Source organism: Cupriavidus basilensis (assembly GCF_000832305.1).
Classification (GTDB): domain Bacteria; phylum Pseudomonadota; class Gammaproteobacteria; order Burkholderiales; family Burkholderiaceae; genus Cupriavidus; species Cupriavidus basilensis_F.
Window position 1 is genome coordinate 2232716 of sequence record NZ_CP010537.1, and the last position, 57671, is coordinate 2290386.

Annotated in this window: 43 protein-coding genes, 3 tRNA genes and 3 rRNA genes (2 of these 49 running past the window's edge); 26 read left to right on the top strand and 23 right to left on the bottom strand. The window is 64.3% G+C overall.

Annotation, left to right across the window (positions count from 1 at the left end):
* Both RR42_RS30565 and RR42_RS30570 read left to right on the top strand, forming a co-directional pair.
* On the top strand, positions 1–771 hold the 3' portion of the coding sequence (locus RR42_RS30565; RefSeq protein ID WP_043355543.1) for a DUF1275 domain-containing transporter. Its footprint begins 372 nt before the window's first position; 771 of the gene's 1143 nt are visible here — the last part of the coding sequence; the start codon falls outside the window, past its left edge; the stop codon is at positions 769–771.
* 123 nt (positions 772–894) lie between these two features.
* On the top strand, positions 895–1074 hold the full coding sequence (locus RR42_RS30570) for a hypothetical protein (RefSeq protein ID WP_043355544.1): 180 nt from the start codon (positions 895–897) through the stop codon (positions 1072–1074).
* Positions 1075–1171: 97 nt separating this feature from the next.
* On the opposite strand, the gene RR42_RS30575 is transcribed toward RR42_RS30570, so the two are convergent.
* Complete coding sequence (locus RR42_RS30575) at positions 1172–4165, bottom strand: transglycosylase domain-containing protein (RefSeq protein WP_043355545.1); 2994 nt, start codon at positions 4163–4165, stop codon at positions 1172–1174.
* 266 nt (positions 4166–4431) lie between these two features.
* Positions 4432–5973 (bottom strand): methyl-accepting chemotaxis protein, encoded by a 1542-nt coding sequence (locus tag RR42_RS30580; protein ID WP_043355546.1) that lies wholly within the window; start codon positions 5971–5973, stop codon positions 4432–4434.
* Positions 5974–6218: 245 nt separating this feature from the next.
* On the opposite strand from RR42_RS30580, the gene RR42_RS30585 reads away from it, so the two are divergent.
* Positions 6219–7775 (top strand): methyl-accepting chemotaxis protein, encoded by a 1557-nt coding sequence (locus RR42_RS30585; protein ID WP_043358229.1) that lies wholly within the window; start codon positions 6219–6221, stop codon positions 7773–7775.
* 57 nt (positions 7776–7832) lie between these two features.
* Here RR42_RS30585 and RR42_RS30590 read toward each other — a convergent pair whose 3' ends face one another.
* Positions 7833–8699 (bottom strand): LysR substrate-binding domain-containing protein, encoded by an 867-nt coding sequence (locus RR42_RS30590; protein ID WP_043355548.1) that lies wholly within the window; start codon positions 8697–8699, stop codon positions 7833–7835.
* Positions 8700–8836: 137 nt separating this feature from the next.
* Here RR42_RS30590 and RR42_RS30595 point away from each other — a divergent pair, with 137 nt between their 5' ends.
* The 7 genes from RR42_RS30595 to bluB all read left to right on the top strand — a co-directional run bounded on the left by RR42_RS30595 (position 8837) and on the right by bluB (position 15339).
* Positions 8837–9424, top strand: a complete 588-nt coding sequence (locus tag RR42_RS30595) for a cysteine dioxygenase family protein (RefSeq protein WP_043355550.1) — start codon at positions 8837–8839, stop codon at positions 9422–9424.
* Positions 9425–9561: 137 nt separating this feature from the next.
* Positions 9562–11202, top strand: a complete 1641-nt coding sequence (locus RR42_RS30600; protein WP_052495086.1) for a rhodanese-like domain-containing protein — start codon at positions 9562–9564, stop codon at positions 11200–11202.
* Between the two features lie 351 nt (positions 11203–11553).
* Positions 11554–12498: a Bug family tripartite tricarboxylate transporter substrate binding protein gene (locus RR42_RS30605; RefSeq protein ID WP_043358231.1), complete on the top strand. Its 945-nt coding sequence runs from the start codon at positions 11554–11556 to the stop codon at positions 12496–12498.
* 105 nt (positions 12499–12603) lie between these two features.
* A complete protein-coding gene (gene metC / locus RR42_RS30610; RefSeq protein ID WP_043355552.1) occupies positions 12604–13821 on the top strand; it encodes a cystathionine beta-lyase in 1218 nt (405 codons plus the stop codon).
* A gap of 57 nt (positions 13822–13878) precedes the next feature.
* Positions 13879–14124, top strand: coding sequence for a FitA-like ribbon-helix-helix domain-containing protein (locus tag RR42_RS30615; protein ID WP_043355554.1), 246 nt, complete (start codon positions 13879–13881; stop codon positions 14122–14124).
* Positions 14121–14540 carry a type II toxin-antitoxin system VapC family toxin gene (locus RR42_RS30620; protein ID WP_043355556.1) on the top strand — a complete coding sequence of 140 codons (420 nt, stop codon included), beginning with the start codon at positions 14121–14123 and terminating at the stop codon, positions 14538–14540. Before RR42_RS30615 ends, RR42_RS30620 begins: the two co-directional genes overlap by 4 nt.
* A gap of 121 nt (positions 14541–14661) precedes the next feature.
* Positions 14662–15339: a 5,6-dimethylbenzimidazole synthase gene (gene bluB, locus RR42_RS30625; protein ID WP_201777371.1), complete on the top strand. Its 678-nt coding sequence runs from the start codon at positions 14662–14664 to the stop codon at positions 15337–15339.
* A gap of 16 nt (positions 15340–15355) precedes the next feature.
* Here bluB and RR42_RS30630 read toward each other — a convergent pair whose 3' ends face one another.
* On the bottom strand, positions 15356–15826 hold the full coding sequence (locus RR42_RS30630; RefSeq protein WP_006156337.1) for an Lrp/AsnC family transcriptional regulator: 471 nt from the start codon (positions 15824–15826) through the stop codon (positions 15356–15358).
* Between the two features lie 172 nt (positions 15827–15998).
* Here RR42_RS30630 and RR42_RS30635 point away from each other — a divergent pair, with 172 nt between their 5' ends.
* Positions 15999–16319, top strand: coding sequence for a hypothetical protein (locus RR42_RS30635; RefSeq protein WP_043358233.1), 321 nt, complete (start codon positions 15999–16001; stop codon positions 16317–16319).
* A 54-nt stretch (positions 16320–16373) separates the two neighbouring features.
* Here the strand turns inward: RR42_RS30635 and RR42_RS30640 are convergent, their stop codons facing one another.
* Positions 16374–17087 (bottom strand): NUDIX hydrolase, encoded by a 714-nt coding sequence (locus tag RR42_RS30640; protein ID WP_043355559.1) that lies wholly within the window; start codon positions 17085–17087, stop codon positions 16374–16376.
* 182 nt (positions 17088–17269) lie between these two features.
* Between RR42_RS30640 and RR42_RS30645 the strand changes: the two genes are divergently transcribed.
* Both RR42_RS30645 and RR42_RS30650 read left to right on the top strand, forming a co-directional pair.
* A complete protein-coding gene (locus tag RR42_RS30645) occupies positions 17270–18301 on the top strand; it encodes an SPFH domain-containing protein (protein WP_043355562.1) in 1032 nt (343 codons plus the stop codon).
* 69 nt (positions 18302–18370) lie between these two features.
* The gene (locus RR42_RS30650) at positions 18371–19300 is read left to right on the top strand and encodes a sugar kinase (RefSeq protein WP_043355565.1); all 930 of its coding nucleotides are present in this window, start codon (positions 18371–18373) and stop codon (positions 19298–19300) included.
* Between the two features lie 10 nt (positions 19301–19310).
* Here RR42_RS30650 and RR42_RS30655 read toward each other — a convergent pair whose 3' ends face one another.
* Positions 19311–20234 (bottom strand): LysR family transcriptional regulator, encoded by a 924-nt coding sequence (locus RR42_RS30655; protein WP_043355566.1) that lies wholly within the window; start codon positions 20232–20234, stop codon positions 19311–19313.
* Positions 20235–20379: 145 nt separating this feature from the next.
* On the opposite strand from RR42_RS30655, the gene metE reads away from it, so the two are divergent.
* On the top strand, positions 20380–22767 hold the full coding sequence (metE, locus tag RR42_RS30660) for a 5-methyltetrahydropteroyltriglutamate--homocysteine S-methyltransferase (protein WP_043355569.1): 2388 nt from the start codon (positions 20380–20382) through the stop codon (positions 22765–22767).
* A gap of 280 nt (positions 22768–23047) precedes the next feature.
* The gene (locus RR42_RS30665) at positions 23048–25159 is read left to right on the top strand and encodes a TonB-dependent receptor family protein (protein ID WP_043355571.1); all 2112 of its coding nucleotides are present in this window, start codon (positions 23048–23050) and stop codon (positions 25157–25159) included.
* 72 nt (positions 25160–25231) lie between these two features.
* On the opposite strand, the gene RR42_RS30670 is transcribed toward RR42_RS30665, so the two are convergent.
* A complete protein-coding gene (locus RR42_RS30670) occupies positions 25232–26656 on the bottom strand; it encodes a DUF1254 domain-containing protein (RefSeq protein ID WP_043355574.1) in 1425 nt (474 codons plus the stop codon).
* Between the two features lie 721 nt (positions 26657–27377).
* On the opposite strand from RR42_RS30670, the gene RR42_RS30675 reads away from it, so the two are divergent.
* From RR42_RS30675 to RR42_RS30685, 3 genes are all read left to right on the top strand, one after another.
* Positions 27378–28133: a hypothetical protein gene (locus tag RR42_RS30675; RefSeq protein ID WP_052495088.1), complete on the top strand. Its 756-nt coding sequence runs from the start codon at positions 27378–27380 to the stop codon at positions 28131–28133.
* 133 nt (positions 28134–28266) lie between these two features.
* Positions 28267–29784 (top strand): MFS transporter, encoded by a 1518-nt coding sequence (locus tag RR42_RS30680; RefSeq protein ID WP_236702080.1) that lies wholly within the window; start codon positions 28267–28269, stop codon positions 29782–29784.
* A 187-nt stretch (positions 29785–29971) separates the two neighbouring features.
* Positions 29972–30178 carry a hypothetical protein gene (locus tag RR42_RS30685; protein WP_043355581.1) on the top strand — a complete coding sequence of 69 codons (207 nt, stop codon included), beginning with the start codon at positions 29972–29974 and terminating at the stop codon, positions 30176–30178.
* A 28-nt stretch (positions 30179–30206) separates the two neighbouring features.
* Here the strand turns inward: RR42_RS30685 and RR42_RS30690 are convergent, their stop codons facing one another.
* Complete coding sequence (locus RR42_RS30690) at positions 30207–30464, bottom strand: hypothetical protein (protein ID WP_144409994.1); 258 nt, start codon at positions 30462–30464, stop codon at positions 30207–30209.
* A 218-nt stretch (positions 30465–30682) separates the two neighbouring features.
* Here RR42_RS30690 and RR42_RS30695 point away from each other — a divergent pair, with 218 nt between their 5' ends.
* The gene (locus RR42_RS30695; RefSeq protein ID WP_043355584.1) at positions 30683–31660 is read left to right on the top strand and encodes a tripartite tricarboxylate transporter substrate binding protein; all 978 of its coding nucleotides are present in this window, start codon (positions 30683–30685) and stop codon (positions 31658–31660) included.
* A 30-nt stretch (positions 31661–31690) separates the two neighbouring features.
* Here the strand turns inward: RR42_RS30695 and RR42_RS30700 are convergent, their stop codons facing one another.
* Positions 31691–32629 (bottom strand): alpha/beta fold hydrolase, encoded by a 939-nt coding sequence (locus tag RR42_RS30700; protein WP_043355585.1) that lies wholly within the window; start codon positions 32627–32629, stop codon positions 31691–31693.
* A 54-nt stretch (positions 32630–32683) separates the two neighbouring features.
* Positions 32684–34255 carry a flavin-containing monooxygenase gene (locus RR42_RS30705; protein ID WP_082055161.1) on the bottom strand — a complete coding sequence of 524 codons (1572 nt, stop codon included), beginning with the start codon at positions 34253–34255 and terminating at the stop codon, positions 32684–32686.
* A gap of 192 nt (positions 34256–34447) precedes the next feature.
* Here RR42_RS30705 and RR42_RS30710 point away from each other — a divergent pair, with 192 nt between their 5' ends.
* The 5 genes from RR42_RS30710 (at position 34448) to RR42_RS30730 (ending at position 39757) form a co-directional block, all read left to right on the top strand.
* Positions 34448–35098 (top strand): TetR/AcrR family transcriptional regulator, encoded by a 651-nt coding sequence (locus RR42_RS30710; protein WP_052495089.1) that lies wholly within the window; start codon positions 34448–34450, stop codon positions 35096–35098.
* A gap of 312 nt (positions 35099–35410) precedes the next feature.
* Positions 35411–36571, top strand: a complete 1161-nt coding sequence (locus tag RR42_RS30715) for a hypothetical protein (RefSeq protein WP_043355586.1) — start codon at positions 35411–35413, stop codon at positions 36569–36571.
* The gene (locus RR42_RS30720; protein ID WP_043355587.1) at positions 36562–37635 is read left to right on the top strand and encodes a hypothetical protein; all 1074 of its coding nucleotides are present in this window, start codon (positions 36562–36564) and stop codon (positions 37633–37635) included. Before RR42_RS30715 ends, RR42_RS30720 begins: the two co-directional genes overlap by 10 nt.
* 81 nt (positions 37636–37716) lie before the next feature.
* Positions 37717–38391: a hypothetical protein gene (locus RR42_RS30725; protein WP_043355589.1), complete on the top strand. Its 675-nt coding sequence runs from the start codon at positions 37717–37719 to the stop codon at positions 38389–38391.
* Between the two features lie 37 nt (positions 38392–38428).
* Positions 38429–39757 (top strand): CsgG/HfaB family protein, encoded by a 1329-nt coding sequence (locus tag RR42_RS30730; protein WP_043355590.1) that lies wholly within the window; start codon positions 38429–38431, stop codon positions 39755–39757.
* Positions 39758–40258: 501 nt separating this feature from the next.
* On the opposite strand, the gene RR42_RS30735 is transcribed toward RR42_RS30730, so the two are convergent.
* Positions 40259–40334, bottom strand: a tRNA-Met gene (locus tag RR42_RS30735).
* Between the two features lie 141 nt (positions 40335–40475).
* Positions 40476–40688: a hypothetical protein gene (locus tag RR42_RS30740; protein WP_043355591.1), complete on the bottom strand. Its 213-nt coding sequence runs from the start codon at positions 40686–40688 to the stop codon at positions 40476–40478.
* A 282-nt stretch (positions 40689–40970) separates the two neighbouring features.
* Between RR42_RS30740 and RR42_RS30745 the strand changes: the two genes are divergently transcribed.
* The gene (locus RR42_RS30745; protein WP_173430738.1) at positions 40971–43019 is read left to right on the top strand and encodes a hypothetical protein; all 2049 of its coding nucleotides are present in this window, start codon (positions 40971–40973) and stop codon (positions 43017–43019) included.
* Positions 43020–43234: 215 nt separating this feature from the next.
* Here RR42_RS30745 and rrf read toward each other — a convergent pair.
* From rrf to RR42_RS30770, 5 genes are all read right to left on the bottom strand, one after another.
* A 5S ribosomal RNA gene (rrf, locus tag RR42_RS30750) occupies positions 43235–43347 on the bottom strand.
* Between the two features lie 129 nt (positions 43348–43476).
* Positions 43477–46355: ribosomal RNA gene (locus tag RR42_RS30755) — 23S ribosomal RNA — on the bottom strand.
* 366 nt (positions 46356–46721) lie between these two features.
* A 16S ribosomal RNA gene (locus tag RR42_RS30760) occupies positions 46722–48253 on the bottom strand.
* The 16S, 23S and 5S rRNA genes sit together here, the layout of an rRNA operon.
* A 580-nt stretch (positions 48254–48833) precedes the next feature.
* Positions 48834–48910: transfer RNA gene (locus tag RR42_RS30765), tRNA-Arg, on the bottom strand.
* A gap of 73 nt (positions 48911–48983) precedes the next feature.
* Positions 48984–49763: a hypothetical protein gene (locus RR42_RS30770; protein WP_043355595.1), complete on the bottom strand. Its 780-nt coding sequence runs from the start codon at positions 49761–49763 to the stop codon at positions 48984–48986.
* A gap of 461 nt (positions 49764–50224) precedes the next feature.
* Between RR42_RS30770 and RR42_RS30775 the strand changes: the two genes are divergently transcribed.
* A complete protein-coding gene (locus RR42_RS30775; protein ID WP_052495288.1) occupies positions 50225–51424 on the top strand; it encodes a sterol desaturase family protein in 1200 nt (399 codons plus the stop codon).
* Between the two features lie 251 nt (positions 51425–51675).
* Here the strand turns inward: RR42_RS30775 and RR42_RS30780 are convergent.
* The 6 genes from RR42_RS30780 to RR42_RS30805 all read right to left on the bottom strand — a co-directional run.
* Positions 51676–51762: transfer RNA gene (locus tag RR42_RS30780), tRNA-Leu, on the bottom strand.
* 100 nt (positions 51763–51862) lie between these two features.
* Positions 51863–53134 (bottom strand): amidohydrolase family protein, encoded by a 1272-nt coding sequence (locus RR42_RS30785; RefSeq protein WP_043355596.1) that lies wholly within the window; start codon positions 53132–53134, stop codon positions 51863–51865.
* A 35-nt stretch (positions 53135–53169) separates the two neighbouring features.
* Positions 53170–54135 (bottom strand): ABC transporter permease, encoded by a 966-nt coding sequence (locus tag RR42_RS30790; protein ID WP_043355597.1) that lies wholly within the window; start codon positions 54133–54135, stop codon positions 53170–53172.
* Positions 54132–55223: an ABC transporter permease gene (locus RR42_RS30795; protein ID WP_043355598.1), complete on the bottom strand. Its 1092-nt coding sequence runs from the start codon at positions 55221–55223 to the stop codon at positions 54132–54134. Before RR42_RS30795 ends, RR42_RS30790 begins: the two co-directional genes overlap by 4 nt.
* Positions 55213–56805, bottom strand: a complete 1593-nt coding sequence (locus RR42_RS30800; RefSeq protein ID WP_043355600.1) for an ABC transporter ATP-binding protein — start codon at positions 56803–56805, stop codon at positions 55213–55215. Before RR42_RS30800 ends, RR42_RS30795 begins: the two co-directional genes overlap by 11 nt.
* Positions 56806–56911: 106 nt before the next feature.
* A protein-coding gene (locus RR42_RS30805; RefSeq protein ID WP_043355602.1) for a BMP family protein crosses the window boundary here: on the bottom strand, positions 56912–57671 show its 3' portion. Its footprint extends 248 nt past the window's final position; the window shows 760 of its 1008 coding nt (coding positions 249–1008); its start codon lies off the right edge, out of view — the gene reads right to left on this strand; its stop codon occupies positions 56912–56914.

Genomic DNA, 57671 nt, shown 5'->3' on the forward strand with positions numbered 1-57671 from the left:
CAATGGCTGTTCATACCCGCCACGGTGATGGTGCTGTGCTTCATCATGGGCCTGCAAAACGCCATGATCACCAAGATTTCCCACGCCGAGATCCGCACTACCCATCTCACCGGGATGGTGACCGATATCGGCATCGAGCTCGGCAAGCTGTTCTACTGGAACCTCGCCAAATCCGACGAGGCCAGGCCGCCGGTGCTGGCCAACCGGTCCCGGCTGCGCATGCTGGCCACGCTGGTGACGCTGTTCTTCTTCGGCGGCGTCGTCGGCGCGCTGGGCTTCAAGCAACTGGGATTCAGCGCCACGCTGGCGCTGGCGGCGTTGCTGCTGGTGCTCGCGTTCGTGCCGGTGGTGGACGATGCGCGGGCCCACGGCGCGCGGCTGGCCGCCAACGGGCGCAAATGGGCGCGCGAGGTCTTGCGCGATGTCCATGCCCTGTGGCTGGCCGCGCGCGACCCGCGCACGCCGTGGTACGCAAAAGCCACGGCCCTGCTGGTGGCGGGCTACGCGCTGTCGCCGATCGACCTGATCCCCGACTTCATCCCGGTGCTCGGCTACCTGGACGACGTCGTGCTGGTGCCGCTCGGGGTCATGCTGGCCATCCGGATGATCCCGCCGGACCTCATGCGCGAGTACCGGGCCGCCGCCGTTGCGGCCGGGCAACGCCCAAGCAGCCGCGTAGCGGCCGCGGTCATCATCGTGCTGTGGATAGGCGGCGCCATTGTGATGGCGGCGCTCCTCGCGCGCTATGTTCCGTGGCTCCGGAGCAACTGATTTTCGATTCCAGGCCCTGAAGGTACGCGTGGACACATTGGTTTGCATTTGGCACGGCCGGCGCTACCTACAATCGAATCGTCGGGAGGCACATCCCGCCCATCACCGAGCCAGCAACGCATCATGCAGGACCAAGCCTTACCCCCCACCGTGACCTGCCTGCAGGGCCTGCGCGATCTCGCGGCCCTGCTCACCGCAGGCTCCCTGCTCCAGTCCGCCACCTTGCAGGTCATTGCCGAGTACGAACGGCACGCCCGCACCTCCGAGGACAATTACTGCGCCCGACGACATAGCTGGGATTGAGAGGCCGTTTCAAAATGAAGCGAAGCGGTTCTGGCCAGGCGCACGGCCGCAGACACTGCAAGTGGATCGGCCAAGGTTTCCCCGGCAGCGCTGCCGCTCAGTGCTTGCACGCCAGCGGCGAACGCACGCCGCCGTCGCGCACCAGTGGCAGGATGGTAGGCGCCAGCGATTTGAGCAACTGCACGGACAGCGCGCTGGTGAAGGCGTAGCGCGCGGCATAGGGCTCCTGCACGTACGCCGTGACGTTGCCGAAGTAGCGCTCGCCAAGGAAAAACACGAAGGTGGCCGAGCGGCTGACCACGCGCGACGAAATCAGCCTGCCACCGGGCCCGTAGACTTCGTAGCGATGATCGCCCGTGCCGGTCTTGCCGCCTGCCACGATGCCGCTGCCACCCAGCGCTGGCTTGAGCATGCCTGCCGTGCCCGAATTCACCACGCCGATCAGCGCGGCGCGTACCACCTCGGTGATATCCTCGCTCAGCAAGCGCGTGCCCTTCTGCCCCAACCCAAAATCAGTCTCGTACGGCGTGCCTGCCGCAAACTCCAGGCTGCGCAGCGCCGTGGCCTGCTGGCGCACGCCATTGCCCTGCACGATGCCGACCAGCTCGGCCAGCGCAGCCGGCCGGTCCCCCGCCGCGCCGATCGCCGAGGCATAGGACGCCGTGATCGCGCTGAACGGATAGCCCAGGCGCTGCCACCGGCGCGCAATTTCAACAAAGGCCTGGCGCTCCAGCTGGCTGCGGATGCGGCGCGTCTGGCCGCCGGGATGGCGGGTTTTGAACAGCCACGCATACACCTCCTGGCGTTGCTCGGTGCTGTCGCGCAAGACTTCATCCAGGCTGGCGTCCGGGTGCTGGCGCAGGTAATTGAGCAGCCATAGCTCAAGCGGGTGCACCCGCGCCAGGTAGCCCCGGTCATTGAGCGAAAAGCTGGTCGGTCCGTATTTGCTGTACAGCTTGGCCAGCTTCTCATCGGTCAGCCCCGCCTTGGGCAGGGTGGCGAGCATCACCTTGTTGAACTGCGCCGGATCGATGTCGGGATCGATGCTGCGCAGCGTCACCGCCAGCCCCACCGGCGAGAAGTGGCGGTTCTGGAGCACGCGCCTGGCCGCTTCCTGCTGGCTCATGCCGCGATATTTCCCATAGAAGGCACGCAGGTAGTCGCTGCCCTCCTTGTCGGCAAAGCGCACCAGGTAGGCGCGGCGCTGCGGCGCGGCCGGATTGTTCAGCCAGTCGTCGGCATCGGGATGCAGGCGATAGGTTTCGTAGCGCACGATATCGCGCATCAGGCGGATAAAGACCAGGTTCACCGAGTGCTCGAACGCTTCGCGCACGGTCATGATCTTCATGTTTTCCCAGCGCTCGAAGTTGCTGAACGTCTGCAGCCCGCCCCCGGTAAAGAAGGCCTCTCCCGCGCTGCCGGAATAGCGGCGCAGCATGGCGGCTTCCAGCATGGCGCGGCGGCTCTTGTCGGGCGCGGCGAGCAGGTAGCTCACCACCCACTGGGTCAGTGCGTCCAGCTTGGCCGGCTTGATTTCGCGCAGCTCGGCGGCGGACATGCCGGCATATTTCTCGTGGAGCTCGGAGAGGATTTCCAGGTAGGTCACCAGCGTGCGCAGCTTGGCGGTGGAACCCAGGTTCAGCCGCGCGCCGCGGTTCAGGTCGAACGGCAGGTCCAGGTTGTCGGCCTGCACGCGCAGCAGGTTGGCGCCGTCGACCTTCTCGTAGAGCGTGAAGCTGATCGCCAGCTTGCCCGGGTCGTCGCCCTCGCGCAGCAGGTTGTGGCCGTACATCCCGAAACCATGCGCGCCATCACGCGTGCCCGCGCGCAACAGCGCCTCGGTGACCACCCGTTGCAGGCCCGTGTTGATGGTGCTGTGGGCAGTCAGGTCGAGCCGGTCCAGCTCGTAGCTGCTGCCAAGGTCAAGATAGCGCAGCAAATCGGTGCGCACCCCGCTGATGGCCTTGCGCGAGATGAATGACACCTCCGGCCGGTCCAGCGCCGGGGCGCCCAGCGTCAAGGACTGGGCCAGCGAAGCGTCGCGCAGCCAGGGCGGGATGGCGCCGGCGGCCGAGAGCAAGCGGATATAGCTGTCGGTCAACTCCACCAGCGTGGCGGTATCGCGGCGCAGGAAATGCGATGGCCCGCGCTGCGCAATGATCAGCGAGAGCGCTTGCTTGAACACCCGCGCCTGCCGCTGGCCGAGTTCGCCCTCGCCCTGTCCCGCGCCGGGTCCCGGCCCGGCGGCGCTCGCCAGCAAGCGGTTGGCCTCGTCGAAGTCCTGCCCGTACCAGGCCCACAGGCCATCGCCCAGTCCGTTGACCTCGCCCACGCCGGCCCGGGCCGAGAGCGGCACGGTGTTGAGGTAATCCAGCAAGATGCGCTCCCTGGCGGCCACGGTGTTCGGGCCGTCCAGGTAGGCGCGCATCGATGCGCTGGCCATCTGGCGCAGCTTTTCCTTGGGCGAACCGGTGCGGCCGGCGCGCGAATGCCGGTATTTCTCGATCTGGGTAGCGAGCGTGCTGCCGCCGGCGGCGTCGTGCTTGTCGTTGAAGAAATGCACGCCCTGATCCAATGCGGCGCGCGTGAAGCGCCGCACGTCCAGCGCGGGATTGCGCGTGGGAAATTCGGGATCGAGCAAATCGCGGTTCTCGATGAAGAGCAGCGCGTTCACGAGCAGGGCCGGAATGTCCGCGAAGCTGGCGTAGGTACGAGGCGGTGTGCGCCTGGCGCCAAATGGCAGGTCGTTGCAGTCGAGCAGGTCCAGGCCGGCCTGGGTCTTCTCGTGATAGGGCGCGAACAGGCCGGAGTCCGTCAGTTCCAGCATGCGGTCGGACCACCGTGCCTGGCGTTCGCGCCGAAAGCCCCGCGCTTCCAGCAATTCGGTGAACTGCGGGATCCGGCTATAGCCGAAGCGCAGGTCATAGGGGCCGTCGTCCGGAAAGCGGATGCGTTCGCTCGGGCCGTCCTTCACAGCGAAGGCGACATCTTTCGCCCGCCCGGCGAAGTAGCGCGCCTGCAACCGCGAGGTGGCAAGTTCCTCGGCAACGACGGCGCAAAGGAGGTAACCGCCCCCTACAAGCAGAGCCAATACCAGGAGCCTGGGCCAGACACGTCGACGCACGATTCAGGTCCGTTTGCGAGGAAACCGGGGCTTTTCCCGGCGCGTCGGCCTATGCCGGGCGCCTGCTGGCAACGATGGCACCATTTCGCCACTCTCGTCACAACGTATACCCTAGTCTAATGGGGCCTAACGCACAAAGTGCGCGTGCGCCATCCCGGCGTTTGCTGCCATGTTCCCATCATTTCCCGCCGCTCACCGGCGCTCCCGACGCTCCCGGCACGCCCTGGGGCCGCCTATACGCGGAACGCCGCGATGGCCTGGTTAAGCTGGCGCGCCTGGTCCTCCAGCGACGCGGCAGCCGCAGCGGCCTCCTCGACCAGCGCTGCGTTCTGCTGGGTGGACTGGTCCATCGACGCCACCGCCTGATTGACCTGCTCGATGCCGCTGCTCTGCTCGACCGAAGCCGCCGCAATCTCGCTCATGATATCGGTCACCCGGCGGATTGCCGCAACCACCTCCTCCATGGTGCTGGCCGCGCGCCCGGCCTGGCCACTGCCCAAAGCCACATGCGCCAGCGACGTCTCGATCATGGACTTGATCTCGCGGGCCGCCCCGGCGCTGCGCTGGGCCAGCCCGCGCACTTCGCCGGCAACCACCGCGAACCCACGCCCCTGCTCCCCCGCGCGGGCAGCTTCCACGGCGGCGTTGAGCGCCAGGATATTGGTCTGGAAGGCGATGCCATCGACCACGCCGATGATCTCTGCGACCGTCCTGGCCGCCGTACTGATATCGCCCATGGTGGCCAGCACATCGCCCACCACCGCACCGCCCTGGCTAGCCACCTCGACCGCGCTGACGGCAAGCTGGCTGGCCTGGCGCGCGTTGTCTGCGTTCTGGCGCACGGTGGAGGTCATCTGCTCCATGCTAGATGCGGTTTCCTCAAGCGAGGCAGCCTGCGCTTCCGTGCGGCTGGACAAATCCGCGTTGCCCGCGGCGATCTGCCGGGTGGCCGCCGTGATCGCATCCGAGCCCTGGCGCACCCGCCCCACGGTAAGCGCAAGGCTGGCCTGCATGCGCGCGAGGCCTTCCAGCAAGCGGCCCATTTCATCGCGGCGCGTGACCTGCACCGCGTGGCTCAGATCGCCGGCCGCGATACGGTCGAATTGCGTCAGCGCCAGTTCCAGCGGGCCAACGATGGCACGCAGCAGGAACACCGCGCAGGCGGCCGCCACCAGCAGCGCCAGCACGATCGCGGCAATCACGCCATGGCGAAAATGCCGGTACGCCACCTGCGACGCTTCGAAATTGCCCGCGGCCATCTTCATCTGGAACCGGCTCAGCTTCAGGCTGCTGTCGTTGGCATCCCGAAACAGCCGGGACAGCTTGCCATCCATGATCTGGTCGGCCAGTGCGCGATCCTTGGCGCGCAGCGCAGCAATGATGGCGGCGATGCCTTCGCGGTTGGCGGCATCCCGCTTGGCCGCCACGGCCACCGCGAGCTGGTCTTCCTCACTGTCGCGCGGCAGGACCATGAAGCGCTTCCAGGCCTCGTCAGAGCGCCGCGTGAGCTCTTCGGTGCGCTCCAGCAGGCCGGGAGCTTCCGGGCTGTCCGGGTACAGCATGGCGCGGTCCAGCGCGGTACGCGCCCGGGTGAGGCTCAGGTCCGCCTCGCCCAGCGCCAGGGCGGAGGCAAGCTGGTTCGAGTAAGTGGACTCATGGGCGTCGTTGGCGGCGCGCAAGCCAAGCAAGCCGGCCACACCCACGCCAAGCGCAAGCAGGAACAGCAGGGAGACGGTGGCAATGAGGCGGGCGCGGATGGTGAGGCTGGCAAGCATGGGAAAGAGGCCCGGATAGTGAAAGGCTGGAATGCCGCGCTGGGCGGAAAACCAATCTATCGGTGTGGTGCAGCAACAACTTGAGGCCGCGTTATCAATTGTGCGCAAAACCGCACCTGAAGGGCGAATTCGGGGCCCGCGATTGATTTTGCGCAAATTTTCATGCGTCCGCGCGCCGGCCTCGGTCAAGTCCGGCCAAAGCCGTCCGTTAGCCCAGTGATCTCAAACCCTTGTTCCAGACGATGATGAAAAACCTGAGCGTGCGCACTGCCCTGCTGGCAGTCCTGGTGACCTTTGCCTGCATGATCGTGTTCGGCGCGGGCGTTGGCGTGCTCGCGCTGCGCGCCGCGGACCAGGCGACCGGTCGCGTGGAGCAGCTTTCCGCCAGCGCCCTGCTGCTCAACGACGCGTACAAGGACATGACCCGGGCGCGCTCGGCGCTCGCGCGCGCCTACGCCTCGGCCCGCGAAGGCAGCACCGAAGTCAACACCGGCGCGCTCGACGCCGCCGGCAAATCGCTCAAGCGCTCGGCCGAGGCGTTGCAGCGCTTCGCGACCGCGCCCGTGCTGGAAGGCCAGGACGACGCCCAGCGCCGCCAGGTCGTGGATGCCGCGCGCCGGCATGCCGGCACGGTCGAGCGAGCCCTGGCCGCCTTGCGCGCGGGAGACCCCGCGGCCTACGCGGCGATCAACGAGCGCGACATCACCGCCTCCGGGGCCGAATATTCGGTGGGCGTCGAGCGCTTCCAGGAACAGGCGAGCCAGCTGGCGCAGCAGGAAAGCGAGACTAGCAGCTCGCGCTACCAGTGGGTGGTGAAGCTCGTGGTGGTTGGCATCGCTGCCGCGCTAGGCTTGATCGTCGCGGTGCACCTCGGGCTGCGCGCGGCCATCGTGGCGCCGCTGGCCACGGCCGCCGAGCACCTCGACCGCGTGGCGCACGGCGACCTGAGCCATCCCGCCGCTGCCGCCGGCAATAACGAGGTGGGCCGCGTGCTGGCCGCCGTGGCACGCATGCAGGCGGCGCTCACGCGCACAGTCAGCCAGGTGCGCGCCAGCTCGGACTCGGTCAACATCGGCGCGCGCGAGATCGCGGCCGGCAATACAGACTTGTCCTCGCGCACCGAGCAGCAGTCCGCGTCGCTCGAGCAAACCGCGGCCAGCATGGAGGAGCTCACCTCCACGGTGAGCAACAACACGGAGAGCGCGCGCCAGGCCAGCGCGCTGGCCGCCGAAGCGGCGCGGCTGGCCACGCGCGGCGGCGACGACGTGCGCGGCGTGGTCCAGACCATGGGCGACATCAGCAGCAGTTCGCAACGGATCGCCGACATCATCGGCGTGATCGACGGCATCGCCTTCCAGACCAATATCCTGGCGCTCAACGCCGCCGTGGAAGCGGCGCGCGCGGGCGAGGCGGGCCGCGGCTTTGCCGTGGTGGCGGGCGAGGTGCGCGCGCTGGCGCAGCGCAGCGCCAACGCGGCACGGGAGATCAAGTCGCTGATCGACGATTCGGCCAGCAAGGTGGGCGCCGGCAACGCGCTCGTCGCCCAGGCCGGCCAGACCATGAGCGAGACCGTGGATGCCGTGGGCCGCCTGGCGCGGATCATGGAAGACATCTCGTCGGCGTCGCTGGAACAAAGCGCCGGCATCGTGCAGGTCAGCCAGGCGGTGACGCAGATGGAAACCGTCACCCAGCAGAATGCGGCGCTGGTTGAGCAGGCAGCCGCCGCGGCCGGATCGCTGGAAGCGCAGGCGCGCCAGCTTGCCGAGGCGGTGGGTGCCTTCCGGCTTGCGCCGGCAGCCTGAGGAACTGCTGGCCCCAAGCCAAGCTCAAGCCATCCTCAAGCCATCCTCAAGCCACCTTCACACGGCCGTGATGCCGCGCTGCAAGGTGGTCTTGAGCATGGAGAACACCTGCCGCGCCACCGGGTTGGCCGCATTGGGCCGCGCCCACAAGTAATACGTCACATCGGGCAGGCGCGGCAGCCCGTCCTTGTCGCCCAGCACCCGCATGTCTGCGCCCAGCAGGTCGATGCTGCGCGCCGTGATCCCCAGCCCGGCGCGGATCGCCGCCTTGATGCCGATCAGGCTCGGCGCGAAATACGCCGCGCGCCAGGGCACGCCAGCCTCCTTCAGCGCATCCAGCGCCAGCTTGCGAAACAGGCTGGGCTCGTCAGCCAGGATCAGCGGCACCGTGCTGCCGTTCTCATAGGCGAAATCCGCCGCGCAAACCCAGATCGTGGGTGAGGTGCGCAAGACCAGGCCGTCCAGGCTGGTGTCTTCCCGGGTGGAAACGGTGAGGTCGATCTCCCCCCGCCGCAACGATTCCATCAGGAAGGGGCTGCGTCCCACATGGATCTCCAGCCGCAGGGCGGGCGATGCACGCGCGATATGCGACAGCAGTGGCGGCAGGATCGTGTCGGCCACATCGTGCGGCGCCCCGATCCGCAACGAGCCTGTCAGATCGCCTTCGCGCAGCACGCGCAGCGCCTCGTCGTTCAGGTTCAGCAATTGCCGCGCGTATTCCACCAGCTTGTTGCCGTGCCGCGTGAGTTGCTTGCCGCGCCCTTGCCGCTCGAAAAGCGCCAGCGCCACCTGCTCCTCCAGCCGCTGCATCTGCTGGGTGACGGCGGACTGGGTGCGGTGCAGCCGCTGCGCCGCTGCAGCAAAGGTACCGTGATCGGCAATCGCCACCAAAGTGCGCAACAGGTCCAGATCGAGATTACGCATCCATTAGACTTGCTTAAGTATTTTCATGAGTGATTAAGTGGTTTCAGGCGCCAGCCTTCATTACAGTGAAACCATGCAAGGTTATGTACCACCCCGCAAACCGAGAACCATCAAGACTCAGCAAGGATTCTAGAGACATGTCGATCGCACAACAACGCCAGGCCGCCGTCGGGGACACAATTCAATCCATCAAGGAAATCGTAGCTAGCGGTGGCGTCACCCGGGAATCGCTGGCCAGCGTGCTGGGCCAGGTGGAGCAGCTCGCGGCCAAGCCGCACCTGTGGGCGCAGAGCGAGTTCGCCCCACCGGAGGAAGGCGAACGCCAGGCCCGCTACCTGATCGCGGAAGATCCCGACCAGACCTTCGCGCTGTACCTCAACGTCATGCGCCCCGGCAAGCGCATTCCCCCGCACGACCACACCACCTGGGCCTGCGTGGCCGGCGTGGTGGGCACCGAGTACAACGACGTCTACCTGCGCACCGACGATGGCAGCGAGCCGGGCGTCGGCACGCTGAAGCACTCGCACACGGTGGAAGTGGGCCCGGGGTCGGGCATCGCGCTGCTGCCCGAGGACATCCACTCGGTGGAAATCCGCGGCGAATCCGTGATCCGCCACCTGCACATGTACGGCCGCGCGCTGGAAACCCTGACGGGGCGCACTGCCTACGACCTCGAGACCGGCCGCTGCCAGGCCATGAGCGTGGGCGTCAAGACGCGCCGCTAAACGGCACCCGGGAGGTGCGGCGCTAACCACCCACCCACCTCCCGGCTTCAGCCGAAGCCCATATCCAACGCATTTCCAGTTGCCTCCCGCCCGCGTGCGGCCAGGAGGCCTGGCCCCCTTTTTGCCTGAACAAACGCATGCCCGCCATCCTGAACACGCCCGACACCCGCTACACCCAGGTCGACCCGGTCACCCTCAAGGCCTGGCTGCACGACCAAGACGAGATCGCCCTGTTCGATATCCGCGAGCATGGCCAGTATGGCGAAGGCCATCCGTTCTACGCAGTGCCGCTCCCCTTTAGCCGGCTGGAACTGGATATCGGCCGCCTGGCCCCCAACACCGCGGCGCGCATCGTGCTGGCGGACAACGCCGACGGCGTGGCAGCGCGCGCCGCCCAGGCCCTGTCCACTCTCGGCTACACCCGCCTGTTCGTGCTGGACGGCGGCGTGCCGGGCTGGCAGGCCGCCGGCTACGCCTTGTTCGCTGGCGTCAACGTGCCCTCCAAGACCTTCGGCGAGCTGGCCGAGCACCATTACGGCACGCCGCGCGTCTCGGCCACGGAGCTGGCGGCCATGCAGGCAGGCGAGCAGGCCCCGGTGGTGCTTGATGGGCGGCCCGTCTCGGAATTCCGCAAGATGAACATTCCCGGTGCCATCTGCTGCCCCAACGGCGAGCTGGCTTACCGGCTGCGCGACCTGGTGCCGGATCCGGCCACGCCCATCGTGATCAACTGCGCTGGCCGCACGCGCAGCATCATCGGCGCGCAAACCCTGATCAACTTCGGCGTGCCCAACCCTGTGTTCGCGCTGGAAAACGGCACCCAGGGCTGGTACCTGAACGACTACAAGCTGGAGCACGGCGGCACGCGGCGCTATCCCGACAGCGCCGCGCCTGCCGGGCTGGATGCCGCCCAGGCCGCGGCGCAGACGATGGCGGTGCGCTTTGCGGTACCGCACATTGACGCCGCCGAAGCGCTCGCCTGGCTCAACGACCGCTCGCGCACCACCTTCCTGTGCGACGTGCGCACGCCGCAGGAATACGCCGCCGGCTCCGTGCCCGGCGCCCAGAGCACGCCGGGCGGCCAGCTGATGCAGGCTACCGACCAATACGTGGGCGTGCGCCGCGCGCGCCTCGTGCTGATCGATGCCGATGGCGTGCGCGCCACGGTGGTGGCGAGCTGGCTGCGCCAGATGGGCCATGACGCCGTGGTGCTCGAAGGCGGGCTTGCGGCTGCGCTTGCCTACGGCCTCGCCGCGCCCGCCGGGCCCGCGGCGTCCTCCCGTGCCTTGCCGGGCATCGATGCCCGCTCGCTGGCGGCGGGCCTGGCCGGGCGGCAGATGCTGGCGCTCGACGTGCGCGCCAGCATGGCGTATCGCGCCGGGCACGTGCCGGGCAGCCGCTGGTCGATCCGCCCGGTGTTTGCCCGCGACCTCGCTGGCGTGCCGCGCGACACGCCAATCGCGCTCATCGGCGATGACGATCAACCGGGTATGGCCACGCTGGCCGCCGGCGAACTGGCCGCACTTGGCTACAGCGACATCAGGCTGCTCGCCGGTGGCACAGGCGCCTGGCAAGCGGCAGGCCATGCGCTGGCAAGCGATGGCGGGGATGGCGACGCAGCAAGCAGCCTGCCCGATGCGCGCTGCATCGATTTCCTGTTCTTCGTCCATGACCGTCACGACGGCAACAAGGAGGCGGCTCGCCGCTACCTGGCCTGGGAAACCAACCTGATCGCCCAGCTCGACGCCCAGGAACTGGCCACGTTCCGCTTCGCCTGATCCGCACAGCGTCCTTTCAACATGACCCGCCATCAGCGACCGAGCCCGTCACGCAGCCACGCCCCGCCCCTCGCGGCGGGCAACGGTACGCATGGCTGACAAGGCGAGTCGCCAGGCATTGATTCCCATCCGGCTCGACGGTGCAGCGCCAAGGGGACGCCCCGGCTCTCCGGGGACACAAGGGGGCGAGAGGCGGCAGCCGGCACGCCACAGCAGCCAGCGGGGCCACGAAAAGCCTGCCCAGTCCCCTTTTGCTCTGACATCTCTCTACATACACAGGGGTTTTTCATGCCACGCATCAAGCAAGTCCTGACCCGCACCTTTGCCACCATCGTCACCGTCACCCTCGCCATGGCCGGCGGCTCCGCCAGCGCACAGCCGCTTGCGCCGGTCGGCGGCTTTCCCTCGCAGCCGCTGCGCTTCGTCTCGCCGTTTCCCGCCGGCGGCGGCAACGATGCCGTCACGCGCATCGTCACCACGCGGCTCGGCGAAGTGCTGGGCCAGACCGCCGTCACCGACAACCGCGGCGGCGCCGGCGGCAATATCGGCACGCGCTTCGTCGCCGAGGCCAAGCCGGACGGCTACACCTTGCTGACCTCGCAGGTGTCGGTCATGGCCGTGAACCCGACGCTGTACAGCGCGCCTGGCTTCGACCCGGTCAAGAACTTCATGCCGGTCACGCAAATCAATGCGGCGCCGCTGGCCATCGTGGTGGCGGCCAACGCGCCGTGGCAGACCTTTGCCGAACTGGCCACGCAGGCCAAGGCCCAGCCGCAAAAGATCACCTTTGCCACGCCCGGCAACGGCACGCTCTCGCACCTGGTCGGCGTGGTGCTGGACAAGGATAGCGGCATCGCCTTGCAGCACGTGCCCTACAAAGGCGCCGGCCCGGCCATCAATGACCTGCTGGGCGGGCAGGTGAACGTGCTGATCACCTCGACCTCCTCGGTGGCGGGCTTTATCCAGGCCGGCCGCATGCGCGCGCTGGCGGTCACCAGCCCGCGCCGCCTGGGCGTGTTCGCCAAGGTGCCGACGCTGGAGGAACTGGGCTACCGCAATGCCCGTTTCGAGGACTGGTACGGCGTGTTCGCCCCCGCCGGCACCTCGCCCGAGCGCGTCGCCTACCTGAACCGCGCCATCCTGCAGGTACTGCAGATGCCCGAGGTGGTGAAGCTGATCAACGAAGGCGGCAGCGACGTGGTGGGCAGCAAGCCAGAGGCATTCGCCGCGCAGCTCAAGGGTGACATCGCGCGCTGGTCGCAGATCGTCAAGCTCTCCGGCGCCCGCGTGGACTGATCCGGGTGCAGCCGGTGCAGGCGGCATGGCTCTTGCTGCTGCCTGCCACCACAAGTTGTCATACCAGCCGCGCCACCCTGGCGCGGCCCCCCACCAGGCCAAGCCATGAAGCCCAGCATCCTTACCCACCTCGCGCACGCCGGCCGCGCCAGCGCCGTGGATGGCGGACAGCCCGTCAACCCGCCCGTGGTGCGCGCCAGCACCGTGTTGTTCGATTCCGTGGCACAAATGCGCGAGATGCGCTCGCGGCGCGGCAGCGAACGCCTGTTCACCTACGGCGCGCGCGGCAATCCCACGGCGTTTGCGCTCGAAGACATGGTCACCGAGCTGGAAGCCGGCTACCGCACGCGCCTGTTCCCCAGCGGGCTGGCAGCCGCCGCGATGACGCTGCTGGCCTACCTGCGCCCCGGACAGCACGTGCTGCTGCCCGATTGCGTGTACGAGCCGGTGCGCAAGCTGGCCGAAGGGTTCCTGGCGCAGCACGGCATCGCCGCCAGCTTCTACGCGGCCGATGGCCACGACCTGCAAGCCAGGCTGCGGCGCGAAACCCGGCTGGTGTACGTGGAGGCGCCAGGTTCGCTGGCCTATGAGATGTGCGACCTGCCGGCCATCGCCGACATCGCCCACCGGCACGGCGCGCTGGTGGCGGCTGACAACACCTGGGGCTCCGGCCTGCTGTACCAGCCCCTTGCGCTGGGCGCCGATATCTCCCTGATGGCCGCGACCAAATACCTGTCCGGGCATTCGGATGTGATGATGGGCACGGTCTGTACCCTGGAAGCCGCCTGGCCGGCACTCGCCGCGGTGGCTGACGCCTTCGGCATCAGCGTCAGCCCGGACGACGCCTACCTGGTCCAGCGCGGCATGCGCTCGCTCGGCGCGCGCCTGTCCCAGCACGAGCGCAGTGCGCTGGCGGTCGCGCACTGGCTGCGCACCCGCCCCGAAGTGGCGGAGGTCTTCTGCCCCGCCCTGCCCGGCGACCCCGGCCACGCGCTTTGGCAGCGCGACTGCCACGGCACCAACGGCCTGCTGTCATTCGCGCTGCGCGCCGTGGCACCGGACGCCGCCGAACGCTTTATCGACAGCCTTGCACTGTTCGGCATCGGCGCCTCCTGGGGAGGCTTCGAAAGCCTCGCCGTGATCGCCGACATGCGCGGCGCGCGCAGCGTCACCGACTGGTCCGGGCGCGGCCAGGTGATCCGGCTGCATATCGGGCTGGAGGATGTGGACGACCTGCTGGCGGATCTGGCACGGGGGTTCGAGGTGATTGGCGGCGGCCGGGTTGCCGGGCGGGCGTTGGAGGCGCGCCTGGATACGGCTTAGCGAACCAATCTGCGTCCTATGCTAGCATTGCATGCATTGCTAGCATAGGAGACTGACATGGCGACACTGACCATCCGTCATGTGGATGAGGAACTCAAGGCCCGTTTGCGCATGGAGGCCGCGCAGCACGGCCACTCGATGGAAGAGGAAGTTCGCGCCATTCTGCGGCGTGCGCTGAACAAACCCCCTGGCCCCGGTGCATTTGGAAGTCGACTGCGCCAGCGCTTCGCAAACCTGTCAGATCCAGGGCTCGAGCTTCCCCCGCGCGACGACCAACCGCGGGCCGCGGATTTACCCGAATGATCGTACTTGATACCAATGTGCTATCCGAATTCATGCGAGGCCAGCCTGAGCCAGCGGTCGTACGTTGGCTCGACCTGCACTCGCAGCATGAATACGCGATTACGGCGGTGACTGTTGCTGAACTTCTATATGGCATTGCCCGTTTGCCCGAAGGACGCAGGAAAGGCGGGCTCCAGGAAGCGGCACTCCAAATGATTGAAGATGAATTCGCGGGCATGGTACTTCCATTCGACGAACATACGGCCCGCCATTACGCAGCAGTCGTGGCTCAGCGGGAACGATCTGGACGGCCCGTCAGCATGGCAGATGCGCAGATTGCAGCTATTTGCCGTCACCACGGCGCCGTGCTTGCCACTCGCAACGGCAAGGACTTCGAAGGAATAGGCCTGAGCCTGGTGAACCCTTGGCTCGAGTAACGTCGAGCATGTCAGCGCAAAGACTCTGCGCTACGTCCTGACCATGCCCTTCGCAAACCCACCTTGCGATCCGCCGCTTCGCACAGGCATACAATGCCGGCTTTTGCCCTTGCGCCCCGCGATGCCTGCACCCCTGACCGAAAGCCACTCCGCCGTTTTCTCGCCCGAGGAACAGGAGAGCTTCTACCGTCTCATCGCGTCGCGCCGCGACATGCGGCATTTCATTGCGGGCGCGTCGGTCGATGACGCCGTCCTGATGCGCCTGCTGCGGGCCGCGCACAGTGCGCCCTCGGTTGGGCTGATGCAGCCGTGGCGCTTTATCCGCGTCGCCGATGCCGCCGTGCGCGAAGAAATCGCCGCGCTGGTCGAGGCCGAACGGCAGAAGACCGCCGTGGCGCTGGGCGAGCGCGATGGCGAGTTCCTGCGGCTGAAGGTGGAGGGCGTGCGCGAGTGCGCCGAGCTGTTGGTGGTGGCGATGGCACCGGATGACGGCACCGTGTTTGGCCGGCGCACCATGCCGCGCGAGATGGCGCTGTGCTCGGCGGCCTGTGCCATTGAAAACCTCTGGCTGGCGGCGCGCGTGGAGAACCTTGGGCTGGGCTGGGTCTCGATGTTCGCGCCCGACGCGCTGGCTGCGCTGTTGCGGTTGCCGCCGGGTGGCCAGCCTATCGCCATTCTCTGCCTCGGCCCCGTGCAGGCCTTCTACCCCGCGCCGATGCTGGAGCTGGAAGGCTGGCGCCAGGGCCGCCCGCTCGCGGACCTGATGTCCACGAACACCTGGGACCGCCCGGACGCCTGAAGCCGCATCGGGCCGCTCAAGGCGCCACTGACGGCTCCCGCTTCATGCAGCGCAGCACGAAGGTGGAATGGCTGTGCCGCAAGCCAGGCAGCTTGTAGAGCTTGTGGCGCAGGAATTCCTCGTACCCTTGCGTGCCCGCCACCGCCACCTTGATCAGGTAATCATATTCGCCGGTGAGCAGGTACGCCTCCATCACTTCCGGCAATTCGGCCAGCGCCTCGCCGAAGCGATCCAGCATGTCGTCGTCGTGCCGGTCCAGCGTGACCTCGATCAGCACTGTGTCGGGCAAGCCGAGCGCCTTCTGGTTCAGCAGGGCCGCATAGCCCTCGATCACACCGCTTTCTTCCAAAGCGCGCACGCGGTTCCAGCACGGCGTGGGCGACAAGCCAACCTGCTCGGCCAGCTTGAGGTTGGAGAGCCTGCCGTCGCGCCGCAGCGCGCGCAGGATGCGGCGGTCGGTTTCGTCCAGTTTTGGGGAGGTTGCCATGTCTTCTGCCGAGCACAAGGAAGGAATCACCCGTAACTCTACCATCTACAGATAATTCATCTCCAAACCGATCAAAACCGGAGGCAATAAAGAAACCCATTCTGGGGTGGCGCTGGTAAATTTGTCGCATGCCTTCCCGGCCACAAACCCCACTGAAACTGCTGCCGATACCATGTCAACCTTGAACCTCGCCCTGCGGCTGGACCGCACTGACCTCTTCGGCGCCGTCGAATGGACGCTGGCCAACGCCCGCCGCACTGGCCTGCACCTGATCGACCTGTGCTTCGGGCAAGCCGCCGCGCCCTACCAGCTCACGCTGTCGGTCGGCGCGGACGATGCGGACCGGCTGGACCTGTTCGTCAGGCGCCTGGAAAACGGCGTGGACGTGCTGGAGGTCTTCGAGATCGCGGCGCCGGGCAAGCGTGCTGCCGGGACGCCGGCGCACGCCGAGGCGCGGCGTGACGAGGTGGAACCTTCACTGGCATTGGCCTAGGCCGTTGCCAAAGAGCGGGGCCCGGTATGGGGCCCGGCACCGCTCCCACCCGATTCAGCGCTGCTCGAAGCTGCGCGTGAAGTAGACCAGGCCGGCCTGCTCGCGCAAGCGGTACAAGGAGGCCGGGCGGCGCCCGGTCTCCTTTTGCGCGCCCAGGTCTTCCAGCAAGTCCGCGGCGAGCATGCGGGTGCGGAAGGCCTTTTTTTCGAGAGGACGGCCCAGCACGATCTCGTAGACATGCTGCAGTTCGCCTAACGTGAATGCGGCCGGCAGCAAATGCGCGGGCAGCGACGTGTACTCGGTCTTGCCCCGCACGCGCCCGAGCGCCGCGCTCAGCAGCATGGCGTGATCAAAGGCCAGCGCCATCCCCACGCCATCACCCTGCACCGGCGCCCGGCGCAGGCCGGCAGCGTTGCCGCCCTTCTGCAGATCCAGCGTGTCATCCGCCAGCAAGGCAACGTAGACATGGGTGGTGGACCATCCGCGCGGGTCACGCGTGGCGCTGCCCCAACTGCCTACCTGCTCCAGATAGGGACTATTGACCCCGGTCTTCTCCGCCAGCTTGCGCAACGCGCAGCCCTGCAGATCCTGGTCCCGTTCGATATCGACAAAGCCGCCGGGCAAGGCCCATTGGCCAGGAAATGGCTCGCCGGACTGTTGCGGCCGCTGCACGAGCAGGACCTGCAGCGCCCCCGCACGGATCGTCAGGATGACCACGTCGACGGTGGTCAGCGGGCGCGGGAATGCGGCGGTGGTGGGTTTCGTCATCGGGCGGGCGTTCCTGGAAGGAGGCGGTTCAAGCGGTTCAAGCGATTCACGTCGGATAAGCGGTTCACGCCGGATTATAGATTGACAAGTGTCTCAGCCACACTTATATTAGTGGCACAGACACACTTAATGCCAGGCGCCCGGCGCGGGCGAATCCAGCAACACCACCGGAAAGGACCACCATGTTCGGCATCCGATTCATCAAGGCAGATCCCACCACCTATCTGATGCAGATGCAGAGCGGCAAGATCATCCGCGAAGGCAGCGGCCAGTCGTTCTACTACTACGCGCCCACCACATCCCTCGTTGCGGTGCCCGTGGGCAGCCAGATCCTGCCGTATATCTTCGAGCTGATCACCACCGACTTCCAGTCCGTCACCGTGCAAGGCAACCTCTCCTACCGCATCACCGAGCCGCGCAAGACGGCCGCCATGCTCAATTTCGCGCTCAAGCCGGACGGTCGCAACTACATCTCCGAGGATCCGCAGAACCTGCGCACCCGCGTGGAGGGTGTGGTGGAGGTACTGGTGCAGCAGGCCGTGAGCGTCGAAACGTTGCGCTGCGCGCTGCAGGCGTCCGACCGCATGGCCCGCCAGGTCGAAGGCGCGCTCAAGGCGCATCCGGACGTGCTGGCCCTCGGCCTCGAAATCCTGTCGTTCTCGATGGTGGCCGTGAAGCCGCGCGCCGAAACGGCGCGGGCGCTGGAAGCCGAGGTCCGCGAGCAGATCCTGAAGGCGGCCGACGACGCCATCTACGCCCGCCGCAACGCCGCGGTGGAAAACGAACGCGCCATCAAGGAAAGCGAGCTCGACACCGAAGTCGCGGTGGAGCTCAAGCAGCGCACGATCCGCGAAACCCAGATGGAAGCCGAAGCCGCGGTGCAGAAGAAACAGGCGGAACTGGAGGCCAGCACCATGGAAGCGCAGATCACGCTGGAAGCCCGCCGCAAGGAGTTCGTGGGCCTGGAGGCCGACAACACACGCACCACCGCCGAGGCCGAGGCACACCGCCTGGGCGCCGTGATGCAGGCCCTGCAAGGCGCCGACGCGCGCATCGTGCAGGCGCTGGCCGCATCGGGCATGGCGCCGGGCCAGTTGATCGCGCAGGCCTTCGGCGGGATTGCCGACAAGGCCGAGAAGATCGGGCAGCTGAATATGTCGCCGGAGCTGCTTCAGTCGCTGCTGGCACCGCAGAGCAGCAGCCGCCCAAAATGACCGAAGATCCGCGCAGCTTCAAGACGCTTAAAGCGGCATTAAGTAGTTGAAAGAAAAGGAGCCAGAACGATGAGCGCAACCGCCGATCGCAAGGTAGTGCTGGTGACCCGCAAGACACGGCTGGAAGAGTTGCTGGCGCGCTACCACTCGCTGGCGCAGGCACGCTTCTACCTGGAACACCTGGGCGCGGACATCACCGATTACCAACGTGAACACGACACCTATCTTGCCGCGCGCGAACAGGTGGCCGCCGTGCTGTCGCGCTACCTGCGCCGGCAGGTGGTGGACCGCCAGTTCCTGCCCAACTTCCTGTTCGGCCCGGAAGACATCGTGGTGGCGCTGGGCCAGGACGGCCTGGTTGCCAACACCATGAAATACCTGAACGGCCAGCCGCTGCTCGGCGTGAACCCGGATCCGGCGCGCCACGACGGTGTGCTGCTGCCATTCAAGGTGGGCGACCTGGCGCGCGTGCTGGCCGAAGCCATGCAGGACCGCCGCCCCGCGCGCCCGGTCACCATGGCGCGCGCAGAACTGTCGGACCAGCAGGTACTGTACGCGGTCAACGACTTCTTTATCGGCCCGCGCAGCCACACCTCGGCGCGCTACGAGATCCAGCTCGGCGCGCGCAGCGAGGTGCAGTCATCGAGCGGCGTCATCGTCTCCACGGGACTTGGGTCCACCGCCTGGCTCAAGAGCATCGTGACCGGCGCGCGCGCCATTGCGCAGCCCGACGGTGGCGCCGAAGCCGCGTATCAACCTTTGCCATGGGATACCGACCGGCTGGTATTTGCGGTGCGCGAGCCCTTTCCGAGCCGCGCCAGCCAGGCCACACTGGTCTACGGCAACGTGCCGCGCGGCGAGCAGATCGTGCTGCGCTCGCTGATGCCGGAAACCGGCGTGATCTTCAGCGACGGCATCGAAGCGGATTTCCTGCAATTCAACGCGGGCACCGAGGCCCGCATCGGCGTGGCCGAGCGCAGCGGGCAGCTCGTGCAGTAGGGCCGCCCCCTCATTCGCCCTCGGGCAGCAGTTCGATCCCATCCAGCTCGGCCGCGCAGGTATCGCGCACGATCGAGACAAAGTCGCGCACATAAGGACGCTGCGCGAGCGGCGCCGGCGTGGTGGCATAGAGCTCGCTCCACAAACCCTTGGCGCCGATGCGCTTGGCCAGCACGTAATCGTGGTCGACGTAGTTCTTCACGCCCCAGTTGGGCAGCGCGGCCACGCCGCGGCGGCTGGCCACCAGTTGCAACACGGCCACCGTCAACTCCGCCGTGCGCCGCTGCAACTTGATGCCGGCGGGTTCCAGCACTTCGCGGATCAGGTCGATGCGCTGGTCCGGCACCGGGTAGGTGATCAGCGTTTCGCCGTCCAGGTCGGCCGCCTCGACCCGGCGCTTGTTGCGCAGCCGGTGCTCGTTGGCGATCACCGCGAGGATCTCGAAACGGAACAGCGGCGCCACCGCCAGGCCACGCTTGGCCGCCGGCATCGAGCCGATCACCATGTCCGTGCGGCCCTCGGCCAGCAGCGCCAGGGGATCGGCATGGAAGCCGGCCACCAAGTCCACTTCCACCTCCGGCCAGCGCCGGCGGAACTCGTCCATCACGGGCATCAGCCAGTCAAAACAGGTATGGCACTCCAGCACGATGCGCAGCTCGCCGCGTGTGTCGCCCTTGAGCCGGGCCAGGTCGCGCTCGGCCGTGCTGATGGCCGCCAGCATCTCGCGCGCCAGCACCAGCAGCCGGTCGCCGGCCGGCGTGAAACGCAGGCCCTGGCGGGTGCGGTCGAACAGCGGCAGGCCGTAGTGCGCCTCGATGCCTTTGATCTGATGGGACAGCGCCGACTGGCTGACGTGCACGCGCTCGGCGGCCGTGGCGAGCTTGCCGGATTCGGCAATCGCTACCAGCGAGCGCAGGTGCCTGACTTCGATCACGGCTTGCTCCTGGAATGTGAAGAATAGCGCCCGGATGGCTTGATATGAAATTCATTCATACGTTGATTAAATCTTATCGCTTGATTCATTTTACGCTGGATTCCACACTGTGCGCCATCGTCACATTCCCAATACGGAGCACTGCATGGCACGCACTCATATCGCTGGATTTCCGCGCATCGGCGCCCAGCGCGAACTGAAATTCGCCCAGGAGGCGTTCTGGCGCGGCGAAACGGACGAGGCCAGCTTGCGCCAGGTGGCAACCGGCCTGCGCCAGCGCCACTGGCAGTCGCAGGCACAAGCCGGGCTGGACAGCGTGGCGGTGGGCGACTTCGCCTACTACGATCAGGTGCTGGGCCTGAGCGCCTTGCTGGGCGCCCTGCCCGCGCGTTTCGGCTTCGACCCGAAGCAGCTGAGCCTGGCGCAGTATTTTGAGCTGGCCCGTGGCAACAAAGCCCAGCCGGCCATGGAAATGACCAAGTGGTTCGATACCAACTATCACTACCTGGTCCCGGAACTCGGCCCCGACACCCGTTTCGACGGCGGCGTGGACTGGTTCTTCGATGAGGTGGAAGAAGCGCTGGCGCTGGGCCTCAAGGCCAAGCCGGTGCTGATCGGGCCGGTCACCTACCTGTGGCTGTCCAAGACCCACGTGGACGGTTTCGACCGCCTGAGCCTGCTGCCCAGCCTGGTGGCCGCCTATGGCCGCATCCTGGCCCGCCTGCGCGACCGCGGCATCGAATGGGTACAGATCGACGAGCCTGCCCTGTGCCTGGACCTGGAGCCGGCATGGCTCGATGCCTATGACGGCGCCTATGCCGAACTGGCCAAGTCCGGCGTCAAGCTGCTGCTGGCTACCTACTTCGACAACGCCGCCGACCACGCCGCGCGCGCCGCCGCTCTGCCGGTGCATGGCTTCCACATCGACCTGGTGCGCGCACCGCAGCAGCTCGACGCCTGGCGCAAGGTGCTGCCAGCCGGCGCGGTGCTGTCCGCCGGCGTCATCGACGGCCGCAACATTTGGCGCACCGACCTGCGCCGCGCGCTGTCCGTGCTGGCTCCGCTGCATGCCGAACTGGGCGAGCGCCTGTGGGTCGCGCCGTCTTGCTCGCTGCTGCACGTGCCGGTCTCGCTAGAGGCCGAGCGCAAGCTCGATGCGCAAATCAAGACCTGGCTGGCCTTCGCCACCGAGAAGCTGGCCGAGGTCAGCGTGCTGGCCCGCGCCCTGAACGAAGGCGAGGCAGCGGTCGCCCCCGAGCTGGCCGCCGCCGATGCCGCGCTGGCCTCGCGCCGCAGTTCGAGCCGCGTGGTCAACCAGCAGGTGCAGGCACGGGTCGCGGCAGTCACCGCTGCCATGGCGCAGCGCAAGAGCCCGTTCCAGACCCGCATCGAACGCCAGCGCACCGCGCTGCAGCTGCCGGCACTGCCGACCACCACCATCGGCTCCTTCCCGCAGACAACGGCAATCCGCCAGACCCGTGCAGCCTACCGCCGCGGCGAGATCGGCGCGCTGGAGTACCTGCAGCGCATCCGTGGTGAAATCGAGACCGCCGTGCGCAAGCAAGAAGCGCTCGGCCTGGACGTGCTGGTGCATGGTGAAGCCGAGCGCAACGACATGGTCGAGTATTTCGGCGAGCAGCTGTGCGGCTACACCTTCACCGAAAACGGCTGGGTGCAAAGCTATGGCTCGCGCTGCGTCAAGCCGCCGGTGATCTACGGCGATGTGTATCGCCCCGAACCGATGACGGTGGAAACCACCCGCTATGCGCAATCGCTCACCGAGCGTCCGATGAAGGGCATGCTCACCGGCCCCGTCACCATGCTGCAATGGTCCTTCGTGCGCGACGACCAGCCGCGCGCCACCACCACGCTGCAACTCGCACTGGCGATCCGCGACGAGGTCTCGGACCTGGAACAAGCCGGCATCCGCATCATCCAGATCGACGAGCCCGCACTGCGCGAAGGCTTGCCGCTGCGCAAGGGCGACTGGGCCGCGTACCTGGACTGGGCCGTGCATGCGTTCAAGATCTCGGCCGCCTCGGTGGAGGATCAAACGCAGATCCACACCCACATGTGCTACGCCGAGTTCAACGATATCCTGCCCGCCATTGCCGCGCTGGACGCCGACGTGATCACCATCGAAACCTCGCGCTCCGCCATGGAGTTGCTCGAAGGCTTCGGCGAGTTCGACTACCCCAATGAGATCGGACCGGGCGTGTACGACATCCACTCGCCGCGCGTGCCTAGCGTGGAAGCCATCACGCACCTGCTGGAGCGCGCCTGTGAGGTGATTCCGCCGCAACGGCTGTGGGTCAATCCGGACTGTGGGCTGAAGACGCGCGCCTGGCCCGAAACCGAAGCCGCGCTGGCCAATATGGTCGCCGCCGCGCGTGGCCTGCGCGAGCAGATCGGCAAGGACGGCGCGACCGCGTGGCAGCGCGCCACCCGCCGCACCGGGCTGGGCGGGCACGCGGCACACCATGGCGCCGCGCACGCAGCGGGTTGCGTCGATTGCGCTAGCCAGGCGGCCTGATACGCGCCCGGGCGGGTCCGATCAAACTCCGCCAAGCCTTACCAACAGCCTTACCAAGCCAACGGGCCGGCATGCATCGCATGCCGGCCCGTTGGCCGTCTTGCTTTCCCTTGCACGCAAAGCGGCAAAACGCCGCACCGCGACAGGCAGACTGCCCTGCACGCCCGTTGCGGCACTGTGTCACATAGCGCACACCAGGCTCCCCTCCGTATCGTACGCGGCTATCCAAGCACGGTTAAAAGGCGCGGCCCAACGCAGGCTTGGCGCCACAAGCGAAATCATGAAACGAGCCAGACACTGGAAGCAGCGCACCGCCGCCCTGCCCGCCGCCGCCTTCGCCACATTCACCACCGCCGCGCTCGCACAGGCCGGCGCGCCTGCCACACCCGATGCCGCTGTCACGTTACCTGCGGCGACCGTGACGGCCAAGACCCCAGGCTCGCTCACCGCGCCGAACGTGCAGCAGCAACAACAGGCACTGGACCAGACAGCCGGCTCGGTCGGTTTTGTCGACGCCGCGTCCTACAGCGACACCTACGCCAGCAACCTGCGCGACGTGCTCAAGGATGCGCCCGGCGTGTATGTGCAGGAGCGCTACGGCCAGGAACTGCGCCTGTCGATCCGCGGCTCGGGCGTTGCGCGCGGCTATCATGCGCGTGGCCTGGATCTCCTGCAGGATGGCGTGCCCACCAACTTTGCCGACGGCAGCGGCGACTACTACCAGATCGACCCGCTTGGCCTGAGCGCGGCTGAAATCTACAAGGGCGGCAACGGGCTGGCCTACGGCACCACCACGCTGGGCGGCGCGATCAACTTCACCACGCCCACCGCGCTCACCACCGATGCGCCCAACCAGGTGCGCGTCGATGGCGGCAGCTTCGGCACGGCGCGCGCCAGCGGCCAGGTCTCGCGCCAGATCGGCGCCTTCGACTTTCTCGCCAACCTGAGCGTCAACCACTCGGACGGATTCCGTGCGCACGAGCGCGGCCAGTACGAGCAGTTCAACGCCAACTTCGGCTATCGGTTGAGCCCGGCGGTGGAAACCCGTTTCTACGTGGGCGCCTATATCGTCGACCAGCAATTGCCCGGCGCGCTGTCGCTCACCGATGCGCTGAACAATCCGAAGAAGGCCGCGCCGGCCGCGCTGTCCGGCGACCAGGCGCGCAACACGCGCACCGAGCGCGTAGCCAACGTCACCACCATCAAGCTCGACAGCGGCCAGCTCGATTTCAGCACCTGGGTCATCCACAAGAGCCTGTATCACCCGATCTTCCAGGTCATCGACCAGGACTACTGGACCTATGGCTTCGCGCCGCGCTACACCGGCACGCAGACCATCGGCGGCCTGCGCAACCAGCTCATCGTCGGCGCGCGCTTCTTCGGCGGCAACAACGATGCGCGCCAGTACGTCAACAACGCCGGCAACCGCGGCGCGCAGACGCTCAACGCCGCACAGGATGCGTACAACTACGAGGCCTATCTCGAAGACCGCCTTTGCCTGACGCCCACCATCGCCCTGATGGCCGGTGCCAAGGCCTACCGCAATGTCCGCCGCTATCAGGACGATGGCGGCCTGCCGCCCAATCCCACGGCAAAATCCGCTAGCGCCACCTACAGCGGCGTGAACCCGAAATTCGGCGTGCTGTGGGAGCCGGTGCCTGACGTGCAGGCATTTGCCGACATCACGCGCAGCGCGGACGTACCCGACTTCACGGACCTGAGCCAGACCATGGCCACCACCACCCGCTTTGTGCCGCTGAGCGCGCAGCGCGGCTGGACGCTGGAGCTGGGCACGCGGGGCAAGCGCGAACGGTTCTCCTGGGACGTGACGGCCTACCGCTCGCTGGTGCGCGACCAGTTGCTGCAATACACCACCAACCCGAATATCCCGGCCGCTACCTTCAACGCCAACCGCACCACGCTGCAAGGCGTGGAGCTCGGCGTTCACGGCGACGTGCTGCAAAACCTGTTCGGCTCCGGCGACAAGCTCACGCTGTCGCAACTGTGGAACTACAGCGACTTCCGTTTCGACAATGATCCGCAGTACGGCAACAATCGCATCGCTGGCATACCCAAGCACGTGCTGCGCACTACCGTTGCCTACAGCCGCGCGGCCGGGCTGCGCGTTGCCGCCACCATCGACTGGGTGCCGGGCGGCGCCTACGTCGACTATGCCAACACGCTGCGCACGCCTGGCTACGTGCTGTTTGGCCTGCAGGCCAGCTACGAATTCCAGCGTGGCGTGACGGTGTTCCTGGATGCGCGCAATCTCGGCAACAAGCGCTATGTGAGCGACTTCAGCACCGTGGCCGACGCGCGGACAGCCAACACGGCGGTGTTCTATCCTGGTTCAGGCCGCGCGCTTTATGCTGGCGTCAAATACAAGTTCTGAGCCTGCGCCTTGTCATAAAAAACCCGCCTCGGCGGGTTTTTTTCATCTCAGCGCGCGGCTTGGGGCTCGCAATCACTCCACCCGCATCACCGGCGGCGCGCGCCACGTACCGTCCAGCATCACCTGCCGGGGCCAATACACCCGCATCATCAGGTTGAATCCATCGGGCGGTGCCGGCAGCCAGTTGGCCACCCGCTTGCCCGCCGGGCGCGCATTCTGGATATAGATATCGAGCGACCCGTCGCGGTTGAACCGCAGCCGGTCGCGGTCCCCGATGGCATAGCGGTTGAGCGGATTGGCGACAAACGCCTGCTTGTCGTTGTAGAGCGTCAGTGACCAGAAGGCCGTGCTCGGCGGCATCTGGCCCTTGTTGAAATGCAGTACGTAGCGGTTTGCCCCGTTCAACGGCTTGCCGGCGGCGTCGACGCGCGTGCTGGGATACAGCGCATCCGCCGGCAGGTTGGCGCCAAGCCCTACCCAGGCCACCAGCGCGCGCTTGCCATAGGCTGTGCCGTAGTTGCCCAGATCCCGGTGCACGGCCCATTTGCCATCCCCTTCGCCGCCGCCGCGCTTGGCCATGGCCACGATGCCCGCCAGGGCGGTGGTGGCGCCCTCCTGCACCGCGCGGGCCGTCGAAGGCTCCAGTGCGGTCACGGAGAAGGGCTTGCCCGGAACGATCCCGAACTTCTTGATCGATTCCACCATCGCCGCATCGGCCGCGGCCGGAGGATTGGCCGGCAGCAATTCGGCAAAGCGGGTGAAGAATGCCTGCGCGTCCATCGCCGCCACCTGCTCGACGGGCGGCGTTTCCACATCCACGGGAACCGCTTCGGGAAGCATCGCCTCGGCGGGCCTGGGCCGCGCCTTGCCGCCACGCTGCAAGGCGGAGAGCGGCGCCAGGCGATATTGGTCCTGCAAGCGGTGGACCGCAGCGTAATCCTGCTTGCCATTGGTTTGCGTACGGCCGATCAGCCACACCATCTCGGTCGGCGAACGGATTTCAGTGACCCCTGGCGGCAACATGCCATTCCACATCGGTCCCGTTACGGCGTAGACCGCTTTCTTGGTGCCCGCGGTGCGCTTGCCCGGCGACGCGAAGACATTGGTCCAGGCATCCATCAGCGGCATCAGGTAATAGCGCCCGTGCGTGTCGGGCAGCGAGAGGATCACCGGCCCTTCGGACAAATCCAGCCATGCCATCGAGTAAAGCGTATCGGCATTCGGGCTGACCACGTCGGTGAAGGTAGCGTCCGGGAAACTGCGCTTATGCGAGAAGGTATTGGCCGGCACGCGGGCGCTCATGACCTCACGCGTGACATCCATCAGCACCAGCGGGTAGGCGTAGACAAAAATCTGGGCAGATAAAGCCTTGATCGCCGCATCGGACGGCGGCGAGGCTGGCTGCGGCACCGCAAAAGTTTGCGGGCCCGCGGCGCAGGCAGACAACAGCAGACCGAGCGCAAGCGCACTCGCAATTCGGCGTAGCGAAATAATCATGACCCCGTTTCCTCGTCGGAATGGCTACCTTCCACGCGTTTTTCGCCGACGAACGGGCGACATCGTTGCACAGAGGCGCGTCTAATTTCCCCGAGCGATGATGTTCCCGGCAACCGGAGTTGTCAATTGAACAACACTAAACAGTGAGGGCAAACGCACCAACGCCCACCAGCGCTGGCCCCGCCGCCATGCATTTGATGGGGAAGTTGACGGACTAGTGCCGCATCTCATTACTGTTGCGATTATCTTGGCGATTACTTTGGTGATAAGAGCCGCCTGAGAAATTAATCTGACCAAGCCCCAAAATCCATTATTGGCCCAACACCTTCATCCTGGACTGCTCTGCGGCAAAGCTGGAGCGCGAGCGCGTGAGACTGCAACGCCCCGCCCGTACGCGCGGCATCAAAAAGTGCATCGCAAGACGTACAGGCGAAACGACTTGGATTCTGTCGTCTGGCGGATCTGAAAGTAGTTTTGTCCGTTCGGTAACGCTCCGAAGCCGTAGATTCATAACACCGGATATGGAATCGCCCGCGTTTCCTTCCCTGGCAACACCGATCGATGCCGGCGGCGGCCTGCGCAAGATACTCAGGAGGAAGGCCGGCAACGCGGGCCGCGCCTAGTCCGGTAGCGGCGGGCCATTTGTGGCCGGCCGCAACATGTCGCTCCCTTCCCGGCCCTTGTACCGGGCGGAACGGGGCGGTAAGCGGAGCAACATGCGATGCGTGACTACGACATCGACGCGGAGCCGCCCAGGCTCCAGGTATTCGAAGGCGTCGTGACTCGACATCTGCTCGATGAGATCAATGCGACAATCGACGCCAGCCGGGAGACATGGCGGCCGGCGGATGGCCGCCGCGCCACGCAGGCAGCGCGGCGCTTCGCAGACATGCTGCGGCAAAACGAAGGCTTTCAGCTGGCGGAGCGGCAGGCCTGCGAGATCTCAAGACGATGGGCGCGCAAGGCCGGTTGGGAACTCAACGGCGAGCCGCCACTGTGCGTGCTGCGCTGTGTCAATAGCGGCTTGCCCGCCCAGAGCCACTTGCGGCACTACGACTCCCATATCCTGACGCTGCTGATTCCGCTGCAACAGGCGCAGGCCACGCAGGAAAACGGGGACCTGATCCTCTACCGGCGCCAGCGCCATGCGGTGACGGCCATGTCGAATATCGTTGCGAAGATCCGGCTGATCCTGTTGCGTAACCTGCCGTTCGTCATTCGCCGCGCGCAGACCTTCCGCCATCTTGCCGAGCACCTGTGCGACCGCATCGCCTGTGTGCCGGGCAATGTCTATGCGTTCAACGGCTTCGTCACGCTGCATGCCAACCTGCATGCCGAGGCGGGCGAGCGCCGCTCATTGATCGTCCACTATTATGATCCCGGCCTGACCGCCGGGCTCAGCACGGTGCCGCGCGCATGTCGCGCGTTGCGCGACCGGCTGCTCGACGCGCTCCAGCACACCAGGCCGCGGGCATAGAGCCCCCCCTTCCTGTCATCCCCCCATCGGTTCCGCTTGGGCGCCCGGATCATTTCGCCGATACTGGGTAAGCAGGTCGTCGCCCCGGCGGCGCCCGAGCGCGAATCGCATCTACGCGACAGATGGGACCGTCATGGCAACTGGCAGCGCGATGCTGGGCAAGCACCCCGACCTGTCGGCTGCGCAGGTTTATCTCTTCGCCTTTACCCTGGGCTGCGCCACCGGCGTGGACTTCGTGGCGTCGTCCATGATGGGCGTCGCGGGCACCCATATCCGGGGTGGCATTCACGCCTCGCCCGAGGATTTTCTCTGGAGCCTTACGTCCTATGCCGCCGCGGCCACCGTCGCCAACCTGGTGCTGCGGCGCATCGCACAGGACATCAGCTATCGCGGATTTACCCTGCTCGGCCTGTTCATCGCCACCGTGGGCGCCGCGCTTTGCGCCGTCTGCAATACACCGATCGAGCTAAGCCTTGCGCGCGCGGTGCAAGGTCTTGGCGCGGGCGGCCTGTTTACCGCATCGCGCATCATCATCCAGCTGGCAGCCGCCCGTGAAGAGCGCCGCCCCCTCTTCCTGGGCTTCAACACCGGCGGCATGGGTCTGGCGGCACTGGCGCCATGGATTACCGCGATGCTGGTGGAGGATGCGAGCTGGCGGATGATCTTCGTGGTGCAGGCCGGGATGTCGGTCGCGGCGATGCTGCTGGTGCTGCTCTCGTATCCGCGCCGTGTCGCGGCCTCGCTGCCACCGTGGGAGGTGGACGTCGGCGGCATGGATTGGGTGACCGTCATATTGCTGGGCACGGGCGCGCTAGTGCTGCTGCACGGGCTGGGCGACCTGCGATTCTACGAACTGGCGAGCTCGCCGTCGGTAGCGATCACCCCGATTGTCGGGCTGTTGCTCGTGGCTAGCGCCTTCGTCCACCAGCATCGCCACCCCGACCCCTGGCTTAACCCTAAGCTGCTGTTCGGCCGGCGCTACCTGGTCGGGCTGGGCTTCTATACCTTGTATTACTTCCTCAACGGGCTATGGGGCTATGTGGTATCTACCACGCTGCAGTCCGGGCTGGGCTTTACCTTCCAGACCGCCGGCAAGGTGCTCACCATCACCGGACTGATCGGCTTCACGGGTCTTTGCGTCTTTACCTATGCCGGCGCCCGGTTGACGGGGCAACGCCGCTACATCGCCCTGGGCTACTGCATGTTTGCCGGGGCGGCCTGGATGCTGAGCCAGCGGATGATGCCGGGGGCTTCCATGGCCGTCCTGCTGCCGGCCCTGACCCTGCAAAGCCTGACCACGCCCTTCATCCTGGCGTTGGTGGCGGGGCTGACCTATGCGGAATTCAGCGTCGAGGATTTTGCCCACGCCTATCAATTCAAGAACATCGTGCGCCAGATCGCAACGGCCGCCGGCACGGGTGTGGCGAGCCTGTGGCTCCAGTATGGCGAGGCCATGGCACGCACACAGCTGGTAGCGCGGATTACGCCCTTCGACCTGCCCGATGGTTTTGACGCCGCCACGCTGGCGCACTGGTCGGCGCTGATCGACCAACAGGCACAGCTGATCGCGGTGAGCAATCTGTTCGCACTGCTGGCAATAGCGTGCGTGGGCGTGGCGCTGATCGCCGTGGCGCAGCGCGCGCTGCGCTAAGCCACGTCAAAGAAGGGGGCGGGAGGGGGCGGAGAACACGGCAGCGCACGGAATTGCGACGTAAGTATGGATGCCCGACCGGCAAAAATCCCCCGAAGTGGCGGGATTGTGAGCGCGCGAATGGGCTCTACAATGCGGCTGCGCGAGGCATATGCCTCGCCAGGCAAGCTGCACAGGAAGCACAACCATGACGCTTTATCTACTCGGATTCCTATTCTTCGAAGCCTTGTGGTTCTTCCCGTTCAGGAAGGTATTCAAGGCTGCCCATTTTGGTGCACTCTACGCGTATCTGGCGCTGCTGCCGCTCATCGGGCCGCTGCTGTGCATCTGGATCCTCGCTTCACGCCCCTGGCCACTGAAGACCAAGCTGGTCCGCACGTTCTCGCAGGCGTAGCGCGAGCCGGGGGGGCTGCGTGACCCTCTCAGAAATCGTGGTCCCCCAGCATGAGGGGGTTGAGAGACGGGTCCTCGGACCACTTCTGCAAGGCCACTTCCTGGATGCGATCGAGATTACGCTCGAAAATATCCAGGTGGCTGCCAATCTGGCCTTGAGCCAGTTCATCCAGCGCCGAGCGCGACACAAAGCCGCTTCTGTCCTCGCCGTTTGCCGCAATGGAAAAGCCGATTTGCTCGCCATCTTCGGACGGGGCCGGATTGAATATCAGGAAGGCAGTCGACATCGTTAGCTCACGTTGATTCAGAGGCTGGATCGTAGCATGAGCGACTCCGCGCGATTCGGCCGGGAGCCGGCTCACGCCATCAAGGTGCACGATCCGCATCCATGCATGCCGTCATGGGAAGGGTATCGCCCGATTCCATGACCATTCCCTCTTCCATGAGTATCTTCCTTGCGCACTGAAGAGCACATGAAAGTGCATCACCGCCAGGAGACAAAAACATGGATCGTCGTCATTTCCTTGCCACCGCGGTTGCAGCCGCCGCACTCGGGGCAGCCCCCGCCTTTGCCAATGGCTGGCCAAGCCGCCCCCTGCGCCTGGTCGTGGCCTACCCTGCTGGCGGCGGCACCGATGTGGTCGCGCGGCTGTTCGCGGACTTCCTTGGCAAGACTCTTGGCCAATCGGTCGTGGTCGAGAACAAGCCGGGCGGCGCGACGATTCCCGCGACGCTCGACGTGATCCGCGCCAAGCCGGACGGCCACACGCTGCTGATGACGCTAGGCTCCTCTGCCACTTCGGGCGCCCATATCAACAAGGTACCCTACGACCCGCTCACTGACCTGACCGCGCTGGCCGAAGCCGCGCGCGCACCCGTCTTGCTGGTCGCCACCAGGAACGCGCCCTTCTCCACGCTGGCGGAGATGATCGCCTACTCCAAGAGCGCGAAGTCGCCGCTGCATTCGGCCTCGTATGGTCCGGGCACCTCGTCGCACTTTGGCCCGCTGCTGCTGAACAAGCTATCTGGCAGCCGGCTCGAACCGGTGTTGTACAAGGGTTCGGCTCCTGCCACGCAAGACCTGGTGGGTGGCGTGGTGCCGGTAATGATCGACGGGCTGACCACCGCCGTGCCGCTCTATCAATCGGGCAAGACCAAGGCGCTGGCCATCACCACGCCGGAACGCTCCGATATGGCGCCGGGCGTTGCCTCGTTCCGTGAGCTGGGGTTTCCGGGCATGGAGCAATTGAGCGGCTACTTCGCGCTGTTCGGCCCCAAGGCCATGCCGGCGGACGTGGTTGGCGCCGTCTCGGCGGCGATCCAGAAGGTGCTCGCCGATCCGGCCTATCACAAGCGGCTGTTCGCGGTCGGCGTGTTGCCGCCGCAGGCCATCACCCCGCCTGCCTTCGCCGCGCAGGTCAAGGCGGACTACCTGCGCTGGGGCGAGTTCATCAAGGAGATCGGCTTCACCATCGACGCTTGACCGGCAGCGCGGCGGCTGCCGCGCGCCGCGTCAGAGCCGCGCGGCAGCCGCCGTGAGCCAGGCCGCGGTCTGGTCGGGAATTGTGACCGGCAGCATATGGCCGCCAGGGACAAGTTCGAGATCCAGCGCCGGCAGCTTGTCTTTCATCGCCTTGCCCTGCGCCTGCCAGTCGAGCACGGCATCACCGGTCCCGTAGAGGATGCTGATCGGCAAGGCCAGCGAGGCATAGCGCTGCGCCATGGACGGCAGGTCCTCCTCCACGCTGACCATATCCGTCGAAGTGGCATAGAAGCTGCGCGGCCTCAAGCTGAGAAGGCCGCCGCCTGCGGTGCCGAAGTCCTGAGGCGGACGGTCGGGGCTGAAAACCAGCTCGACCATGGCCTTACCGCGCAAGATAGACCGTGGGATCGCCCACGTCCACGCGATCACGCGGCGCATCGTAGCCGAGGAAATGGACAGCGTGCGGAACATGGGCGGCACGCCCTCCACCGGATGCGTCAGCGGGGCAATCAACGCCAGCCCGCCGACCGTGCCGGGATGATCGAGCGCAACGCCAAGCGCCACCGCGCCCCCCAGGGAGTGCCCGACCAACAGCGGATTCTGCAGGTCTAGCGCACGGATGAATTTGGCCACGACCGTACTCTGCACGCTCAGGCGGGCCGACATCGCCGATGGCCGGGTCGAATGGCCCGAGCCGGGCCGGTCGACCAGGATCACGCGGAAGCGGCCGGTCAGCTTTTCGAGCAACGCATAGGAAAAATTGCCGGTCTGCCCCCCCAGCCCGTGAACCATCACGATAGCCGGGCCCTCGCCCTTGTCGATGTAATGGAGGCGGGCGCCATCGATCTCGATGAACTTCCCCTTGGGCGGCAGCGCATTTTCCACCTTGCGCGCAATCAGGCCGGAGAATGCCACCAACCCAAGCAGAACGACGGCGCCCACGGCGACGCAGGCAATCAATATGGTCATTGTCTATGTACCTTCAACCTTGAAATTCAACCTTGACGCTCAAGCCATTATCCGTCAGCCATCCACCGAGGCGGCCGTGCCCGCACGGCCAAACGCCATCTCGCTGTCCTCCACCTTGCCGAACTTCAGGGCCATCAGGTCGAACAGGTAGTTCTGATGCACCTTCCATGGCCGCCTGGAGCCCTGCTTGGGCAAGATGCTGCTGGCGCGCTGGACATAGCCGGAGCTCAGCGAGAGCGAAGGCTCCTCATCGGAGGCCAGATCCGTGCGGCGCGGCGCGCACCATGCGTGGCCCTTCGCGTCCATATGATTGATCAGGCGGCACACGTAGGTCGACGAGAGCTCCGCTTTCAGCGTCCAGGAAGCGTTGACATAGCCCATGGCTACCGCCAGGTTCGGCATGTCGCTATACATCATGCCCTTGTACATGAAGGCCTGCGCCGGGTTCATCGGGGTGCCGTCCACCTCGATCTTCATCCCCCCGGCCACCTTCAACTGAAGCCCGGTAGCCGTGACGATGACATCCGCGTCGAGCCGCTCGCCGGAGCGCAGCAGCAAGCCAGTCTCGGTGAACGACTCGATCTGGTCGGTGACCACTGAAGCCTTCCCTGAGCGGATGGACTTGAACAGATCCGAGTCCGGCACCAGGCAGAGCCGCTGGTCCCACGGCTTGTAGGAGGGCGTGAAATGCTTGTCGATATCGTAGTCAGGACCGAGTTGCGCGCGCACCCCCTTGAGGATCTTGCTCTTGACCAGGTCAGGCTTCTTGCGCGAAAGATTGTAGAAGTACATGCCCAAGAGCACGTTCTTCCAGCGCGTGGCGCGATGCGCCATGGACGCCGGCAGCCGCCGCTGCAGCCATGCGGAGACAGCGTCGCTGGACGGGCGCGCCACGATGTACGTTGGCGAGCGCTGCAGCATGGTCACGTGGGCCGCCCGCTCGGCCATCGCCGGCAGCAGCGTGACGGCCGTGGCGCCGCTGCCGATCACGACCACGCGCTTGCCGTCGTACGCCAGATCCGCCGGCCAGTGCTGAGGGTGCACCACACGGCCATTGAAGCGCTCCATGCCCGGCCACCCGGGCATATAGCCGTCCGCATAATCGTAGTAGCCGCTGCACAAGTAGAGAAAACTGCAGGTAAAACGGGCAGGCGTGCCTTGCGGGCCTACCGTGGCATCGACCGTCCACTTTGCGGTCTCGGACGACCACGACGCACGCAATACGCGATGGCCAAAGCGAATGTGCCGCTCGATGCCGAATTCCTTCGCCGTGCCACGGATGTAGTCAAGGATCGAGTCACCATCGGCAATGGATTTTTCGCTTCGCCATGGGCGAAAACTGAAGCCCAGGGTGTACATGTCCGAATCGGACCGCACGCCGGGATAGCGAAACAGGTCCCATGTGCCACCGATGGCGTCGCGCCCTTCCAGGATCGCGTAAGTCTTGCCCGGGCAACTGGTCTGCAGATGATAGCCAGCGCAGATGCCGGAAAGCCCCGCCCCGACTACCAGCACATCGACGTGCTGCGCCGCGGCCTGCGCTGGCGCCTGCTCGTCCTGGTGCCCCGCCGCCGCCGTGCCGGCGCGAACGTCGGGATGCGGGTGCTTCGGATTGCCTGATAGCATCGATCGTCTCCTGTTGGCCAAACCGAGCCGGCGCTTGTCGCGTCGAATTCTCACGGTGCGTCCGTGCTGTATTCAGACTAGACTAGGGTGTTCACCCTAATTAATCAACCGAGATTGCCAAAACTAGGGCTTACCCCTAACCATCTGCCGTACAAACATGCAGATAACGCAATATGCAGGGAGTTACCAGTCATGACGGTGCAAATCGCGCCAGCCCGGCGCCCCAAAACGCGCGAGCGCATCCTTGACGCGTGCCTGAGCCTGTTCAACGAGCGCGGGCCAGTCGTCGTAACCACCGCGGAGATCGCCTCGGCGGTCGGCATACAGGAAGGGAATCTCTACTATCACTTTCACCGCAAGGAACAGATCCTCGATGCCCTGTTCGACAACTTCGAGCGGGCGCTGCGCGACACCTCGGTCGCGGATCTGGCACAAGGCGATGCACCCGACCGTTTCGCGGGCTACCTGAGCGGCTGGTTCAACCTGATGTGGGAGTGGCGCTTCTTCTATCGCGATGCGGCGTCCATCCGCGGCCTGGCGCCAACGCTGAGGTTGCGCACCGAAGCGCTGGCCAACGACGGACAGCACCATGTCCGCCGGGTGTTCGGCGCCATGCAAGCGCAAGGATTGCTGCGCGCCACGCCCGAGCAACTTGACCAGTTAGTCGTCAACACGTGGATCGTATCGACCTACTGGATCGACTACCTGCGCTCACGCCATGGCATCGATGCCATCAAGCGCGAGCACATCCATTGGGGCGCGTCGCAGGTCATGAGCCTATTCTCGCCTTTCCTCACGCAGGCCGGCACCGGCTTGCTGAATATCCAGCCAAGCGAAGGCTGACGCAGCGCGCCGCGACCTTGAGAGGCGGTTCTCCACCGCCCTCTAATTGCCAACTCCAGCATGCCATGCCATTAAAGGTGTGTAGAAGTCAATAAGGCAATTCTCAATTTTTCTAAAAAAAGTCACTAAAGTCACTTTTGCTGTTTTTCTACAGTAGAATCCCGGCCTTGCGAGCGCGCGAGTCCTAAGACATTTCGGATTCAGTCCTAAGACATTGCCGAATGCCCACCAGGTTTCATAGGCCGGCGCGTTGGCTTGAATGCGCGGCACCTTGAATCTCTCGCCGCCTTCCCTTCATTTTTGACTCTGCCCATGCAAGCTTTCCGACTTGTCGTTTTGCTGTTTACTGCCCTCGCGGCCACCCAGGCCGCCGCTGCCGACAGCGTCGCCTTTGCCGGCTTTGCCTATGCCGGCGACGCTCAGCAGATCGCGGCCCGCTTCCCGGTCACGCGACAGGTCGAGGCCGAGCTGACCGCCTCCGGCGGCGCGCCGAACAAGGCCATCAGCCGGTCCCTGGCCGCGCGCCCGCCCGCCAATTTCTCGCTGTCCAGCGACGGCATGGCCAGCCTGAAGCATAGCGACCAGGCTCTCGCTACCGCATTGGTGGTGACCAGCGAGACCATCTCGTCCGAGCGCTTCGGCCGCCTGTACAAGGTGCTGGCCAACGTGCGCGGCCAGGCCCTGGTGTTCGACTTCAAGGCCATGACGGTGCTGCGCGCCTACCCGATCAATGTGACCTACCTCGACGTGCTCGACCATCAGCCCAGCGAGCGCGAGAAGCGTGACCGCGTCAAGCGCCTGCTGCTCGGCGGCGACAAGCCGGGCCTGTTCGATCGTTACGCTCAGGTCCTGTCGGGCGCGAAGCTGCCGTCATCGGGCACACGCTACCTGCAGGTATCGCAAGTCAACGTGGCGCCTGAAGCGTTGGCCCAGTTGCCCGAAGGCCTGAAGACGGGCTCCGGCGTGGCCGAAGGCTGGCTCGCCGACATGTTCGGCGAAGCCCTGCTGGATAAGGCTGGCGTGCCGATCCTGCCGTTCACCAAAGGCTATGCCATTGGCAATGCGATGGCGATGCGCTTCGCCGACGGCGAGGTCTTCAACCTCAAGCTGCCTGAGCCCGACTACACCATTCAGGTGGACCTGAAGGGCTTCAAGCGGGTCGAGTACGGCAGCTCCGCTGCCGGCACCAGCTACATCTATGCGGTGTACAGCCACATCAAGCTGGGCGAGCCGATGTCCGGCAAGCAGTACCTTGACGCCGATTTCAAGAACGGCGAAGTGAAAGCCGTCCCCGTCACGCAGTCAGAGATCGATGATTTCCCGGCTTACGCGGATTCCCTGCGAGGCCTGTTCACCAAGCTGTCCAGTTCGCTGGGCGGCCAGGACAGCGACTGGCTGGCTGCGGCTTCGTCGGGCGATAACGTTAGTAAACAAGTAGATGTCACAAGAGGAGTGGTCAAGTCATGCAAGTAATCCGTCAGCTCTGTTGGCTGTTTTTGTTCGCGTGCAGCCTGGCGTCGGCACAAGTAGTGTCATCCAAGGGCATGGCAAACGTGAAGTACGACAGCTCGGTGTTCTCGAGCAAGGCCAGCGCCGAGGACAAGGACCGCGCCTTCAAGACCGCGCAGGTCAACGCCATCGAGCGCTACTACGCTGAGAGCGGTGAGTCGCAAGCCGAGAATTTCGACAGCATCCGCGACAAGGTCGCGGCCAACCTCGACAAGTTCGTGCTGGGCGCGACCATCATCAGCGAGGAAGACAAGAAGGACGCCAACCAGTATTCGGTGGTGGTCCGCGTCGACATCAACGTCGCCAAGCTGCGTAACGCGGTCAAGGGCGGCGCGGCTGTGGCCACCGCCTCGGACGCGCAGAAATCCCCGCTGACCTTCCTGTTCGTGGCGCGCCAGCAGGACTCCGTCAAGTCCTTCGACACGCGTGTCTACAAGCGCGCGGACGTGAAAGAAAACGTCAACGAGAAGTCGACCCGCAACAGCTATTCGGCTAATGCCTCCGTCTCCGTCGAAACTGGCGGCAGCCGCACCCGCAAGGCGGATGACGTGAGCTGGCGCCTGGTGCCGTCGGGCAACCTGAACTCAGTGTTCACCGGTGTGTTCGCGCAGTCGGGCTTCCAGGTGGTGGAAGCCGCCTATGTCGAACCCTCCTCGGGTGGCCACCTGCGCATCAGCGCGCTGGAAAACGACTACAAGAGCGGCAACGACCTGCAGCCCGCCACCATGCGAGAGGCCGTGCTGGGCCTGCAGACCGCACAGGTCCCTTACCTGGCGCTCGGCACGCTCGACATCGGCATGCAGGACAGCGACCCGGTCACCGGCCTGACCCGCGTGTACGTGACAGTAACGGCCAAGCTGCTTGACGTGACCACGCGTTTCCCGCGCACGGTGTCGTCGGTCGGCCCGGTCCAGTATGCCGGCACCGGCCCGGATGCCAGCGTGGCACAGACCAACGCGCTCAAGCGCGCGGCCGATTCGGCCGCACGCGAGCTGGCGGCACAACTGAACAACGCCAAGGTCCGCTGATTGCCCCCCAGGCCGGCGCAAGCGCGTCACGGTACCGTACGGCCGGCCGCCCTCCCCCTTTGCTTTCCCTGGAGAACAAACATGTTGAAGAAAGTCATCTCGATCGCTGCACTGTCCCTGCTGGCCGCTGGCCAGGCCCACGCCCTGCCCTCGCTGGGCAGCCTGACAGGTGGTTCCTCCTCGTCCAGCAGCGGCGCCACCGCCGATGCAAGCGGCGCGCAAGATCAGTTGTCCAAGGCCTACGTGGCTGCCGGCCGCGAAGTGCTGGTGGCCCAGTCCTACCTGGCGGACGCCGTTGGCCTGAAGGAACTGTCGGCCAAGGCAAAGGCGACGGCTGATGCGCTGACCGACGGCGCCACCAAGGGCAACCTGGAAGACTCCGACAAGCTGCAGAGCGAAGCCTCGTCCGCCATCGAAGCCAAGCTGAAAGACTCGAACACCAAGATCGACGCCGCCGGCAAGCAATCGTACGCCGAAGGCATGAAGCACCTTGGCCTGGGCGTGCTGCGCTATGTGGGCCTGCGTCCCAGCCTGATCGCCTTCAAGGATGCCGCGCAGTCGCAACTCACCAGCGCATCGGTGATGGAAAAGCTGACGCTGACCAACAAGCTGTCGACCGGCACCTACATCGCTAGCGAAGCACCGGGCCACGTGACCCGCCTGGGCAGCACGCTGCAGGCTGCCACCGCCTACGCGAAGAGCAACGAAATCCCCGTGCCGAAGGATGCCACCGCGGCACTCTCGGCCAAGTTCTAAGCCTGTTGCCATCGTGAACAAGAGCGGAACACTCCCCATGAAATGGCATCGTGCGCTGGCCGTGTGCGGCCTCGCATTGACGGTGTCGGTGGCTGGCTGCAAAGGCCGTGACGCAGAGACGCCACCCGCCGCCGCATCCGCCGGCGCTTCCGCGCCGGTGGCGAGCGGCAGTGGCGCACCCGACGTCGGCCAGGTCGAAACGGTGCGGGTCACCACCACCGGGCTTGGCCATACGCCGGCCGAAGCCATCGACCAGGCACTGCGCCAGGCCGTCATGCAGGTCAATGGCATGACCATCGAGCAGTCGTCGACGCAGTTCAAGTCGGTGCTGGGCCTGGCCGTGGGACGCGATCCGCTCACGCTGAGCTCGGCCGGCTTCGCGGAGCTGGTGAGCCAGAGCAGCCGTGGCGCCATCAGCAACTTCAAGGTGATCGAAATCAGCGAGCCCGGCCTGACCGAGCGCATGATCAAGGCCACCATCGAAGCCAATGTGGCCAAGTACAAGGCGCCGGCGGACCAGGGCAAGCTGCGCATCGCCATTGCGCCGCTACGCGTGGACAGCCGCGCCGGCGGCGACACCGTGCGCATCGCCGCCGAGCTGCGCCAGCGCATTATGGACGCGCTGACGCAGAGCGGACGCTTTACCGTGCTGGAGCGCGATTTCGCGCCGGAGCTCGGTGACGAAATGGATCGCATCTCGAACGGCCAGACTTCGGCGGACCAGTTCGCCAAGCTCGGCCAGGGACTCGGTGCGGACCTGATCTGGTTTGGCCGTGTCAATGCATTTGAGCCGGGACGCCGCGCCAATGCGGATGGTGAGGGCAGCGCGCCAGGGCAGTGGTCGGTCTCGCAAAAGTTCGTCAACGTGACCACCAGCGAAGTCCTGTTCAGCAACACCGCCAAGGGCGACGCCGGACGCGCGGCAGGCGAGCGCGTGCAAGCCATGGAAAGCGCCGTCGTCTCCAAGGTGGTAGCCGACATCCTGGTGCGCCTCTACCCGGTCAGCGTAGCCTCCCGCGATGGCCACAACGTAGTGCTGAGCCAGGGTGGCCAGTCGGTGAGCAGCGGCACGGCCTATCAGGTCGTCATGCTGGGCAACGAGCTGCGCGATCCGCAGACCGGCCGCTCGCTCGGACGCACCGAGCAGGAGTGCTGCACCGTGGTGGTGGACCGGGTCACGCCCTCCTTGTCGTACGGGCATCTGGAAGACGTCAAGTTAAAGCTCGACGATGTGCCGGCTGGCTCCCTGCAGCTGCGCGCGGAAATTCCGCCGGCGCCGCCGGCGGCTGATACCAAGCCCAGGAAGAAGGACGCACCGCGCAAGGAAGAGTCCTTCGGGCCGCCCAAGAGCGACTCGAACTGGTGATCGGGTGATTAGGTGATCTGTTGAAGCCTTGGCGCCAGCCGGTCTGAAAGACGGCTCGCACCACAAAGCCGCATGCCGTCCTGGCGTGCGGCTTTGTCCATTCCGGGCGCCGCCTGCGCATGCCATCGCCATTGCCATTGCCATTGCCATTGACGACAGGCAAGCGCGCGAAATGGTCCTAAGGTGAGAGTTGGCCCCCTCCTGCGCGACTGGCAGGTGGGGTTCCTTGAGTCACTTACCGGAGAGGAACATGTCAGTGACGCTCAGGTATTGGTCAGAAGACGGTAATGAGGAAACCGTCAATGTATCGTCCGATCAACGCCTGTCTCAGATTGCGCCCCAACCCCCTTCGCGATCGCAGAAGCCGCCACCGGCCACGGAAGAAAAGCCGGTCAAGTGGACCATCCCGCACGACCCACCGGGTGATTTCGCCTAGCGCACAACTGCAGGGCGACAAAGCAAAAAGCCCGTGCGGCTTGAACCGGACGGGCTTTTGGAATTTGGTTGCGGGGGCAGGACTTGAACCTGCGACCTTCGGGTTATGAGCCCGACGAGCTGCCAACTGCTCCACCCCGCGAATGAGAATATACGCGGATTGGCGGCATCTGGATAGCCCTAATACAAAAAGAACTGAAAAGTGCTAGCGCCCATTCTTTTGGCGTGCGGCGACTGCCGCTCCATGTACGCTCGCGAGTGCACCCAGCCGCGTCAGCGCCACTCAGCCATTTCCATCGATCCACTGCTTCGCCCACTCGTAAGCCGCGGTTTTTGCATCGGCTGCCGTGGCGTGATTACGGCCAATGGATTTGGAATCCTGCACTACCGCCCCGTCCTCCCAGATCGCGCACGACGCGATGTGCAAACCGTCCTTGATCGTCTTGCAGAAGACGTGGACTACATACCCTTTGTACTCTGTGATGCCGCTTTCCATCTGAGTCCTGGCTCCCCTGCATGCTTCTCGTCGAAATCTCGCTGGATCCTAGCACGCGCAGGGTTCTTCATTCGCATGAGCACCGCTGTATCCCCGACACAAAGTGCCAATTGTCATTTTTTGCAAAATTGCCAAATAACCCCACCACCGGGGGGAGTGCCGCCTACATCTCTTCCTGTAACCTGCATGCCCAGCGTGGTCAGGGACGCGAAAACCCGCTGTATCTACAGATAATAATGAAAGGGAAAACCAATGAATATTAGAGGGGAATCCAGGTCGGGGATGAATCGCCGCACCCTGTTCACGCCCGCAGTTGCAGCGATCACGCTTGCCGTATTGAGTGCGTGTGGCGGAGGCGGAGACGGCAGCACGGCGGCGAGCCAGGCCGGCAAGGTAACGCTGCAAGGCACGGCAGCCAGCGGCGCCTTTATGGCCAATGCCCTGGTCACCGTCTATGACGCCGACGGAAAAGTCGTGGGCAGCAACACGGCGGATGGCAGTGGCCATTTTGAATTCGATGTCACCGCTTTCCGCGCACCGTTTGCAGTTGTCGCAACGGGCAGCAGCGGCGGCGACCAGCTGACCTATGTCTCGGTGCTGGCGACCAAGCCAACCAATGGCTCCGCCACCGTCAACGTGACGCCGCTGACGACCGCCGTGGCAGCGCTGCTGGTTGGTGGCAACCCCCTGGACCTGACGAAATCGTCGGTGCTTGGCAGCAAGGCAAGCAGTGCCCAGGTGCAGCAAATCGTCAGCTTGCTGCGCTCCGTGCTTGCCAATGTCACGCGCGATGCGGGGCTGGACCCCGCCGCCTTCGATCCGATTTCCACGCCGCTCAGCAAGCAGGGGGAAGGCGCCGATAGCGTTCTCGACGTCATCCGGGTCACGCTGACAACGAGCGGCGCAAAGCTGACGAGCACCGGCTCCGTGATCACCGGCAACAATGCCGCGCACGAAGTCATCCTGACGGCGGACTCGCTGGCATCGCCTCCGCCCGCATTGCCCAAGCCCGAAGTCAAGACCAATGCAGCAACGTTTGAAGGCATCCGTGCTGCCCTTCAGGCCTGCTTTGCGCTGGACCCCACCGCCCGCGCGGATGGCACCAGCGTGCTTGGCGCTTGCAGCACCGCATTGTCGAGCGATTACCTGAACAACAGCTACACCGCTCGCGACGACCTGTTCGCCCTGCTGGCTGCGAGCGACATGAAGGGCGCGAAGTTCGAGGCGCCAGTTGTCCTGTTCAATTCGACCAATGCGCAGAATCAGGCGACCGCGCTAGTACGCCTGCCCTTCATTCGCGCCGACAAGTCCACCGACCACATCACACGCATTGTCACCAATCGCGCGCCCGCCGGCTGGCAGTTGACGGGCAACCAGCGCAGCTACGAAGCTGCGGTCACGCGGCGAATCAGCAAGGTCACCGAGTTGAATCCGCTATCGGCGCAGGGAATCGTATCGCGCTATGAGAGTTCGCTGCGTTTTCTGTTCAACCCCGCCCGGGGCGCAGGTACGAATGTGCAACTGGTACGGGTGACGGGCCCGGGATTGCCGGCTGCGGGCATTACCCTCTCGCGCTCGCGCGTTTGCGGCAGCTACAGCAATCTGGTAGTACAAAATCTGGCCGGATCGCTGACCTACGCCACAGACGACCCTGTGATGCCCAACCAGATCATCGGCAACAGCGGGCAATCGAGCAGCACTGTGGTCCTGGCGGCCACGGCAATCGATAGCAACCAGGCAGTGAAGTGGGGCGGGCTATCCAGCGGCGGCAACACGTACCTGCCTGCAGCCCTGTCGGACTCCGCCATCGAGAACCTTCCGGCCTATGGCCGCTACAAGTTCGAGGTGTGGAACCGCAACCTCGACACCAGCTACAAAACCAGCCTGGCAGCGGCTGACGATTCGTTCTACGTGACTACGTCGGGCAGCGTGCTCACGCCGTCGGTACTGGCACGGCAGACCTGGAACAGCATCGATGCAGGCAGCCTGGACTTTGTCACCACGGGGGGCAGCAAGACTGCGGCGCAGTCCGGCACGCAGATCAGCTGGACGCAAAACGCAGAGCCTGTCGACCGCGCCCTGGCGTTTGGCGCCCTGCAGAGTGCAGTGCCACTGCCCGAGCGCGTACTGATTCAGGGATTGCCTGTCGCGCGGTCCGCTCGCAGCGATACGGTCAGTGCAACCAATTCGGCATCCAGCGCGCTGACGTCCTGCAGCACCGCCGTGTTCCCGGCATTTGGCCTGGCGGGCGACCAGCGCACTGTCGAAATCCGATCCACGACTGCGGACGACACGCAGAAGTTCGTGCGTATTGTTGGTACAGTGCGGTAACGGAAATGCTATCGCCGTTGATAATGGTCAGCGGCGATTACGCATGGATGGAAAAAGGCCGGCGCTTGCCGGCCTTTTTCATCACGAATGAGCCGGATATCTCCATCTCGGCATCGGCAATTCATCGCCATTTCCACCGCTATTTTCGATCGCTATTTCGATCGCGCAAAAGCAAAACCCCCCAGTACTTTCGTACTGGGGGGTTTCAAGGGAGAGCCTGGCGATTACCTACTTTCACACGGGTATCCGCACTATCATCGGCGTGGAGTCGTTTCACGGTCCTGTTCGGGATGGGAAGGGGTGGTTCCAACTCGCTATGGTCACCAGGCATAAACGGTGGCCGCGCTGAGGGTTGCTCAACGCAGCGAATAGGGATGTAGTAAGGGGTTGTGCGTATCGGCCAAGCTGCTGCGCAGCGGCACGCGACACTCACACCAGGTAGAAACACACTGGTTATAGGATCAAGCCTTACGGGCAATTAGTACTGGTTAGCTTAACGCATTACTGCGCTTCCACACCCAGCCTATCAACGTCCTGGTCTCGAACGACCCTTCAAGGAGCTCAAGGCTCCAGGGAATCCTCATCTTCAGGCGAGTTTCCCGCTTAGATGCTTTCAGCGGTTATCTCTTCCGTACATAGCTACCCTGCGATGCCTCTGGCGAGACAACAGGTACACCAGCGGTACGTCCACTCCGGTCCTCTCGTACTAGGAGCAGCCCCCGTCAAGATTCCAACGCCCACGGCAGATAGGGACCAAACTGTCTCACGACGTTTTAAACCCAGCTCACGTACCTCTTTAAATGGCGAACAGCCATACCCTTGGGACCGGCTACAGCCCCAGGATGAGATGAGCCGACATCGAGGTGCCAAACACCGCCGTCGATATGAACTCTTGGGCGGTATCAGCCTGTTATCCCCAGAGTACCTTTTATCCGTTGAGCGATGGCCCTTCCATTCAGAACCACCGGATCACTATGTCCTGCTTTCGCACCTGCTCGACTTGTCGGTCTCGCAGTTAAGCACGCTTTTGCCATTGCACTTTAGGTACGATGTCCGACCGTACCAAGCGTACCTTCGAACTCCTCCGTTACACTTTGGGAGGAGACCGCCCCAGTCAAACTGCCTACCATGCACTGTCCCCGATCCGGATTCACGGACCAAGGTTAGAACCTCAAACAAACCAGGGTGGTATTTCAAGGACGGCTCCACGCAGACTAGCGTCCACGCTTCAAAGCCTCCCACCTATCCTACACAGATCGGTTCAAAGTCCAATGCAAAGCTACAGTAAAGGTTCATGGGGTCTTTCCGTCTAGCCGCGGGGAGATTGCATCATCACAAACACTTCAACTTCGCTGAGTCTCGGGAGGAGACAGTGTGGCCATCGTTACGCCATTCGTGCAGGTCGGAACTTACCCGACAAGGAATTTCGCTACCTTAGGACCGTTATAGTTACGGCCGCCGTTTACCGGGACTTCAATCAAGAGCTTGCACCCCATCATTTAATCTTCCGGCACCGGGCAGGCGTCACACCCTATACGTCCACTTTCGTGTTTGCAGAGTGCTGTGTTTTTATTAAACAGTCGCAGCCACCATTTTATTGCAACCCCTTCACCCTCCTGGCGCAGGCCAGTCAAGCTACAAGGGCGTACCTTATCCCGAAGTTACGGTACCAATTTGCCGAGTTCCTTCTCCCGAGTTCTCTCAAGCGCCTTAGAATACTCATCTCGCCCACCTGTGTCGGTTTGCGGTACGGTCTCGTATGACTGAAGCTTAGAGGCTTTTCTTGGAACCACTTCCAATTGCTTCGCAGCACTAGGCCGCTCGCCCCGCATCCTTGAATTCCGCGCCCGGATTTGCCTAAGCGCCTTCTCCAATGCAGGGACCGGGACTTCCAACACCCGGACAACCTTCCGCGATCCGTCCCCCCATCGCATCATACGACGGTGCAGGAATATTAACCTGCTTCCCATCAGCTACGCATCTCTGCCTCGCCTTAGGGGCCGACTCACCCTACGCCGATGAACGTTGCGTAGGAAACCTTGGGCTTACGGCGAGGGGGCTTTTCACCCCCTTTATCGCTACTCATGTCAGCATTCGCACTTCTGATACCTCCAGCATCCTTTACAAGACACCTTCACAGGCTTACAGAACGCTCTCCTACCATGCACTTACGTGCATCCGCAGCTTCGGTGACTGGCTTAGCCCCGTTACATCTTCCGCGCAGGACGACTCGATCAGTGAGCTATTACGCTTTCTTTAAAGGATGGCTGCTTCTAAGCCAACCTCCTGACTGTTTTAGCCTTCCCACTTCGTTTCCCACTTAGCCAATCTTAGGGACCTTAGCTGGCGGTCTGGGTTGTTTCCCTCTTGACACCGGACGTTAGCACCCGATGTCTGTCTCCCGTGATTGCACTCTTCGGTATTCGGAGTTTGCTATGGCGGGGTAATCAGCAATAGACCCCCCAACCATGACAGTGCTCTACCCCCGAAGGTGAGACACGAGGCACTACCTAAATAGTTTTCGGAGAGAACCAGCTATTTCCAGACTTGTTTAGCCTTTCACCCCTATCCACAGCTCATCCCCTAACTTTTCAACGTTAGTGGGTTCGGTCCTCCAGTACGTGTTACCGCACCTTCAACCTGGCCATGGATAGATCGTCTGGTTTCGGGTCTACACCCAGCGACTGAACGCCCTATTCGGACTCGCTTTCGCTACGCCTTCCCTAATCGGTTAAGCTTGCCACTGAATGTAAGTCGCTGACCCATTATACAAAAGGTACGCCGTCACCCGTTTCCAGGCTCCGACTGTTTGTATGCATGCGGTTTCAGGATCTATTTCACTCCCCTCCCGGGGTTCTTTTCGCCTTTCCCTCACGGTACTGGTTCACTATCGGTCGATCACGAGTATTTAGCCTTGGAGGATGGTCCCCCCATCTTCAGACAGGATTTCACGTGTCCCGCCCTACTTGTCGTACACCTAGTTCCACAACGCTGTTTTCGCATACAGGGCTATCACCTGCTATGGCCGGGCTTTCCATCCCGTTCTGCTAACAATGCTGCTAAAGAGTACAAGGCTCTTCCCATTTCGTTCGCCACTACTCTGGGAATCTCGGTTGATTTCTGTTCCTGCAGCTACTTAGATGTTTCAGTTCGCCGCGTTCGCTTCCCTGACCTATGTATTCAGTCAGGGATGACCCATAAGGGCCGGGTTTCCCCATTCGGACATCTCCGGATCAAAGCTTGTTTGCCAGCTCCCCGAAGCTTTTCGCAGGCTACCGCGTCCTTCATCGCCTGTGATCGCCAAGGCATCCACCACATGCACTTGTTCGCTTGACCCTATAACGAGTGTGTCTCAAACTTGCGTTCAAGCCGTGCTCGCTACAGGATGAGTTCTCGCATTTGTGCCGTATTCCAAGTCATCTTTCGATCACTTAAATACATTTCGGTTGATACAATCACAACCCGGTATCGTGTTTTACTACAGCGTCTCATCAACGCTCACGACACCTTTACTACATCCCATATTTTTAAAGAACAGCCGACTGAGACTGGGTCTCATGTCGTCTTGGCAAAGCCAAATGCAAACGCTCAATGCTAAGCGCTTGCATTTGACCATGCTACGCAAGACACGCACCGCGCATCCTGGCTCTAACAACCAACAAACCGATAAGTGTGAACGCTCGACTTGAGATGCACGCTCTGAAAGGAGGTGATCCAGCCGCACCTTCCGATACGGCTACCTTGTTACGACTTCACCCCAGTCATGAACCCTGCCGTGGTAATCGCCCCCCTTACGGTTAGGCTAACTACTTCTGGCAAAACCCACTCCCATGGTGTGACGGGCGGTGTGTACAAGACCCGGGAACGTATTCACCGCGGCATGCTGATCCGCGATTACTAGCGATTCCAGCTTCACGTAGTCGAGTTGCAGACTACGATCCGGACTACGATGCGTTTTCTGGGATTAGCTCCCCCTCGCGGGTTGGCAACCCTCTGTACGCACCATTGTATGACGTGTGAAGCCCTACCCATAAGGGCCATGAGGACTTGACGTCATCCCCACCTTCCTCCGGTTTGTCACCGGCAGTCTCTCTAGAGTGCTCTTGCGTAGCAACTAAAGACAAGGGTTGCGCTCGTTGCGGGACTTAACCCAACATCTCACGACACGAGCTGACGACAGCCATGCAGCACCTGTGTCCACTTTCTCTTTCGAGCACCTAATGCATCTCTGCTTCGTTAGTGGCATGTCAAGGGTAGGTAAGGTTTTTCGCGTTGCATCGAATTAATCCACATCATCCACCGCTTGTGCGGGTCCCCGTCAATTCCTTTGAGTTTTAATCTTGCGACCGTACTCCCCAGGCGGTCAACTTCACGCGTTAGCTACGTTACTGAAGAAATGAATCCCCAACAACTAGTTGACATCGTTTAGGGCGTGGACTACCAGGGTATCTAATCCTGTTTGCTCCCCACGCTTTCGTGCATGAGCGTCAGTGACGTCCCAGGGGGCTGCCTTCGCCATCGGTATTCCTCCACATCTCTACGCATTTCACTGCTACACGTGGAATTCTACCCCCCTCTGACATACTCTAGCCTTGCAGTCACAAGCGCCATTCCCAAGTTGAGCTCGGGGATTTCACGCCTGTCTTACAAAACCGCCTGCGCACGCTTTACGCCCAGTAATTCCGATTAACGCTCGCACCCTACGTATTACCGCGGCTGCTGGCACGTAGTTAGCCGGTGCTTATTCTTCCGGTACCGTCATCCCCCCGCTGTATTAGAGCAAGGGATTTCTTTCCGGACAAAAGTGCTTTACAACCCGAAGGCCTTCTTCACACACGCGGCATTGCTGGATCAGGGTTGCCCCCATTGTCCAAAATTCCCCACTGCTGCCTCCCGTAGGAGTCTGGGCCGTGTCTCAGTCCCAGTGTGGCTGATCGTCCTCTCAGACCAGCTACTGATCGTCGCCTTGGTGGGCCTTTACCCCACCAACTAGCTAATCAGACATCGGCCGCTCCTATCGCGCGAGGCCTTGCGGTCCCCCGCTTTCACCCTCAGGTCGTATGCGGTATTAGCTAATCTTTCGACTAGTTATCCCCCACGACAGGGCACGTTCCGATGTATTACTCACCCGTTCGCCACTCGCCACCAGGATTGCTCCCGTGCTGCCGTTCGACTTGCATGTGTAAGGCATGCCGCCAGCGTTCAATCTGAGCCAGGATCAAACTCTTCAGTTTAATACCTGTGTGGTTCCGAAGAACCTCGCTCTTTCGAGCGGTCGCTCACTCTCAGAAAACTGACTGGTTACATCCGAAGACATAACCAACATGTTTTACTGTGCGAGCACTTTATAACTTGTAAGCTAAAAGACCGAAGTCTTCCGCATCCGCTATCAAGCGCCCACACTTATCGGTTGTTTGTTTGTTAAAGAACTTTCCGCGATTCGCTTTGCTTACCGCGTCGCTGCGTTTGCTGCAGCAGAGAAACGAGACTATAAAGAACTTTCTACGTTTCGTCAAACACTTTTAATCTTTTGCTGCTTCAGCAAGCTTTGCTATTTTTGCTCTGCCCGCCCTTGCCGCTAACCCCACAACCCTTGCCCCGCCTGCTTTGCAGCGCGTTGTTCGTGTTGCGAGGGGGCGAATACTAAAGGGTCCAGACCAGCCTGACAAGCCCCTTTCGAGAAATATTATGAGCGCCTTTTCGATCACTCTTTGTGGCGCAATTTCGGGAACAGTCCAGGCACAAACAAAAAAATGGCCTGACGCGCTTAACGCGCCAGGCCATTTTTTGTGCTTCTTTTACTGCTCAAATAAGTGGTGCGGCTGGCAGGATTCGAACCCACGACCCCTTGGTTCGTAGCCAAGTACTCTATCCAACTGAGCTACAGCCGCACGCGAAGACGGCATTCTAGCGCAGTGAGAAAAAAATGCAAGCCCCCCCCCCTTTTTTGCCTGCCGGTCATGGCTACCAGCGATAGCGCGCGCCCAGCGTGCCCCCAGGATTGCGCCCGGCTTTCAGCTTGACCCAGAGCTTGACGCCCCCGTTCGTGCTGCCGTGCGCGCCAAGGTTGACGGAGAGTAGCCCGCGCAGCATGTCGGGATCGATGCGGGTGCCATTGATGTTGATCACCTGCTTGTGGTCCTGCCAAAGATCCGCCTCGACAAAGGGGTACACCCCGCCGACGCCGGTTAGCCGGGTCGGCTGCGTCCGGTAGACTCGCACCACCACCTCCGCGGCGCTTGCATCCGCAGGCTGCCCGGAGAGAAAACCGGTTGCATTCTTATCGAGGCCGGGCTGATAGGCGAGTTGCAAGCGCGACTGTATCGTCAGGCCTCCGCTGCGCGGCAATACGGTATCCAGCGCGAGTGCCATGCTTTGTATCCGGCCGCCAACGACGCCGGTGGCCGAAGTGGCATCGTCCAGCCGCAGGAAGAACTCGGCGTGTCGCGGCCGGCTGGCGGGTTCGGCATAACCCGGATCGCGCAAGGCCGCCGAGAGCCCGGGGGCATCATTATCCGCGCTGGGCAGAGCCGATGCAGCGGAAGTACTGCCGGCCCAGGAGGACCACTTGCCAATCGACGCGACCAGCGGTGCCTGCACATCGCCACCACTGGCTGGCGCCGCCGGCGACGGGGATTCACCTGCAAGCTGCGCAAAGGAATCGGGTTCGAGCTGGTCCCAGCCGAGACCAGCCTTGCTGCCGGAGGGACGCTCTTCGGCCTGCGCCAGGGAGGCCACCAGCATCGCAAGGATCGAGCAGCAACAAAGCCGGTAAGGATGGGGGTGGGGATGGGCGCCGTATGCGCAAAACCCGGTCCCTGCCGTGCCTGCACCGCCCTGCGTCACGCTCGCAGATGACACACCCCTGGCCATGACTGCAACCCCTGGCTGAAATGAACCATGTCGACTCTGTTTGAGCATAGGTCAAACAAAGCGCAAGCGTTAGGGGTCGGGCGCGCCTTGCGTGGGGCGCCGCACAGGGCCGCCTGGCGAGCGGCCGGATCGTGCCGGCCGCTGCCACATTGCTATGCAAACCAGAGGCGCTCCGCTAGGATCGCGGCTGCCCGCCGGGACGCAGGACGAAAGCTCGGCGAGCCAGCCTTAGCGGTGCAAGAAGAAGCGAATCAACGGAAAAGCGGAAGATCCTGATGACCAACGACCCCATTGACAGGCCTGACAATCCTGGCGAGCGCGATGCTTCAAAGATGAAACAGAATGGCGCCGTCGGCAAGTTGCCGATCGCTCCGGTACACAACGTCCTGCGTGACACCCGCGAACTGCTGGGCAGCAGCGGCGAGCTCGAAGCCGGGCGCGGCATGATTACCGCCATCCTTGCGCTGGCCCTGGGCGGGCTGAGCCTGCTGGGCGTGATTGCCTTCCATTTCCCGCAATACCTGACCACGCCCGAGCTACGCCACAAGTATTCGGTCGACGTGTTGCGTCACGTGCTGTTTGCCGCGCTGCTGGTGTCCGGCGGCATGTCGCTGAGCAACCTGGTGCTGGGCCGCAAGCGCAGCCTGAACGCCGCGGCATTCGCACTGGTAGCGCTGGCGGTGGCGCTGGGCGGCTCACGCGTAGCCGTGGGCGACTTCCCGGACCACACGCCGTACATCGGCCTGGACTGGTTCATCCTCGACCTGCTCGGCTCAACGCTGATCTTCGTCGTGATCGAAAAGATGTTCCCGCTCTATCGCGGGCAGGCCGTATTCCGGCGCGAATGGCAGACCGACCTGGTGCACTTTGCGGTCAACCACTTCATCGTTGGCCTGATCCTGCTGACGGTTAACTTCCTCATTTTCCGCTTGTTCGGCTGGCTGGTGCGCGACAGCGTGCACGCGTTCGTGGGGGGCATTCCCTTCGTGCTGCAACTGCTGCTGTGCATTCTCGCGGCCGACCTGGCGCAGTACTGGACCCACCGCGCGTATCACGAGGTACCCTTCCTGTGGAAATTCCACGCCGTGCACCACAGCACCAAGACCATGGACTGGCTCGCTGGCTCGCGCCAGCACATGCTGGAACTGGTGTTCACGCGCGTGCTGGTGTTGGCGCCGCTCTACGTGCTGGGCTTTAACAAGAGCGTCATCGACGCGTACATCATCATCGTCGGCTTCCAGGCGGTGTTCAACCACGCCAATGTCCACCTGCCGTGGGGCCCGCTGCGCTACCTGGTGGTCACGCCGGATTTCCATCACTGGCACCATGCGTCGGATGACGAGGCGATCGACAAGAACTACGCGGCGCACTATGCCTTTCTCGACTACCTGTTTGGCACCGCGGTGAAATCCGGCAAGCGTTTCCCCGAAAAATACGGCGTGGTCGGCGACTACATGCCGGACGGCTTCGTGCGCCAGCAGCTATTCCCCTTCCGGCCGATGCCGCCGGCGCGCAAGGACGACGAGGCATAAGACGGCCCGGCATACTGGCATGACGTGTGCCAGCCCGGGATCGAAGCCCTGCAGGTCGGCGATATTTTATGCCGGCCGCCGTCCCATCGCGGATCGGGGCGAAACCAGATGGAATGCGTGGAGCGCGAGAAATAGGCCGCCTTGGGCGGCGGCGCCCTGAAATGCGCCGGATGCCGCGCGGGTAGCAACCGCACGAAAGCGCGGCAAAAAAAAAGGCCACTGCATAAGCAGTGGCCTTTTTCATCGAGTCTTGGTGCCCAGAAGAGGACTCGAACCTCCACAGTGTTGCCACCGCTAGGACCTGAACCTAGTGCGTCTACCAATTTCGCCATCTGGGCTTCGTTTTGCTGCCTTGTTGCAGCGCTGCGAAGAACGACATTATGCAGAACACGGAATTCGCTGTCAACTCCTGCCCTGAAATTTCTTTCGCGGCCGCGATCAAGGCTGAAAACAGACATGCCCAGGCCTGTCGTCCAGGTGCAAGGTGGCTGTGGCGGGACGCGTGCTCGCCACCACCTTGCCCGCGCGCAACACCAGCAGACGGGTGGCGCGCAGCCGGATCGCCTCGACCGCGTCGCGTGCCTGCAGCAGCACCAGGTCGGCCCGACAGCCCGGTGCAATGCCATAGCCTTCCAGCCCAAGAATGCGCGCCGGCGTTTCGGTGACGGCAGCAAAGCACGCGCGCATGGCGGCCTGCCCGGTCATCTGCGCCACGTGCAGCCCCATATGCGCCACCTCCAGCATGTCGCCGGAGCCCAGGCTGTACCACGGGTCCATCACGCAATCGTGGCCGAACGCCACCGGCACGCCCGCGGCCAGCAACTCCGGCACGCGGGTCATGCCGCGCCGTTTCGGGTAGCTATCGTGCCGGCCCTGCAGCGTAATGTTGATCAGCGGATTGGCGATGGCCGCCACACCAGACTCCCGAATCAGCGGGATCAGCTTGGAGACGTAGTAGTTGTCCATCGAATGCATCGAGGTCAGGTGCGAGCCCGTCACCCTGCCCTGCAAGCCAAGGCGCACGGTCTGGCTGGCCAGCGTCTCGATATGGCGCGACATCGGGTCGTCGCTTTCGTCGCAATGCATGTCGACCCGCAAGCCTCGCTCACAGGCCAGTTCGCACAGGATACGCACGGACTCCGCGCCATCGGCCATGGTCCGCTCGAAATGCGGGATGCCGCCCACCACGTCCACGCCCATGCCGAGCGCCCGCTTGAGATTGTCGAGCGCGCCCGGCGCGCGCAGCACGCCATCCTGTGGAAAGGCCACCAGTTGCAGGTCGAGGTAAGGCCGGACCTTCTCGCGCACGTGCAGCAGCGCCTCGGTGGCAAGCAGGCGCGGGTCGCACACATCCACGTGTGAACGGATCGCCAGCAGGCCTTTGGCCACCGCCCAGTCGCAATAGGCCAGCGCGCGCTCGACAATGGTGTCCTGCGTCAGCAGCGGCTTGAGTTCACCCCATAGCGCGATGCCTTCGAGCAAGGTGCCGGACTGGTTGATGCGCGGCAGGCCGTAGGACAGCGTCGAGTCCATGTGGAAATGCGCATCGACAAATGGCGGCGTCACCAGTTGTCCCGCGGCATCGACCTCGGCAGCGGCAGGCGCCTTGAGCGCCGGTTCCACCGCCTTGATGCGATCGCCCAGGATGCCGATGTCGATGCCGGTGCGGCCATCGGGGAGCGTGCAGTTGCGTAGGATCAGGTCGAGCATGGTGCGGCCTTTTCGTTATGGTTGCTTGCCTGGAATCAGCGCTCACCCCTGCGATAGGGCTTCATCAGCGCTTGCGGGTAGGCGGCGCGGCGCGCCACCAGCACCAGCGCGAGGATCGACAGCACATACGGCAACATCAGGTAAAGCTGGTAAGGCAGCGGCGGCAAGCCGGGAAGGCTCGCGCCGCTTTGCTGCAAGCGCAACTGCAGCGCGTCGAAGGCGGCGAACAGCAACGCGCCGGCCAGCGCGCGGCCTGGCCGCCACGAAGCAAACACCACCAGCGCCACGCAGATCCAGCCCCGGCCGTTGATCATATTAAAGAAAAATGCGTTGAACGCGGATAGCGTGAGGAACGCGCCGCCCACCGCCATCAGGGCGGACCCCGCCATGATGGCACCGATACGCGTCGCGCCTACGCGAATCCCCTGCCCCTCGGCTGCGGCGGGATTCTCGCCGACCATGCGCACGGCCAGGCCGAGCGGAGTCCGGTAGAGCAGCCAGGCCACCACGGGCACCAGCCCCAGCGCCAGCAGCGTCAATGCGGTCTCCTCACCGAACACCGGGCTGAACATACCGCCTATCAGCGGAACGCCGCCGATCCAGTGCATCGGGGCAAAGGGCGTGATGGTCGGCGGCGTGGACACCGAGGCAAAGCCGAGCCGGTAGGCATAGTAGGAAAGGCTGGTGGCCAGCATGGTCACGCCCAGCCCAGCCACATGCTGGGACAGCGCCAGGCTCACGGTCAGCCAGCCATGCAGTAGCCCGAAGGCCAGCCCGACACCGGCTGCCACCGCCACCCCACCCCATAGCGGCGCACCGTGATAGACCGCCAGCCAGCCACTGAAAGCGCCAGCCACCATGATGCCCTCGATGCCAAGGTTGAGTACGCCGGCACGCTCGCACAGCAGCACGCCCAGCGTGCCGAAGATCAGCGGCGTAGCCACGCGCAGTACGGCGATCCAGAAGGGCGCCGAGGCCACGATATCGAGCAGTTCCATCAGGCCACCTTACCCGGGGCATCGAGGCGGATGCGGTAGCGTGTCAGCATGGTCGCCACCAGCATGGCAAGCAGCGCCACCGCCACGATCACGTCGGCGATGCTGTTGGGCACGCCCGCCGCGCGGCTCATGCCATCCGCCCCCACCAACACCCCGGCCACGAACACCGACGCCGCCACCACGCCAAGCGGATGCAGCCCGGCCAGCATGGCGATGACCACGCCCGCATAGCCATAGCCAGGAGATATATCGAGCGTGAGGTAGCTGGTGCGCCCCGCCACCTCCACCACACCCGCCAGCCCCGCAAGCCCGCCGGACAACAACGCGGCCCACATCGTCACACTGCGCACCGGCATGCCCGCGAAGGCCGCGGCCCGTGCATTGGCGCCTACCGCGCGCATCTGCAGGCCAAACACCGTGAAGCGGTTGACCGCCCACAGCATCACGGCCAGCGCGCAAGCCAGCAACAAGCCGCTGTGCACGCGCGAGCGTTCCACCAGCCTGGCCAGCTCCAGCTCCGGCACTAGCGCCACTGATTGCGGCCAGCCCATCGCGGTGGCGTCTTTCATCGGGCCATCGAGCATCATCGAGACGAACAGCAACACGATGAAATTGGCCAGCAGGGTCGTGACTACCTCATCCACGCCGAGCCGGGTCTTGAGCCACGCGGCCCCAAGCAGCAACATGGCGCCGGCCAGCATGCCTGCCACCACCATCAGGACAAAGAGCAAGCCCATGGGCAGTTGCTGCGCCCAGGGCGCAACCGCGCCATCGACCTGACCGCCAACCGCCACGGCGGCCAGCGCACCGAGATAGAGTTGCCCTTCCGCGCCGATATTGAACAGCCGCGCGCGAAAGGCCACCGCCACCGACAGACCGGTCAGGATCAGCGGCGTGGCGCGCGTGAGCGTTTCCGACCACGCAAAGCGCGAGCCGAAGCCGCCTTCCAGCAGCAGCGCATAGGCACGTCCAACCGGTGCGCCGGCCCAGCGCACCAGCAAGGCGCAGATCAGCAGCGTGGCAAGGATGGCGACGATGGGCGCGGCCAGCATGGCCATGCGCGAAACGCTGGTTCGGGCCTCAAGCCGCATGGAGCACCTCCCCCTTGCCCGCTTGCGCGTGCTGGCCACCGCCCGAGCCGGCCATGGCCAGGCCGAGTTCACCCAGCGTCCACGCCGCCGTAGGCCGGGCTTCGGTCAGATGTCCGGCATGCATCACGGCGATGCGGTCGGCCAGCGCGTGCAGCTCATCCAGGTCCTCGGAGATCAGCAGTACGGCAGCGCCTTCGCGCGCAGCGTCGAGCAGGCGGGCGCGCACATAAGCCACCGCCCCGATATCGAGTCCCCAGGTTGGCTGGCTGGCCACCACCAGCCTTGGCGCGCTGCCTTCGCCGCGCACCGAGAGCGCCCGGCCCAGGATCAGCTTTTGCATATTGCCGCCCGACATGGTTCGCGCCGGCACATCGATGCCGGCGGTGCGCACATCGAAACGCGCGACCAGGTCCCGCGCGAACCGCTGCGCGGCGGCTCGCCGGATGACACCCCAGCGCGAAAAGCGCGGTTCGCTGAGTTGTTCACTAACGGCGTTCTCCCACACGGCAAGATCGCCCACAACGCCGATCGCATGGCGATCCTCCGGCACGCGTGCCACGCCCGCCCCAATCCATGCGCGGGGCTTTGCGGACATCGGCTTGCCTGCCAAGGTGATACGCCCCTCACTAGCCTCCAGCATGCCGCTGGCCAGCTCCGCCAACGCGGCCTGTCCGTTGCCGGAGACACCGGCAATGCCGACGATCTCGCCGGCACGCACCTGCAGGCTGACCTCGCGCAGCAGCGCGCGCCCGTTGGCGGCGCGCGCGCCTACGTGCTCCAGCGCAAGCACGGGTGGCGCCGCGTTGCCATTTGCGCCATCCTCGGCACTCCGCCGCGCCACGCGTTCCGGCATCGCGACCACGCGGCCGACCATCAACTCTGCCAGTTCGGCCTTGGTGGTCTGCGCCGCGGCACACAGCGCCACCAGCTTGCCGCCCCGCAGTACCGCGATGCGGTCGGACACACGCAGCACCTCATCAAGCTTGTGGCTGATAAAAATCACTGACAATCCTTCGGCGATCAGTTGCGCCAGCGTGGAGAACAGCGTCTCGGCCTCGTGCGGCGTCAGGACGGCAGTCGGCTCATCGAGAATCAGCACGCGGGCGCCGCGATACAACGCCTTCACGATCTCCACGCGCTGGCGCTCTCCCACCGACAGTTCGCCGACCCTTGCCTGTGGGCGCACCGCCAGGCCGAAGCGCTCAGCCAGGGCCAGCACCTTGCCGCGCGCGGCGTGCCCGTCCAGGCGCCATTGCCACAGCGGCTGGGTGCCGAGCATGATGTTGTCCAGCACTGAAAGATTGTCGGCTAGCGTGAAATGCTGGTGCACCATGCCGATGCCGGCCGTCAGCGCCGCGCGCGGCTGGCCGGGCGGCAACGGCTGGCCGTCCACCTCCACCGTGCCAGCGTCGGCCACGTAGTGTCCGAACAGGATGCTGACCAGCGTGCTCTTGCCGGCGCCGTTCTCGCCCAGCAAGGCCAGCACCTCCCCGCGCTGCAACTCCAGCGAGATATCGTCGTTGGCCACAAGCGGGCCGAATCGCTTGGTAATACCGGCAAGGCGCAGGATAGGGGTAGGCATGGATGGCTGATGATGGCGTTCAAAGGCGTCGACGGCTTGCTCCCCCAGCCCGAACGCGGGCGAGGGGAGCAAACGCAGCCGGGCACTTCAAGTGGCTCTGGCCACCTCACTGCGACGACTTCGGCTCCGTTTCCACCACCTTGACCGCAAACTTGCCATCGAGGATCGCCCTCTCTTTCGCCTTGACCTTGGTCATCACGTCGGCTGGCACCTTACCGTCGAACGTGCCCAGCGGCGCGAGCTCCGCGCCTTTGAACTTCATCAGCGAATAAGGGCCGTAGTCCTCGCTCTTGAACTGGCCGGCCTTGACCTTGCCGAGCGCGGCGCCCACGGTGGGCTCCATGTTCCACAGCGCCGAGGTCACCACGGTAGCGGGATACTGCGGCTGCGTGTTGATGACATTGCCGATCGCCAGCTTGCCCTTTTCCTTCGCGGCGTCGGATACGCCAAAGCGTTCGGCGTAGAGCACGTCGGCGCCCTTGTCGATCATGGCGAAGGCCGCTTCCTTGGCCTTGGGCGGATCGAACCACGAGCCGATGAAGCTGACCGTGAACTTCACTTTGGGATTGACCTCGCGCGCGCCTTCCATGAAGGCGTGCATCAGCCGGTTGACCTCGGGGATGGCGTAGCCACCGACCATGCCGATATGGTTGGTCTTGGTCATGCCGCCGGCGATCATGCCAGTGAGGTAGGACGGCTCCTGGATGTAGTTGTCGAACACAGAGAAGTTAGGCGCCTGCGGCTTGCCGGAAGAGCCCATCAGGAATGCGGTCTTGGGATAGTCCTTGGCCACCTTGCGCGCGGCCGCCTCGACGGCGAACGATTCGCCCAGGATCAGCGACGAGCCCTGCTCCGCGTACTGGCGC

Coding starts and splice junctions, on each gene's coding strand:
- metC (WP_043355552.1), top strand. CDS start 12,604: ATGAAGCCCAGCATCCTTACCCACCTCGCGCACGCCGGCCGCGCCAGC.
- RR42_RS30620 (WP_043355556.1), top strand. CDS start 14,121: ATGATCGTACTTGATACCAATGTGCTATCCGAATTCATGCGAGGCCAG.
- RR42_RS30665 (WP_043355571.1), top strand. CDS start 23,048: ATGAAACGAGCCAGACACTGGAAGCAGCGCACCGCCGCCCTGCCCGCC.
- RR42_RS30800 (WP_043355600.1), bottom strand. CDS start 56,805: ATGCCTACCCCTATCCTGCGCCTTGCCGGTATTACCAAGCGATTCGGC.
- RR42_RS30600 (WP_052495086.1), top strand. CDS start 9,562: ATGCCCGCCATCCTGAACACGCCCGACACCCGCTACACCCAGGTCGAC.
- RR42_RS30605 (WP_043358231.1), top strand. CDS start 11,554: ATGGCCGGCGGCTCCGCCAGCGCACAGCCGCTTGCGCCGGTCGGCGGC.
- RR42_RS30720 (WP_043355587.1), top strand. CDS start 36,562: ATGCAAGTAATCCGTCAGCTCTGTTGGCTGTTTTTGTTCGCGTGCAGC.
- RR42_RS30615 (WP_043355554.1), top strand. CDS start 13,879: ATGGCGACACTGACCATCCGTCATGTGGATGAGGAACTCAAGGCCCGT.
- RR42_RS30685 (WP_043355581.1), top strand. CDS start 29,972: ATGACGCTTTATCTACTCGGATTCCTATTCTTCGAAGCCTTGTGGTTC.
- RR42_RS30580 (WP_043355546.1), bottom strand. CDS start 5,973: ATGCTTGCCAGCCTCACCATCCGCGCCCGCCTCATTGCCACCGTCTCC.
- RR42_RS30695 (WP_043355584.1), top strand. CDS start 30,683: ATGGATCGTCGTCATTTCCTTGCCACCGCGGTTGCAGCCGCCGCACTC.
- RR42_RS30680 (WP_236702080.1), top strand. CDS start 28,267: ATGGCAACTGGCAGCGCGATGCTGGGCAAGCACCCCGACCTGTCGGCT.
- RR42_RS30700 (WP_043355585.1), bottom strand. CDS start 32,629: ATGACCATATTGATTGCCTGCGTCGCCGTGGGCGCCGTCGTTCTGCTT.
- RR42_RS30795 (WP_043355598.1), bottom strand. CDS start 55,223: ATGCGGCTTGAGGCCCGAACCAGCGTTTCGCGCATGGCCATGCTGGCC.
- RR42_RS30705 (WP_082055161.1), bottom strand. CDS start 34,255: ATGCTATCAGGCAATCCGAAGCACCCGCATCCCGACGTTCGCGCCGGC.
- RR42_RS30635 (WP_043358233.1), top strand. CDS start 15,999: ATGTCAACCTTGAACCTCGCCCTGCGGCTGGACCGCACTGACCTCTTC.
- RR42_RS30690 (WP_144409994.1), bottom strand. CDS start 30,464: ATGTCGACTGCCTTCCTGATATTCAATCCGGCCCCGTCCGAAGATGGC.
- RR42_RS30770 (WP_043355595.1), bottom strand. CDS start 49,763: ATGCTGGTGGCCTCCCTGGCGCAGGCCGAAGAGCGTCCCTCCGGCAGC.
- RR42_RS30670 (WP_043355574.1), bottom strand. CDS start 26,656: ATGATTATTTCGCTACGCCGAATTGCGAGTGCGCTTGCGCTCGGTCTG.
- RR42_RS30725 (WP_043355589.1), top strand. CDS start 37,717: ATGTTGAAGAAAGTCATCTCGATCGCTGCACTGTCCCTGCTGGCCGCT.
- RR42_RS30585 (WP_043358229.1), top strand. CDS start 6,219: ATGAAAAACCTGAGCGTGCGCACTGCCCTGCTGGCAGTCCTGGTGACC.
- RR42_RS30640 (WP_043355559.1), bottom strand. CDS start 17,087: ATGACGAAACCCACCACCGCCGCATTCCCGCGCCCGCTGACCACCGTC.
- RR42_RS30785 (WP_043355596.1), bottom strand. CDS start 53,134: ATGCTCGACCTGATCCTACGCAACTGCACGCTCCCCGATGGCCGCACC.
- RR42_RS30675 (WP_052495088.1), top strand. CDS start 27,378: ATGCGTGACTACGACATCGACGCGGAGCCGCCCAGGCTCCAGGTATTC.
- RR42_RS30740 (WP_043355591.1), bottom strand. CDS start 40,688: ATGGAAAGCGGCATCACAGAGTACAAAGGGTATGTAGTCCACGTCTTC.
- RR42_RS30775 (WP_052495288.1), top strand. CDS start 50,225: ATGAAACAGAATGGCGCCGTCGGCAAGTTGCCGATCGCTCCGGTACAC.
- RR42_RS30730 (WP_043355590.1), top strand. CDS start 38,429: ATGAAATGGCATCGTGCGCTGGCCGTGTGCGGCCTCGCATTGACGGTG.
- RR42_RS30710 (WP_052495089.1), top strand. CDS start 34,448: ATGACGGTGCAAATCGCGCCAGCCCGGCGCCCCAAAACGCGCGAGCGC.
- RR42_RS30745 (WP_173430738.1), top strand. CDS start 40,971: ATGAATCGCCGCACCCTGTTCACGCCCGCAGTTGCAGCGATCACGCTT.
- RR42_RS30590 (WP_043355548.1), bottom strand. CDS start 8,699: ATGCGTAATCTCGATCTGGACCTGTTGCGCACTTTGGTGGCGATTGCC.
- metE (WP_043355569.1), top strand. CDS start 20,380: ATGGCACGCACTCATATCGCTGGATTTCCGCGCATCGGCGCCCAGCGC.
- RR42_RS30715 (WP_043355586.1), top strand. CDS start 35,411: ATGCAAGCTTTCCGACTTGTCGTTTTGCTGTTTACTGCCCTCGCGGCC.
- RR42_RS30630 (WP_006156337.1), bottom strand. CDS start 15,826: ATGGCAACCTCCCCAAAACTGGACGAAACCGACCGCCGCATCCTGCGC.
- RR42_RS30595 (WP_043355550.1), top strand. CDS start 8,837: ATGTCGATCGCACAACAACGCCAGGCCGCCGTCGGGGACACAATTCAA.
- RR42_RS30650 (WP_043355565.1), top strand. CDS start 18,371: ATGAGCGCAACCGCCGATCGCAAGGTAGTGCTGGTGACCCGCAAGACA.
- RR42_RS30570 (WP_043355544.1), top strand. CDS start 895: ATGCAGGACCAAGCCTTACCCCCCACCGTGACCTGCCTGCAGGGCCTG.
- bluB (WP_201777371.1), top strand. CDS start 14,662: ATGCCTGCACCCCTGACCGAAAGCCACTCCGCCGTTTTCTCGCCCGAG.
- RR42_RS30645 (WP_043355562.1), top strand. CDS start 17,270: ATGTTCGGCATCCGATTCATCAAGGCAGATCCCACCACCTATCTGATG.